The following is a 55,175-nucleotide window of genomic DNA, read 5'->3' as shown; positions in this document are numbered from 1 at the left end:
CGCCCACGAACAGCACCAGTGCCATCCAATACCACGCCATCCCCTGCTGCAAACTCAGGCAGGCCAGGATGCTGGCAACGCCGATCACCCCATTGCAAAGCAGCACTCGACGAAAACCATAACGCCGCATCAAGCCGGTAGTGAACGGCTTCATGGCCAAATTGCCCGCAAAGATCGCCAGCACCAGCAAGCCTGCATCCACTGGGGAAAGGCTAAAGCCAACCTGGAGCAACAGAGGTATCAGGAACGGCAAGGCACTGATCGACAGGCGGAAAAGCGTCCCGCCAATGATACTGGCCCTGAACGTGCCGATCGCCAAAACCGCCATTGGTAACAGTGGCGCTGGATGCCCCAGGCAGTGGCGCCACGCCAGCCACGTTAGTAGCCCGCCCAACGTGACCAGCGCCGCACCGCTAAGCAGGGTGCCGGCCCCCATCGAACCGAGGGTTTCCAGGCCGATCAGCCATGCAGCACAGGCCGATGCAAGCAGCACGAAGCCACGTAGATCAAACGGCCGTACATCACTGCAACGGCTAGCGGGGATCAGCCACCATGCCGCTGCCATGGCCAGCACGCCGAGCGGAATATTCAGGTAGAAGATCCACGGCCATGACCAATGGGTGACGATCAGCCCGCCGATGGGAGGGCCCAGTACCGGCGCAACTAGCCCGGGCCAGGTGATCAGCGCGAGCATTTTCACCAGGTCTTGTTTTTCGGTGGTACGCAGCACGACCATACGGCCGACAGGCACCATCAACGCACCCGCGATACCCTGCAGCACGCGCGCAGCGACGAATGTTTCAAGGTTCGGCGCCAAACCGCACAGCCAGGAGGCCAGGGTGAACAGGCCAACGGCGACAGCAAACACCAGACGCGCACCAAAGCGTTCGGCGACCCAACCACTGAGCGGGATGAACACCGCCACTGCCAGTAGGTAGGCGCTGATGCCAATGTTCAGGTCGACCGGGTTCTGGGCAAAGTCGCGGGCCATCTGCGGCAACGCCGTGGCGATGATGGTGGCATCGAGGTTCTCCATGAAAAAGGTGACTGCCACCAGCAATGCAACACCGATGCCTTGGCGCGAATCATTCGACGTGGCTGAGTGGCTCATGGCACCGCTCCCTAGGGGCTTTCAGTGGATATTGAGCGCTGCACGCAGGGCCAGTAGGTAGGTCTGCACGCCGAACCCGCATATCTGCCCGCTCACCACCTCGGCAAACACCGAGTGGTGGCGGAAGGGTTCCCGGGCATGGATGTTCGACATATGAACCTCCACCACTGGCACTTCGAGGATCGCCAATGCGTCGCGGATACCGTAGCTGTAATGAGTCCAGGCTCCGGCATTGATCAACACTGCATCCACTCGATCTTCATAGGCCTGATGGATGCGCTCGCACATGGCTCCTTCATGGTTGGTCTGGAAGCTCTCGACCTGGGCGCCTAGCTCCTGGGCCAATGCCTGCAGGGCCTGATCGATATCGGCCAGGGTCGCCGTGCCATATTGGCGCGGGTCTCGCTTGCCGAACATGTTGTGGTTGATGCCATGCAGCATCAGAACGTTGGCGGCCATGGTCACTCCAAAGCAATGGTCAGGCGCTCGATAACAGCGCGGGTGTCGGGCCGCACGCCGCGCCACCAGGCAAACGCTTCAGCGGCCTGCTCCACGAGCATGCCCACGCCATCGGCCAAGTGCGCCACCCCTTGTTCCCGCGCCAGGCGCAAGAACGGCGTCAGGCCTTTGCCGTAGGCCAATTCGTAGGCCAGCCGGGCCCCGCTCAGCACCTGCGCGGGCAGCGGCGGCAATTGCCCCGTCAGGCTCGCAGAGGTGGCATTGACCACCACGTCGAACGCCTGCCCTTGCAACTCTTCATAACGGCTGATGCGCAGCAGAGGGTGATCCAGCTCATTGCGCAAGGCTAGCGCCTTGGCCATATCCCGGTTGGCGAGCACCACTTCACTGGGCTCAGCCTGCAGGAACGGCAGCAAAGCGCCACGTACCGCCCCGCCGGCACCGAGCAGCAATACCCGACGGTTGCGTAGCGGCTGGCCGAGGTTGACTTCGATATCCCGCAGCAGGCCGATACCATCGAAGTTTTCTGCAAAGATGTGATTACCCTCGAACCTCAATGCATTGGCCGCCCGTGCCAACTGCGCGCGCTCGCTGCGCCGGTCGGCCAGCTCGAAAGCGCGCAGTTTGAACGGTGCGGTGATGTTCATGCCCTGCCCGCCTTGATGGCGAAACTGCATGACCTGCGCCTCGAAATCCTCAAGCCCGCCCTCGATGGCGCCGTATTCCAAGGTTTGGCCAGTGGCTTCGGCGAATAGGCCATGAATCAACGGGGACTTGGTGTGGTTGATCGGCCGGCCGATCACTGCATAGCGGTCGCTCATCGTGCATCTCCGTGGGTGAACAATACGCCGTCGGCCTGCATGGCGGCGATCTCTTCTGGGGCAAAGCCTAGTGCTGCGGCCACTTCGGCATTGTGCTGGCCCAGGTCAGGGGCCACTTGGGAGATGGTGGTGTCGCACGCTGAGAAACGGAACGGCAGGTTCGGCATTCGCAAGGTGCCGTAGCGAGGGTGATGTTGCTCGATGACCATATTGCGCGCCTGGATCTGCGGATCAGCCAGCACCTCGTCGATGCGTTGAACCTTGGCGCTGGGAATGTCGATGGTGTCCAGCAAAGCGAGAATATCGGCCACCCGCCGAGCGCCGACCCAGTCGCGGACCACTGCAAGAATTGTCTGGCGGTGGGCATTGCGTCCGTTGAGGTTGTGGTAACGACTGTCGCTGCCGAACCCGGGTGGGCCGCCATTGGCTTCGAGCATGGCGGCGAAGCGTTGCCAGGCATCGTCGACCTGGGCCGCGATCACCAGGTCGCCATCGGCAGCGCGGAACACGCCGTACAGGGTCGAGGTGGGCATGTCATGGCCGGTCTGCTCGGGCAGCACGGTGCCCCCGGACAACGTGTAGCACTGCACGGCGTATTCGTGCATCGACACCAGCGTGTCGTACAGGGCCATGTCGATATGCTGCCCGCGGCCACTGCTGACTCGGCCGAGCAGCGCCGCATTGATCGCAGCTACGGCGTGAATACCGGTGTACATATCGCCAAGGGAAATACGCAGCAGAGGTGGGGCCTCGCCAGGTACGCCGACCATCTGCATGATCCCACTCTTGGCCTCGGCGATCAGCCCAAAGCCTGCGCGGTGCGCATCCGGCCCGGTGTGGCCATAGGCGGAAATCGAGCAGTACACCAAGCGCGGATTGCGCGCACTGAGTTCGGCATAACCCAGGCCCAGTTTGTCCAAAGCACCAGGGCGATAGTTTTCGATGAACACATCGGCCGAATCGGTCAGGCGCTGCATGAAGGCTTTGCCACGTGGGTCCTTCATGTTCACGCTGACGCCTTGCTTGCCCATGTTCAATTGCAGGAAGTAACCGCTTTGCTGCTCATCGAGGGTAAATGCGTGCTGACGACCCGCATCCCCGGTGCCAGGGCGTTCGACTTTGATCACTTCGGCGCCCAGCGCCGCCAGGCATCGGCCAACATACGGTCCTGCCAGAAAATGGCTGTAATCGATGACGCGGATACCTGCCAATGGCAATGCCTGGCTCATGCTTCTACCCTCCTTGGCACCATCAGACGGTGCTCGCCGCGCTGCACGACTTGGCCATGTTGGTTGATCAATTCAGAGGGTAGGACCACGATGCCCCAACCTGGCCGGCTATTGCTCGGGCGCATCGCCCCAACGCGCATGCGCACATGCAGCACATCGCCGACCTTGATCGGTAACACGAAGTCCCAGGTCCAGCCCAGCGACATCCCTGGCAGGAAGCGGTAGTCGCATTGGGTCTTGAGGCCATCTGCAATGGATAACCCGAACAGGCCATGGGCGACCAGGCAGCCAAAATGACTGGCGTTGGCATATGCCTCATCAACATGCACCGGGGTGTGATCGCCCGTGAGGTCGGCGTAAGCCAGGATGCGTTCACGGGTAACGGTATAGGTGGGGCTGATGCATTCGTCGCCCTCGCGGGCATCATCCCAGTATTTTTCCACGATGCTCATGCTTGCACCTCTGCGCGTGGGTCAATGGCCAGCGCCTGAGCCACACAACCGGCGGGCAGGGCCTGGATGAACTCCACGGCCAGGCCGTCGGGCAAGCGCAACCAGTTGCGGCCCTGGGGCATGGCACTGACGCCAAAGCGCTGCGCCGCAGCCAGGGTGGCTTCGAGGTCTTCGCACATGATGCCTAAATGCGCCATACGTCCTTCGGGGCCTGTGAAATCAGGCTGATGAATGAACTGCAAACCACCCAGCGTCCAGTACTGTGCCGGCCGCTCAGGGTCACCCTGCAACTCACGCATGGCCATGCCGCACACCTCATTGAAGAAGCGGATATGCCACTGGATATCCCGCACCCAGAACGCGACGTGTTCCAGGTAGGCTTTAGGCTGGTTCATGGGTTCTCCTTTTTCTGGTGGTCGGCCATCGCCCGCTCGATGCCTTTGATACAGGCCACCAGGGTTGCGTTGACCGGTGTGGCGATGCCGTGGCGCTGGCCCCAGCGCACGACCGAGCCGTTGATGAAGTCGATTTCGGTGATCGAGCCTTTTTCCAGGCTCTGCAACATCGATGTGCGAAAACTGGCCGGCAACCCTTCGGCGGCCAGGCGCCAGGCGGCCTCGGGGCTGGTCAGGCTCAGGCGGATACCCGCCCTTTCGGCCACGGCGATGGCCTCGGCGACCGCGGCTTTGGCGGTATTTTCCAGTAGCGGCTCGCTGTAGAGCTGGCCGTAGCTAAGCATGGTGATGCCGCTCAGCGCCCCGGTGGCGACGTTGACCAGCAACTTGTCCCACATGGTGCCAAGGATGTTGTCGCTGACGGTGGTGGCCAGGCCTGCGCCATTGAAAGCCTCGGCGATCGCTTGCACGCGGGGGGTCAACTGGCCGTCCAGTTCGCCGATGTAAGTCTGCTTGCTCGCCACACCAGCGCGAATCGAGCCTGGCGCCAGCAGCACCCCGCCGACGTAGGTCTTGCCCGCCAGTACGCGCTCGCGGCCAACTGCTTGGGCGAGGATGTCCTCGTGGCCCAAGCCATTCTGCAGCGACAGCACCAGGGTGTGCGGCCCAATCAGTGCGCTGGCGCCGGCAATGGCCTGAGCGGTGTGAAACGATTTGACCAACACGATTACCAGATCAGCGACCCCAACCTGTGCCGCGTCGGTCGCAGCATTGACCTTGACATGCCGTTCGCCGCATTCATCCAGCACGTGCAGCCCGCGGGTATTGATCGCCTCCACGTGAGCCGCGCCACGATTCAATAGCCAGGTTTCATGCCCGGCCTCGCTCAGGGCTGCGCCGATGGCACAACCTAAGGCGCCGGCCCCCAGAATGCAGATTTTCACGTCGCAAACCTCCTGTGGTTTGCCTCAACCTTATGCAAGCGGCGTTATTTGATCTATACAATGCCCTCAATAGCGCTATTGAGAGTTGCAATAATGAGCCTGCTCGAGCCCTTGCCCGAACCTAAACTGCTGCAATTGTTCGAGGTGTTGTACCAATGCCGGAGCGTGACCCGCGCTGCCGATCAGTTAGGCCAGAGCCAGCCGACCATCAGCATCTGGCTAGCGCGGTTGCGCGAGCAGCTGAACGACCCGCTGTTCGTACGCACGCCAGGTGGAATGGCCCCAACACCTCGTGCCGATCAATTGATCGGGCCTTGCCGGGAGGTGCTGGAATCGTTGCGCAGGCTTACGACCTGGGCACCGCAGTTCATCCCTGCCACGGCGCAGCGCCGCTTTCGCTTATGCGTCAGTGACGCCAGCCATATCACGCTGTTGCCGACCATTCTCAACCACTTGCGCGCGCACGCACCGGGCATCCGACTTGAAGCTGCGCGTATCGACGGCAATACCGAGAGCTCGTTGGAATCGGGCGAGGCGGACCTGGCCATCGGTTTCGTGCCTTGGTTGGGCGGCGGTATGTACCAGCAGGTGCTGTTCGAACAGGACTGGGTATGCCTGAGCAACCGTCAGCACCCGCGCCTGCAAAGCGTCATGAGCGTGGCAGAGTATCGCGCTGAAGGCCATGTTCAGATCAGTGCCGGGACCGGGCAGAAACTGTTGGAGGCAGGCTTGGCGCGGGCGGGCATCGAGCGCCGGATCATGCTCGAACTGCCGGCGTTTCTTGGGCTGGGCATGATCGTCGGTTCTACCGACTTGGTGGCAACACTGCCTCGCCACATTGGCCAGACCCTCGCTGATATGCATGGGTTACAGGTACACGACTGCCCGATTGCAGTGGAAGGCTTCACCGTGAAGCAGCACTGGCACGCGCGTTACCACCAGGACGATGGCAATCGCTGGCTAAGGGAGGTCATCCGGGGGCTGTTCCAGGCGGAACATGCGTGAAGGCTGGTAACAGAATGCAGGTAAGTTGTGCACAAAATACACACTTTATAGGTCTTTTGCCAAAAGGGTTTACACAATAGAAGCCCGCAGAATCGAGGATATCCTGGGGTTGGTACGAATATTGTTTGTATACAAATATTAATAACAAGAGTACACAACCATCAGGAGTTCCGATGGCGTCGATTTCCCGCTTCGATGCTGGCCAGCTTGCTGACCAGCCCGCCGCAAAGGCTGATTCAAGCCCTCTGCAATTAAGCTCACGCCTATACAGCAAAGACCTGGCACCGACTCGCGCAGCCCACCGCACCTGGGGGCGCTACAGCTTATTCGCGCTGTGGACCAACGATGTGCACAACATCGCAAACTACTCCTTCGCCATCGGCCTGTTCGCCCTGGGCATGAGCGGCGCGCAGATTCTCGCCGCTTTCGCGCTGGGGGCTCTGGTGATCTACGGCCTGATGAACCTGTCCGGGTACATGGGGCAGAAAACAGGCTTGCCTTATCCGGTCATGTGCCGCATCAGCTTCGGTATTCACGGCGCACAGATCCCCGCCCTGATTCGCGCGGTAATCGCCATCGCCTGGTTTGGTATTCAGACTTACCTCGCCTCTGTGGTTCTGCGCGTTTTGCTTACGGCGATTGCGCCAGAGCTCAAAGCCTACGATCAGAATTCGATCCTTGGCCTGTCGACCCTGGGTTGGCTCACCTTTCTGGGCATCTGGTGCGTGCAGGTGGCGATCTTCGCCTACGGCATGGAGATGGTGCGCCGCTTCGAATCCCTCGCCGGGCCGATCATCCTGGTGGCCTTCACTGGCTTGGCGGCCTGGATGTATTGGCGCAGTGGGCTGTCCATCGCTTGGTCCAGCGGCAGCGCGCCCACTGGCTCGACGATGTGGTTGAAGGTGCTGGGCGCCGCTGCGCTTTGGGTTTCGTTGTACGGCACCATGATCCTCAACTTCTGCGATTTCACCCGTAACTGCCCAGACCGCAAAACCATCAGCGTGGGCAACTTCTGGGGGTTGCCGGTCAATATGCTCGGTTTCGCGCTGATCGCTGTGGTGATCGCGGGCGCCCAGTTCAGCATCGACGGCAAGCTGGTGCAGAGCCCAAGCGAAATCGTCGCCGCCATCCCGAGCACCACCGGTTTGGTATTAGCTTGCCTGGCATTTCTGATCGTCACCGTCGCGGTGAACATCATGGCCAACTTCGTGGCCCCGGCTTTCGTGCTCACCAACCTGGCACCCAAGGCCCTGAACTTCCGCCGCGCAGGGTTGCTCAGTGCTGCCATCGCGGTGCTGATCCTGCCCTGGCACCTGTACAACAGCCCGGCTGTGATCGTGTACTTCCTCGGCGGCCTGGGTGCCCTGCTCGGCCCGCTGTACGGCATCATCGTCACTGACTACTACCTGGTACGGCGTAGCCGAGTAAACCTGCCGCAGCTTTACAGCGAAAGCCCAGACGGCGCCTACCACTACCACGGCGGGGTCAACCTGCGCGCCGTAGCGGCGTTCGTTCCTGCCGCGCTCATCGCCATCGTGCTGGCATTGGTACCGGCATTCGACACCCTGTCGCAGTTTTCCTGGTTCTTCGGTGCTGCCTTGGGTGGGCTGATTCACTATGCCATCGCCAGGCGTGGCACACCGTACCTGGACGTATCGGGAGAAGACATCGCCGTGGACAGCGCCCATCACTGATCGGCTGCGCTAACGACAAAAGGCGCCTTGTGCCAGGTCAGGCACAAGGCGCCTTGCCGTTTTGCGGGGTCAGGAGGCCAGCACTTCGCTATCCTGAGGCACGGGTACCCGGTAACGCTGGGGTTGCTGCCAGGCCAACTGGGCATGCACACGGGCCGCAGCGTCCATGACCTTCTCTGCCCAGCTTTCATCTTGGGGGTCGACCACTACCACACGAAACCCATGGTCGGAGCCTTCGATGCCTACTCCTTCGGAGTCATCGACGTGCAAGTCGATATCGAACGCCGGTGGATACTTCGAGGGTGCATTGGCAAGGCCGTGCAGCGACAGGATGTGCTGGTGGCGATCGCTGTTGACCACACCGTCGACATGGATGCCATAAAGCATCAGCCAGCGCCGGATATAGGCCGGTGTGCGGCCCGAGGAGGTATAGATCCAGATGCTGCAGCCTTGGCGGCGCAGATCGCGAATCAGCGAACGCGTGCCGCTGCGCAAGGGCTCGCCCAGCCAGCGGTGTATGAACGTCGGCAGCCTGCTGTGCTCCTCGGTGGCGTGATGAGGCAAGCAGGCGAGCGTATCGTCGATATCGAAGGAAATGCGCATTTGCGGGCGCGCGAATTTCCGCCCAATGGCCTGCCACGCTCGTCGCCCGCTGGCCTTACCTTGCTCTAGCATCGAAACCCTCTTCATCACCGGCTACCCTGGCGGGCCGGCACACAGGTGCCGGGTAGGAAAAACTCATCGTGCTCAGGTGCCTTCGCTTCCAGGAAGGCGGCGTATTTTTTCTTGATCTTGGGCAGTTCGTACAATGCTTTCACGCCATGCTTGGCCGAATTGCGAATGACCGAGGAAGGGTTGTAATAACCCTCGGCGTTGTCCAACGTCAGCACGAATGGCGGCAACCCGGCGCGCATCAGCAGGTAGCTGACGATCAGCGAACCGGTGCGGTGGTTACCCTCGATGAACAGTTGCGGCTTGCTGAGGATGCGCACATAGACACCCGCCGCGCGCTTGAAGATCGAATCACTGCGATAAGAGCAGTACCAGTTGTACAGATCCTTGATGCCGCCTTCGACGTTGTTGAAAAAACGCGCCTCAGTAGCTTGCAAGTGGGCAGAGAATTCACGGCGCCGTGCCGGGTCGCTACCGCACAAAACCGTGGCGTTGATCTCAAGCATCAGGTTCAGCTGCTGCAGGTCGAACAGGTCCACACCGCGGGCAACATAGTCGTCTATCAAGGCATAGCCTTCAAGCACATTGGACAGCACCTCGTCGGTGAACGGGTCACGCGGCTCGGTGAACTGCCGGCTGAGTTCGGCAAACCTGCCCTGCACCTTGCGCAGGGCGCGCTCTACCGCGGGCAGGTCAAGACGACATATCGCATCCATGGGTGATCCTTCGAAACAGAAAAGACATGAAAACGACCTACCCCGCGGCGCCTTCCTGGGCAACGGGGCGGGTCGCCTGACGGATGTTGCAGGCTTAGCTGAACTTGCCGCTGATGTAGTCACTGGTCAGCTGCTCACGCGGGTTCTGGAAGATCTGCGTGGTCGGCCCCATCTCAACCAGATAGCCGGTGCGGGTGCCCTGGGAGATGTCGACGGAAAAGAACGCAGTGGTGTCTGCCACGCGAATCGCCTGTTGCATGTTGTGGGTCACCAAAGCAATCGTGTAGTCCTTTTTCAGCTCGACCATCAGTTCCTCCACCCGGCGGGTGGCGATCGGGTCCAGTGCCGAGCATGGCTCATCGAGCAGCAGTACTTCTGGCTCGGTGGCGATGGCACGGGCAATGCACAGGCGCTGCTGCTGGCCACCTGACAGTGACAGGCCGCTGACCTTGAGCTTGTCCTTGACTTCATCCCACAGTGCCGCGCCTTGCAGCGCATGTTTGACGCGGTCACCGATGTCGCCCTTGTAGCGGTTCAGGCGCAAGCCGAAAGCGACGTTGTCGAAGATGCTCATGGAGAATGGGTTGGGTTGCTGGAACACCATGCCGATGTAGCGGCGCACAACCACTGGGTCAACGCCTTTACCGTAGACATCTTGGCCAAGGAAATGCACATGGCCTTCGAAGCGGAAACCTTTGACCAAGTCGTTCATGCGGTTGAGGCTGCGCAGCACGGTACTTTTGCCGCAGCCGGAGGGGCCGATGAAGCCGGTGATTTCGTTCTTGCGGATCGGCACATGGCTGTCGCGCACCGCCATGAAGTTGCCGTAGAAAATCTTGTCCAGCTTGCAGTCCATGACGATAGGCGCGTCGCTGACCAAGGGAGCGGCTCTTTGCGCAGTAGATACGTTCACGGTCGAATGCTCCCTTTTCAATACTTGGGCTTGCCGAAAATGCGGCTGAGAATGTTGACTACCAGCACGATCATCACCAACACCAGCGAGGCCGCCCAGGCGAGCTCAAGCTGGTTATCGAACGGCATGCCGGAGAAGTTGTAAATCAGTACGGCAAGCGAAGCCGTGGGGTTCATGACCGCCAGGCTGCCGTCGTGGTAGATCCAGTAATTGCTGAACAGCGCAGTGAACAGCAGCGGCGCCGTTTCACCGGCGGCGCGGGCCACCGCCAGCATGACGCCGGTGAGGATGGCGGGCATACCGGTCGGCAGAATGATTTTCCAGATCACCTGCGCGCGGGTGCAACCCATGCCGTACGCGGCATCTTTCATGATCTTGGGTACCATCTTCATGGCTTCCTCGGCGGTCAGCACCACGATCGGCAGCATCAGCACTGCCAGCGCCACGCCGCCAGCCGGGGCCGAATAGGTGCCGGTGGTCATCACCACCAAGGCATAGGCAAACACGCCGGCAAGGATCGAAGGCAGGCCGGTAAGCATTTTTGCGGCGAACCGTGAAGCGTTGGCCAGTTTGCTGTCTGGGCCGAGTTCGGCAAGGAACACCGCTGCCAGAATGCCCACCGGTACGGCGATGGCTGCTGCGATGCCGACCATGACGAAGGTACCGGCCAAGGCGTTGCCGAAGCCGCCGCCCATTTCGAAGCCAGTGGGTGGTAGCTCGGTGAACACCTCAAGGCTCAGGCGAGCACCGCCGCGGGTGATCAGCATGTACAACACCGAAACCAAAGGCACGCTGGCCAGCAGTGCTACGCACCACACCAGCGTGGTCAGTAACAGGCTACGCAGGGCACGGCCTTCGAAGCGGCGCTGCAGGCTAGGTAGAGCGGTGCTGGTGACGGAGAGGTCAGTCATTGTTTGTTACCCCGCTGGGCGTAGAGCATGATCAGCGATCCGAAAACGTTCACCAGCAAGGTGATGAACATCAGCACCAAGGCGGCATACATCAGCACCTCGATCTCGTTCGGCCCGGCCTCCGGGAAGTTCAGCGCCAGCAAGGCTGCCAAGGTATTGGCTGGGGCGAACAGCGAAAGCGTGATGGTATTGGCGTTGCCGACCAGCATGGCCAGGGCCATGGTCTCGCCCAGTGCGCGGCCAAGCCCTAGCACCAGGGAGCCGAAGATACCCGTTGCAGCCGAGGGCACCATGACTTTGAGGATGGCCTCCCAATGGGTGGTGCCCATGCCGTAAGCGGCCTGCTTGGTTTTCATCGGCACGCTGGTCAGTGCGTCCTGGGAGACAGCGGCAATGGTCGGGAGGATCATGATCGCCAGCACCAACGCCGCTGGCAGCAAGCCAGGGCCACTGAGGGAGCTGCCGAAGAAAGGGATCCAGCCCAATTCACTGTTCAGCCAGGTGGTCAGCGGCCGGATGGCCGGGATCACCACGTAGATACCCCACAGGCCGTAGACGACGCTGGGGATGGCGGCAAGCAGCTCGACGATGGTACGAAACACCGCAGCAAGCCTTGCCGGCAAGAAATCCTGAGTCAGAAAAATGGCCATGCTGACGCCGAAGAACCCGGCGATCATCAAGGCGATCAGCGCGCTGTAAAGCGTGCCCCAGATGGCGGGCAGAATGCCGTATTTACCCTGATTGACGTCCCACACACTACCAAACAGCACGTCGAAGCCGTGCTTTTCCATGCCTGGAAGTGCTTTGCGTCCTACTTCATATACCAACGCGAATACCAGCGCGAGAATCAGCACTACACCGATACGCGCAAGGGCACGGAAGGTGCGGTCGACCAAAAAGTCCTTGGTGGACGGCGGCTGACAGGCGGAATCTGGATTGTCCGGTATGGCAAAAGGTGTGTTCATTTAGCTGATTCCGGGACTAGGGGCAAACACGCCCGGCACGACGCAAGCACCGCACCGGGAGCGCCTGAAGCATTACTGGATGTTTTGCGAAGCTTTGCGAACTTGTTCGACTACCGAAGCTGGCAGCGGGATGTAGCCCATCGAATCGGCGATTTTCTGCCCCTGGGTCAGGCCGTACTCGACCATCTCACGCATGGCCTTGGCCTTTTGCGGATTGCCGTTGTCCTTGCGGAAGATCATCCAGGTGTAGGAAGTGATCGGATAGGACTTGGCGCCATCCGGGTCTGGCAGGTGGGCGATCAGGTTTTCCGGCAACTTCACCGCTGCCAGGGCCTGGGCACCGCTTTCGGCGTTCGGCACCACGTACTGGCCTGCCTTGTTTTCCAGCTCGGCGAAGTCGACCTTGGCCAGCTTGGCAAAGCCATATTCGATGTAACCGATGGCGCCCGGCGTCTGGCGAACGGTCGCGGTCACGCCGTCGTTCTTGGGCGACTTGATGAACTTGTCGGTGGCCGGCCAGTTGACGGTGTTGCCTTCACCCAAGTCCTTCTTGAAGTCGGCGTTGATGGCCGACAGGTGCTGGGTGAACACGGCGTTGGTACCGCTGGAATCGGCACGTACCACGACGGTGATAGGCAGGTCAGGCAGCTTCAGGTCTGGGTTGGCGGCAGCGATCTTGGCATCGTTCCATCGGGTGATCTTGCCCAGGAAGATGTTGGAGTACACATCCCGTGGCAGCTTCAGGCCCTTAGGGTTGCCCGGCAGGTTGTAGGCCAGCACGATTTCACCGGCGGTCATTGGCAGCAACTGCACACCCTCGCCGACTTTGGCGATGTCTGCTTCGCTCATGGCCGAGTCGCTGGCGGCGAAGTCGACAGTCTTGTTCAGAAAGTCTTGAACCCCTGCCCCGCTACCTTTGGACTGGTAGTCAACGGTAACGCCAGCGGTATTCTTGCTGAAATCCTTGAACCAGGTCAGGTAGATAGGCGCAGGGAAACTTGCACCAGAACCGGTCAAGCGAATGTTGTCTGCGGCAAAGGCCGAGGTGGCAGACAGAGAAACCGCAACGGCGAGTGCAGCAGACTTCATCAGGCGTATCATGGGAAAAGCGCTCCGTGTGATGGCCGACACACTTTGCAGCAGCTGTGTTACAGCTTTGTGACTATTGAATGGCAGCCACCCCATCTGCCCCTCTAAATCGCAGCCCTCAGTACGTTTTCAGCGCTTCGCTCGTAACTAGATATGACTGGCCCCTCCCCTACGTCCAGCTCAAAGCACCATAAGCATCTCATGCCAAGCCATGCCGCCGTGCTCCGAAGGCGACGGCTGTACGTACTGGTAGCCCATCTTGCGGTACAGCGCCACATGCTGCTCTTTGCACATCAGGTGAATGGTCTGTTTACCCTGGGCCTGCATGCGCATGATGAATTCGCTCATCAGCTGTTTGGCGTAGCCTTTGCCCTGATGGGCAGGGTCCACCACGACTGACATGATCACCACATTAGGTGCCAGCGGGTCGTGGCCGACCAGTTCCTTGAACGCCTCATCGGACATCACAACCTGGTGGGCGCAGCCGCTGTTGATGAAGCCAATGATGCTCTGCTCGTCTTCAAGCAGCAGGAACCCCTGGGGGTACTGGCTGATGCGCGTGCGGATCTTCTCCAGTGTGGCTGCCTCGTCGCCCTCGTAGGCACCGATTTCGATCGCGTGGCAACGCTCGGCATCACTCAAGACGGGTTGGCGGAATGAGGTGGTGCTCATGGGTAAAGGTTCCTGAATCAGATTTCGTTGCGCTAGGGTACTTCAACAGCGGCGAAAAACCCCGTGCTTTAACGCCCTGGGATGGCTTTACAACGACCGGCAGGGAACCCTAGCTGCGCTGCGGCCTCCCACCTTCATGCAGAGCCAACGACGCACTGCCCACCCCATAGATCTGGAGAACTGCCTCGCATGAAAAAGATCCTGATGGTGCTCACATCCCATGACCAGCTGGGTGATACCGGCAAGAAAACCGGCTTCTGGCTGGAAGAATTCGCCGCCCCCTACTACGTGTTCGTGGACGCTGGCGCCGACGTAACCCTGGCCTCTCCCAAAGGCGGCCAACCTCCGCTCGATCCAAAGAGCGATGAGCCGGACGCTCAAACCGACGCTACCCGGCGCTTCGCCACCGACACCGATGGGCAGATGGCGCTGGCTGACACGGTGCCGTTGAGCGAGGTGGACCCTTACCACTTCGATGCGGTGTTTTACCCAGGCGGCCACGGGCCGCTTTGGGACTTGGCGCAAGACACCGACTCCAAGACGCTGCTCGAAGCCTTCTATGCGGCCAACAAGCCCATTGCCGCTGTATGCCATGCACCGGGCGTGCTCAAGCATATCAAGGCACCCGATGGCCAACCGGTCGTCAAAGACAAGCAGGTCACCGGCTTTGCCAACAGCGAAGAGGCTGCCGTGGGGCTGACCGATGTAGTCCCGTTCCTAGTCGAAGACATGCTCAAAGCCAATGGTGGGCACTACTCCAAAGGCGCGGACTGGGCCAGTCACGTGGTCGAGGACGGGCATTTGATCACTGGTCAAAATCCGGCCTCATCGCAAGCGGCGGCAGAGGCGTTGCTCAAAAGGCTGGATGAGTCGGTGTGAGCTAAACAGATGCGCCGCCTTGCGCGGCGCATCGCGATGCAACACTGCAGGATCATTTGCCGGTCTTGCTTTCCACCTCCGCAAGGCGTTCCTTGATCTTGTGCGTCAGCTCTTCCTGTTCTTTGATCGAGGTGGGGGTGATGACCTTGTCCACTACCTCGGTATCGGCGTCAGGGGTTTCCAGCACTGGGTCCGGGGCAGCTTCGCCACGCTGGGCCTGCTCTGAAGAAATGGGCCGTGGGACTTTGTCACCCGTGTTGCCGTCGCTGTGTTTCATAGAGTTGCCTCATTTCTGTGATGTCTTTCCAGAAGAGTGCAGCAGCGGCGGAAAGTTTGATCCACTTGCGTAGGGACTCACCCTCAAACACCGCTGCCACGGCTGAAGGCCAAGATTCAAAGGCCCGTCCGTCGGACCCTTCGCACGGTGATCTCTGGCGCCGGCCAAACATGAGATGAACCTTCGAGGATCCGATCATGAATCTTTTCAACTCGCCTTCCCTGCTGCTAACGCTGTGCATGGCTGTCAACGCGCCACTGGCGCTTGCCGCGACCGATGCTGGCGACCAGCGTGTACCCACTCAGGAAACCGCCCCCACCAGTGATCACAGCAATCACCAAGGCGCAACCGGCGCAGGAACGCCGGCTGACAGCATGGGCACGGGTGATGGCGGTACCGATGACAACGGCACCGATAACACCGGAGGTGACGGCACCGACGACGGCGCAGGCTCTGCTGCTGGCGGCACTGGCAGCTCCGGCGCTGGCACGGGCTCACGCAGTGGCTCAGGCAGCTAGCCCGACGCAACATCGCGTACTCACCGCTTACAGGAGTCGATGTCATGCCACGTGGCGACAAATCCAAATATACCGAAAAGCAAAAGCGCAAAGCCGAACAGATCGAACAGAGCTATGAGCAACGCGGCGTACCCGAGCACGAGGCGCAGGCGCGTGCCTGGGCCACCGTGAACAAGCAATCTGGCGGCGGCGAGAAAGCAGGCGGTTCGGGCCGCACGACCTCGCCTGGCGAGAAGAAGTCTGCCCGTTCCGACTCGGCCAAGCGCGCGGCAAAAACGCGTGAGGGGCACCCCCGAACGTCAACCACCTCGCTGCAGACTCAGACCAAGGAAAGCCTGCTCAAGGAGGCCCGCAGCAAAGATATCAAAGGCCGCTCCAGCATGAACAAGGCGCAATTGGTCGAGGCGCTGCGCAAGTTCGGCTGACGAGCAATACACTCAAGCCAATTCAGTGACCGTGTGATTTTCCGTGCTGCCACTGGGTCATGGCTTTGCCGGTCACCGGGTCCAGCGCTGGGTCCGGGACCGCAGCGATGCGCGCCAGGGCCTGATGATGCAAGGATGGGTCAGGACGTTGCGTGTCGTAAGCCTCCTGCCCCTGCGGGTACGCGCCCACCACCACAAAGTCATCGCATGAGGCGATGCAGCAGTGCCCCGTACCCGCAGGTAGCACCACCACATCCCCTGCTTCAAGGTTCAACGTCTGCCCTGTCGGGCCACCCAATATGACACGTGCATGGCCGCTGACTACACCCAATGCTTCATGGGCGTTGGGATGGAAATGGTGGTAATCGAAAATCCCGTCGCGCCAGAGTGGCGTCCACTGGTGAGCTGCGAATAGTGCTTCGAATGCGCAGGCCAGCTCAGGTGCAGCCACTGCACCCAGCCGATAAAGCAACACCGGATAACGGCTGTTGGGCGTGGAACCGTCATCTTCAAAGAACAAGGTCTGCGCAGCGATGGTGTGATGGTCGAACCTGAACATTGGACTGTACCCGTAGGCATGGGCTTTGCCCTGTGAGCATCGTTCAACCACTCCGGTTCCAGTTAGCCGACCAATGCGATACCCAGTGAAACTTTCCTCTAGCCGGCCAAGTCCAGACCCCTATTGACCAAAGACCAGGAGAGGACAATGACGGGCACTGTAGGCGACTTTCTGGTGGACCGCCTGTATGAGTGGGGCGTGCGGCGTATCTTTGGTTACCCGGGTGATGGCATCAATGGCGTATTCGGTGCGCTGAACCGCGCCCATGGCAAGATCGAATTCATTCAGGCCCGGCACGAGGAAATGGCCGCTTTCATGGCCAGCGCACACGCCAAGTTCACCGGTGAACTTGGCGTGTGCATCGCCACCTCCGGCCCGGGCGCCTCGCATTTGCTCACAGGCTTGTACGATGCACGTATGGACCACCAGCCAGTGCTGGCCATCGTGGGCCAGCAAGCGCGGGCTGCATTGGGTGGGCACTATCAGCAAGAGCTGGACCTGGTTTCGATGTTCAAGGATGTGGCCGGGGCTTACGTGCAGCAGGCATCCACACCTGAGCAAGTGCGTCACCTGCTCGACCGCGCCGTGCGAACCGCAGTTGGCGAACGCCGCGTCACCACGATCATCCTGCCCAACGACCTTCAGGACCTGCCCTACCACGAGCCTCCCAGGGCCCATGGCACCGTCCATTCGGGCGTTGGCTACAGCCGGCCGAAGGTGGTGCCATTCGACCACGACCTGCAACGTGCAGCCGAGGTACTCAACGCCGGGCGCAAGGTGGCGATTTTGGTAGGCGCAGGCGCCCTGAACGCTAGCGAACAGGTGGCGGCGGTGGCCGAAGTACTGGGGGCAGGCGTTGCCAAGGCATTGCTCGGCAAGGCGGTACTGCCTGACGAACTGCCATGGGTTACCGGATCCATTGGCCTGCTCGGCACCGAGGCCAGCTATAAGCTGATGAACGAATGCGACACCCTGCTGATGATTGGCTCGGGTTTCCCCTACGCCGAGTTTCTGCCCAAGGAAGGCCAGGCACGTGGCGTGCAGATCGACCTGCAACCAGACATGCTCAGCTTGCGCTACCCCATGGAGGTGAACCTGGTGGGCGACGCTTCGCAAACGCTGCAAGCGTTGTTGCCATTGCTGGAACACAAAACCGACCGACGCTGGCGCGACAAAGTCGAACACTGGCGCGCGCAGTGGGACAAGACCTTGGCCAAGCGCGCGCTGGTCAAAGCTGAGCCGATCAACCCGCAAAGGGTGGTGTATGAGCTTTCGCCGCGCTTGCCCGACCACGCAATCATCAGCAGTGACTCTGGCTCTTGCGCCAACTGGTTCGCCCGCGACCTGCAGATCCGTCAGGGCATGCAATGCTCGCTGTCCGGTGGCCTGGCGAGCATGGGTGCAGCGGTACCCTATGCCATCGCAGCCAAGTTCGCCCACCCGCAGCGCGCCGTGGTGGCATTGGTCGGCGATGGCGCCATGCAGATGAACAACCTGGCCGAGTTGATCACCGTCGCCAAGTACTGGCAACAGTGGGAGAACCCCCAGTGGATCTGCGCGGTCTTCAACAACGAGGACCTCAACCAAGTGACTTGGGAGCAGCGCGTGATGGAGGGCGATCCGAAGTTCGAGGCTTCGCAATCGATCCCGGACGTGCCTTATCACCTCTTCGCGATCTCCATCGGCCTGGAAGGGATTTACGTCGAGCGTGAAGAAGATGTTGCCCAGGCTTGGGAGCGGGCTCTGGCAGCTGACCGCCCGGTGCTGATCGAATTCAAGACCGACCCCAACGTGCCGCCGCTACCGCCGCACATCACGCTGGAACAAGCCAAGAAGCTCACCGGCACGTTGCTCAAAGGTGACCCGAACCAGGCCGGAATGATCGTGCAGACCGCCAAACAAGTGCTCAGCGCTGTGCTACCCACCAAGCAATGACCAACCGTGAGGAATTCCCATGCCTGCAATAACGACAGAGGGTGCCACGAAGCACCCCATCAAGCTCACGCTCAACGGCGAGCCCCTTTCGCTGCAGGTATCGCCCTGGACCACATTGCTTGACCTGCTGCGCGACCAGCTTGACCTGGTCGGCACCAAGAAAGGTTGTGACCACGGCCAATGCGGTGCCTGTACGGTGCTGCGCGATGGCCGTCGGATCAACGCCTGCCTAACCCTGGCGGTGATGTGTGAAGGTGCCGAGCTGGTAACCATCGAAGGGCTTGCCACTGGCGATCAGTTGCACCCTATGCAAAGCGCGTTCATCCGTCAGGATGCTTTCCAGTGCGGCTATTGCACCCCTGGGCAGATCTGCTCGGCGGTAGGCCTGGCCAACGAAGGGCGCATCGATGGCCGCGATGCCATTCGCGAACGCATGAGCGGAAACCTGTGCCGCTGCGGCGCCTACAGCAACATTGTCGCTGCCGTGGAAGAAGCCCTGCCGCTGATGCAGGAGGATCGCCAATGACTCCGTTCAGCTATCACAAGCCCGCCTCCATAGGCGAGGCCATTCAACTGGCCGACTTGTCGTCGCGCTTCATCGCAGGCGGTACCAACCTGCTCGACCTGATGAAAGAGAACGTGACGCGCCCCGAGCGGCTGATCGACATCACCGGGCTACCGCTTGGGGGCGTGGAAGCGACCGCCAGCGGCGGCGTGCGCATCGGGGCACTGGTGAGCAATGCCGACCTCGCCTGGCATCCGCTGGTCGAACAAGCTTACCCCCTGTTGTCCCAAGCCATCCTTGCCGGCGCCTCACCGCAGTTGCGCAATATGGCGAGCACCGGCGGCAACCTGCTGCAACGCACCCGCTGCTACTACTTCTACGACACTGGCACGCCATGCAACAAACGCGAGCCTGGCACGGGTTGCCCGGCACGCTCGGGCCTCAACCGCAGCCACGCCATCCTAGGTGCCAGCGACGCCTGCGTGGCTACCCATCCCTCGGACATGTGCGTCGCACTGGCAGCCTTGGAAGCCGTGGTGCATGTGCAGGGCCCTGGCGGTGAGCGGCAGATCCCGATGGGCGAGTTTCACCGCCTACCCGGGAACATGCCGGAGCGCGACAACCAGCTTGGCGATGATGAACTGATTACCGCCATCGAGTTGCCGGCCCCCTCGTTCACCGCACATAGCCGCTATCTGAAAATACGCGACCGCGCATCGTACGCCTTCGCTCTGGTTTCAGTAGCCGCTGCCTTGCAGATCGAAGATGGAATCATCAAACAAGCCCGCGTGGCGCTGGGGGGTGTGGCACACAAACCATGGCGCGTGACCGCCGCAGAGCAGGTATTGCACGGCCAGGCCCCGGGCGAAACAGTGTTCGGCCAGGCTGCCGACTTGCTCCTCAAAGATGCCAAGCCCCTGCCGCACAACGGCTTCAAGGTGCAACTGGCGCACCGCGCTGTGGTTCGCGCCCTCAGTGAGGCTGCGTATGGCCAGACCAACACAGGAGCTTCGGCATGAACACTAAGACAACCGTTGTAGGCCAGCCCCTGGACCGCGTCGATGGTGTGGCAAAAGTGACCGGCAAGGCGCGCTACGCCGCCGAGTACCCTGAAGCCGACCTGCTGCATGCCAGTGTGGTTTCCAGCACCATCGCCCGTGGCCGGGTAGTGCGTATCGATAGCAGCGCGGCGCTGAAGGTACCCGGCGTGATCGCCGTGCTGGACCATAGCAACCGCCCTGCGGTTTCCAGCTATGACGACGACTACAGCGACGACGACTCCGCCGAGGGCGCGCCGTTTCGCCCGTTGTTCAACGATCAAGTGCTCTACAGTGGCCAACCCCTGGCGTTGGTGGTTGCCCAAACCCTTGAAGCGGCACGCTATGCCGGTTCACTGGTACAGATTCATTACAGCCAAGCCAAGCATCAGACGGACCTGCTGGCAGCCCTTGAGAAAAGCCACGAAGCGCCGGCCGAGACACCCTCGCCACGGGGCGACTTCAGCGCAGCTTACGGCAACGCTGCGGTTACGGTAGATGCCACTTATCTTACGGCCAACGAGCACCATAACCCTATGGAGCCCCATGCCTCGACAGTGCTCTACCAAGCGGACGGTTCCCTGGAAATCCACGACAAGACCCAAGGCACACAGAACTGCCAAACGTACCTGCACAACGTGTTCGGTCTGCCCAAGGACAAGCTGCGTGTGCGGGCCGCCTACGTTGGCGGAGCCTTTGGTTCAGGCCTGCGCCCGCAATACCAGCTGCCACTGGCGGTGATGGCTGCGCTGCACCTCAAACGCTCGGTACGCTTGACCCTTACCCGCCAGCAGATGTTTACCTTTGGCTACCGCCCCCGTACTCAACAGCGCTTGCGCCTGGGCGCCAGTGCTGATGGTAAGTTGCTAGCGGTGGCCCATGACGCCACCGGCCAAACCTCACGCTTTGAGGATTTCACCGAGCACTTGGTGGAATGGAGCGGCATGCTCTACCGCTGTGACAACGTGGCGCTGAACTATCGTCTGACGCCGCTGGATGTGTTCACCCCGCTCGACATGCGCGCCCCCGGTGCAGGGTCAGGCGTGCTAGCCCTGGAATGCGCCATGGATGAGCTGGCATGCGCGGCTGAGGTGGACCCAGTGGACCTGCGCCGCGTCAACTTTGCCGACCATAACGGCAACGAAGGTAAGCCCTATTCCAGCAAAGCCTTGCTGGCCTGCTATGACCAAGGCGCTGAGCGGTTCGGCTGGGCCAAGCGTGACCCCAAACCGCGCAGCATGCGCAAAGGCGAGCAGTTGATCGGCTGGGGAATGGCCAGCGGGGTTTGGGAGGCCATGCAGATGAAGGCCAGCGCCAAAGCCAGGCTCGACGGCCAAGGCCACCTAACGGTCAGCAGCGCAACCACCGACATCGGCACCGGCACTTATACGGTCATGAGCCAGATTGCCGCCGACGCTGCGGGTGTCAGCATTGAAGACGTGACCTTCGTGCTGGGGGACTCGTCGCTGCCCACCGCGCCGCTGCAGGGGGGCTCGTTCACCGTCTCCTCTGTGGGCTCTGCGGTGCAGCAAGCTTGCCAGATACTGCGCGGTAAGCTCCTGGAAAGTGCCCGTGCGCATTATCCGGCCTTGGCTGGTTTGCCCGTAGAAGCGATCACCATCGCTGACGGCTACCTCCAGCATGGCGAGCAGCGCATTGCCTTGGCAGAGATCGCGGCGCAATCGGACGGCGGCTTTGTTGAGGTGCAGATCGAAGCCGAGCCCAGTGCCAAGCGCCAACCCTACTCCACCGCCACCCATTCTGCGGTATTCGTCGAGGTGCAGGTGGACCCGCAATTGGGCTCGATCACCGTCAGCCGAGTGGTCAGTGCCGTAGCCGCAGGGCGTGTGGTCAACCCGAAGACTGCACGTAGCCAGATACTGGGCGGCGTGGTCTGGGGCTTGGGCATGGCGCTGCATGAGCACGCGCAAACGGACCATGCGCTGGGCCGTATCCTCAACCACAACCTGGCGGAGTACCACATCCCGGTCAACGCCGATGTCCAGGACATCGAGGTGATCTTCGTTGAAGAACAGGACGACATTGTCAACGAGCTGGGGTCTAAAGGCGTCGGCGAAATTGGCGTGGTCGGGGTTGCCGCAGCAGTTGCCAACGCGATCTACCATGCCACGGGCAAGCGGGTGAGGGAATTCCCCATCACCCTCGACACCTTGCTCTAACTAGCGCGTGCCCTGGCGGAGTTCGATCCATACCGGGGCATGATCGCTGGCCTTGGGCTCATTACGAACCCATGCATCGACCCCCGCGCTTTTCAGGCGGGGGGCGAGCGCTTCGTTGAGCAACAGGTGATCGATCCGAAGGCCCGCATTGCGCTCCCAGTGCTTGCGAAAGTAATCCCAGAAGGTATACACGCATGCGTCAGGGTGCAGGTGGCGGACGGCATCGATCCAGCCCTGGTCAAGCAGCCGTTGATACGCTGAACGCGACTCGGGTTGCAGCAGTGCATCTTTGCGCCACGAACGCGGGTTGTAGATGTCCAGGTCCGTGGGCACCACATTGAAATCCCCGGCCAGTACAGTGGGGTGTTCACTGGCGTACAGGCCCTTGGCATGTTCGATCAGGCACTGGAACCAACGCAGTTTGTATTCGAACTTCGGCCCAGGTTGCGGATTGCCATTGGGCAGATAAAGGCAAGCCACTAACACACCATGCACCGCTGCTTCCAGGTAGCGGCTCTGGCGGTCGTCTTCCATGCCAGGCAGGCCGCGACGAACCTCTAATGGCTCATTGTCGCGAGCGAGTATCGCTACGCCGTTCCATGATGGCTGCCCGTGAAATAGACACCCGTATCCTGCGGCCTCCAGCGCCTGGCGCGGGAACTGTGAGTCGGGCGCTTTGAGCTCTTGCAGGCAGACGATGTCAGGCTGCTCACGTGCAAGCCAATCGAGCAACGCGGGTAGGCGGCTGCGAATGCCATTGAGGTTGAACGTGGCTATTTTCAGGGTTTTCATGTGTCTGGGTCATTCACATGGGCTTGCACGGCATCTTGCAGCGCGTGCAACTGCGCCTGGTCGGCCAGCCCCTTGAGTGCCAGCCAGTCGTCCCAGTCGATGGCACCGTCATCGCGCAGCGCCTCAGCGGTGCGGATCAGCGCTTGATGGTAGGCATCTGGCGATGCGTCACGATAGCTGTGATCGTCGTATTGGGCGTACCAGGCTTCGAGCTCGGGGATGCTGCGTTCGATGCTCATGGCTGAGGCTCCTGACTATGACCTTTGTCTCTATGAGCTTCGCCCGCGTGCAATTGTTCAACATCAACGAATTACCCTAAGTCACTGCAATTGAGTCACTAACTGTTGGGCCAAGGGTGATTAAAGCACCTCGTCCGATTAGCAGAAAGTTTTTGCAGAGCCCCGCAACCCTGGTGAGTCACACGTATACACAGAACATCCTGTGTCTGACTTGAGGTAAGCGATCATGGCTAACAATCAAGACAACGATAAAGCCCAAGACGGCAGCCACCAGGCCAATCCTGGTGACGCTGGCGGCAGAGGCGGCCAAGGCGGCATGGCGGATACCCAGCACGGCGGACAGCAGTCCGGTCACAAACCTGACGAAAAAATGGATAAGGACTGGGAAAAATCCAGGGATACCGGCCATCAAGGCGGCCAGATGGGTGGCAAGGATGACGCTGCAGAGACGGGCCGCATGGGCGGGCAAACCACCCAAGATACCTCCCATCAGAAAGACCAAGACCGTTAACGCTTGACTAGGGTCACCGGGGCGACAACGCTCGCCCTGGTGCGTCAGGTGTTAGCGCTACGCCATTCCCCCTGACCCCCGCCTAAAGTCTCATCACTCCCCACGATCAATCCATTGCGGCATGCACAGGCATAATCGGCCTCTGCACGGGTGGCGCAGTTCAACGTCACCCTCAGTTTGTCGCGCGTGTCATAAAGGTCGTAGCCTGCGCCGAGTACTTGGGCAAAACCCGCGCGCTTGGGCAGATAGTCTTTTTCCGGCGGTAAAGCGGGAACTACAACAAAGCGCGTCTGCATGAGCCTTCCCCCTCGCGGCAGCTATTTAGTATTAGTTCCAATATGCGAAAGCATCAAGCCCACTCATGCTTGAATTTCGCCCCAATTTGGCGCCCTCTGCGCCCCAAAACCATTCATCCAGCCCGGCTTCATGCGTTTCTGACTAACAGGGTCTATTCGCTGCGAGCCGCTCATTACATGGGGCGGAATGTAAATCTGACCAATTGGCCATGTTTTTGCTTTGCAAGCTGCTCATGAATAAAAACTTCGAGCAGCCCCAATGTCCGCACTACTAACGCCTCTTCGTCTCGAATTGCGTGCCATCAGCAAGCGCTATCCGGGCACGCTGGCCAACGACCGTGTCGACCTGCGCATCGCAGCCGGTGAGATTCATGCACTGCTCGGTGAGAATGGCGCTGGTAAGAGCACGCTGATGAAGATCATCTACGGCGTGACCCGCCCCGATGCCGGCCAGATGCTGTGGGAAGGCAACCCCGTGCAGGTTCAAGACCCCGCTGCTGCACGCGACCTGGGGATCGGCATGGTGTTCCAGCACTTCTCGCTTTTCGAAACCCTTACGGTGGCTGAGAACATCGCCCTGGCGCTGGGCCGCGACGCGGGCTCGCCCAAACAACTGGCGCCGCGCATCCGCGAAGTCTCGCAGCGCTATGGCATGGCCCTTGAGCCAGAGCGCCTGGTGCATAGCCTTTCGATCGGTGAGCGCCAGCGGGTAGAGATCGTGCGCTGCCTGATGCAGGACATCAAACTGCTGATCCTCGACGAGCCGACTTCAGTGCTCACGCCACAGGAAGTCGAACAACTGTTCGTCACCCTGCGTACCTTGGCCAGTGAAGGCTGCAGCATTTTGTTCATCAGCCACAAGCTTCAGGAAGTACGCCAACTGTGCCACCACGCCACTGTGTTGCGCGCCGGCAGGGTTGCCGGGGGCTGCATCCCGGCCGAGCGCAGCGATTTGCAACTGGCAGAGCTGATGGTCGGGGATACAGAAGGCCTGGACGCCTGCTACCCCAAGCGCGCCGGCGGGCTGCCACGGCTGCGCTTGGACGACCTCTGCTGGCGCAACCAGGACCCATTCGGCACGTCGTTCGAGCACCTGCGCCTGGAAGTTCGCAGCGGCGAAATCGTCGGTATCGCCGGGGTCGCCGGCAATGGCCAGGACGAGCTGCTGGCGCTGCTCAGTGGCGAAACGCGCCTGCCTGCCAGCGAGCGCGAGCGCATCAGCCTCGACAACCAGCCCATCGCCAACCTGTATCCCGATGCACGGCGCGAACTGGGAATGGCTTTCGTGCCGGCCGAGCGCCTGGGCCACGGAGCCGTACCGGACATGACCCTGGCCGACAACGCTTTGCTGACTGCCTTCCAGCAGGGCCTGGTTGAACATGGCCTGGTTCGCTCGAGCAAAGTCCTGGCACTGGCCGAGCAGATCATCCAGCGTTTTGCGGTCAAGACGCCAGGCACCCAAGCCACGGCGCGCAGCCTCTCCGGTGGCAACCTGCAGAAATTCATCCTCGGCCGCGAAATGCTGCAGAACCCAACGCTGCTGGTGGCCGCTCACCCGACCTGGGGGGTGGATGTCGGCGCTGCGGCGACTATTCACCGCGCATTGATCGCTCTGCGCGATGCGGGTGCGGCGATTTTGGTGGTGTCCGAAGACCTCGACGAGCTATTGCAGATCAGCGACCGCATCGGTGCCCTGTGCAGCGGGCGCCTGTCACCGCTGAAAAATACCGCCGACACCCACAGTGCAGAGGTCGGCAGCTGGATGGCCGGCCAGTTCGACACCGCCTACGCCGCCTTCTGACGAGAACCTACCATGTTGCTATCGCTCGAACCCCGGACCCAGCAATCTCGCGCCATGCTGGTGCTGTCACCGATACTCGCCGGCCTGCTGACCTTGGCCAGCGGAGCAGTGCTGTTCAGCGCCTTGGGGCACGACCCGCTGCTGACGCTGCACACCCTGCTGATCGAACCGATCAGCGACTTCTACGGCTTTTCCGAACTGCTGCTCAAAGCCCTGCCCATTCTGCTTTGTGCCCTGGGGCTGGCAGTAGCCTACCAGGCGCGGATCTGGAACATCGGCGCCGAGGGCCAACTGCTGATCGGCGCGTTGGCCGGCAGCGCCCTGGCACTTCATGTCATTGACTGGGAAAGCCGCTGGGCACTGCTGTGGGTGCTGCTGGCCGGCACACTGGCCGGCGCCCTTTGGGGTGCGCTCGCCGCGTGGCTGCGCACGCACTTCAACGCCAATGAAATTCTGACCACCATCATGCTCAACTACATTGCCCTGAACCTGCTGCTGTACTGCGTGCACGGCCCGCTCAAGGACCCTGAGGGTTTCAGCTTTCCGCAGTCGGCGATGTTCGGCGATGCCAGCCGCCTGCCAGCACTGTTCGGGGATGTCCGGGTGCATGTGGGTTTGTATTTCGTGCTGCTGGCATTGGTGGCGGTGTGGGTGCTGCTGCACAAAAGCTTTCTGGGGTTTCAGATCAAGGTGCTGGGGCTGGACCAACGCGCTGCGGGCTTCGTCGGCTTTCGCGAAAAACGCCTGGTCTGGCTGGCACTGCTGATCAGTGGGGGTCTGGCCGGCTTGGCGGGCGTCAGCGAGGTGAGTGGACCCATCGGCCAGCTGGTGCCACAGGTGTCGCCGGGCTATGGCTATGCGGCGATCACCGTGGCCTTCCTCGGCCGGCTGAACCCGCTCGGCATTCTGGTTGCCGGCCTGCTGATGGCGCTGCTCTACCTGGGCGGCGAAAACGCCCAGATGAGCCTGAACCTGCCACAGGCAGTGACCGGGCTGTTCCAGGGCATGATGCTGTTCTACCTGCTGGCGTGCGATGTGCTGATCCTCTACCGCCCACGGCTCACCCTCGGTTGGCGGCGGCGCTTGCCGGTGGCCGAAGCGGCCCGCGCCTGACCTCCCCCTTGATGCTTACGTATGCCTGCCACCTGGGGTGCGCGGGCTGAGGCTTGAACGATGGATCTCGATCTACTTGGCAACATCCTCTACGCCATGGTGCGTTGCGGTACTCCCCTGTTACTGGTGGCGTTGGGCGAACTGGTGTGCGAGAAGAGCGGCGTGCTCAACCTCGGCCAGGAAGGCATGATGCTGTTCGGCGCAGTGGTGGGTTTCATCACTGCCTTCGCCACTGGCAGCCTGTGGCTTGGCGTGCTCATGGCGTGCCTGGCCGGCATGCTACTGGCCTCGCTATTCGCCTTGGTCGCCTTGGGCTGCCAAGCCAACCAAGTGGCTACCGGCCTTGCCCTGACCATCTTCGGCGTCGGCCTGTCGGCGTTCGTTGGCAGTGCCTGGGTCGGCAAGCCGCTCAGTGGCTTCGAAGCGCAGGCCATACCGCTACTGGCCGACCTGCCAATCATCGGCCATATGCTGTTCAACCAGGACCTGCTGGTCTATCTGTCTTTCGCCCTGTTTCTACTGGTCGCCTGGGTGCTGCTCAAAAGCCGCACCGGGCTGATTCTCCAGGCCGTTGGCGAAAATCCCGATGCCGCCAGTGCCATGGGCCTGCCGGTGCTGCGTGTTCGCACCCTGGCGGTGCTGTTCGGCGGCGCCATGGCCGGCCTGGCTGGTGCCTATCTGTCGTTGGCCTACACACCGATGTGGGCAGAAAACATGACGGCCGGCCGGGGGTGGATCGCCTTGGCGCTGGTGGTATTCGCCAGTTGGCGGGTGCGCCGGGTGCTACTGGGCGCTTACCTGTTCGGCCTGGCCAGCATCCTGCACCTGGTCGCCCAGGGCGTTGGCGTGAACTTCCCGGCCAACTTGCTGGCGATGCTGCCGTATGTGGCGACCATCGTGGTGCTGGTGGTGCTGTCGCGCGATGCGCTCAAAACCCGGCTGTACGCTCCAGTTTCGTTAGGCCAGCCCTGGAAGGCAGGCCGCTGACCACCCCCCGCCAAGCCCCGATAACTCATAACACCCACAGGAGTGAACCCTGGATGCATCAGAAAAAACGCACCTCGCTGCTACGCGCCCTGACCGCCGCAATCGGTCTGAGCACAGCGCTGTCTGCCGCTGCTGCCGACCCACTGAAGGTAGGTTTCGTCTACATCGGCCCGATCGGCGACCATGGCTGGACCTACCAGCATGAACAAGGTCGCCAAGCGCTGATCAAGCAGTTCGGTGACAAGGTGAGCACCAGCTTCGTCGAGAACGTGCCAGAGGGTGCCGATGCCGAACGCGTGATCCGCAACATGGCCAAAAGCGGCTACAACCTGGTCTTTGCAACCTCTTTCGGTTACATGAACCCTACCGCTAAAGTCGCCAAGCAGTTCCCCAAGGTCACCTTCGAGCACGCCACAGGCTACAAGCAGGACAAGAACCTGGGCACCTACCTGGCCACCTCGTATGAAGGGCGCTATGTCGGCGGTTACCTCGCAGCGAAAATGACCAAGACCAAGAAGATCGGCTATGTGGCGTCCTTCCCCATCCCGGAAGTACTGCGTGACATCAACGCCATCCAGCTAGCACTGGATAAGTACAACCCTGGCAGCGAAATCAAGGTGGTTTGGGTGAACTCCTGGTTCGATCCCGGCAAGGAGGCCGATGCCGCCAATGCGCTGATTGACCAAGGCGTGGACGTACTGTTCCAGCACACCGACAGCCCGGCGCCGATCCAGACAGCCGAGCGTCGTGGTATCTACGCAGTGGGCTATGCCTCGGACATGGCGCACTTCGGGCCCAAAGCGGTGTTGACGTCCATCGTCAACAACTGGGGGCCGCATTACATCAAGAGTACCCAGGCGGTCATGGATGGGAACTGGAAGCCCCAGGATTATTGGGGCGGCCTGGCTGACGGCACCGTCCAGTTGCCGATCAGCGACTTGGTACCGGCGGATGTGAAAAGCGGGGCCGAGCAGATCATCGCCAGCATCAAGGACGGCTCGTTCCACCCGTTCACAGGGCCAATCTTCAACCAGAGCGGCGAGTTGAAGATTGCCGAGGGCGCGGTGGCCAGCAATACCGAACTGGCCGGCATGAATTACTACGTCAAAGGCATCACTGCCCAGTTGCCCAAATAAATGCGCTTTGGCTCGAGCCGCTGCCATGCACGCTGCGCTGATGTTTCAGATGCGCGCCGTGCCCTGGGAGCGGCTTTAGCCGCGAAGATTGCCTCGCGACCTTAGCCACCGGCTTTGCCGGTATTCGCGGGTAACCCACACGAAGGGCCGCCCAAGAGATCTTGTCAATTGCAGCATTTCGGAGACCTGATGAATACACTGCCGATCATCGACATCGCCCCGCTTTATCAGCACGACCCCGCCGCTCGCCAGGCCGTGGCTCGGCAAATCGACGCCGCTTGCCGCCACTGGGGTTTCTATTACATAAAAGGCCACCCTATCACCGCCCAGCGTATCGCCGAACTCACAGCGGCGGCCAAGGATTTCTTCGCCCGACCCAACGAGGAAAAACTGCGCATCGACATCACCCGCAGCGCCCACCACCGGGGGTATGGGGCCATCGCTACCGAACAGCTCGACCCGAGCCGCCCTAGCGACCTCAAAGAAACCTTCGACATGGGGCTGCACATGGCGGCCGATCACCCTGATGTGCTGGCCGGTAAACCGCTGCGCGGGCCCAATCGGCATCCGGCCATTGCCGGCTGGGAAACCTTGCTGCAACAACACTACCAAGACATGCACGCCCTCTCTCTGACTTTGTTGAGGGCCATGGCCGAGGCATTGGGTATCGAGCAGGACTTTTTCGACCAGCGCTTTGCCGAGCCCATCAGCGTGCTGCGCATGATCCACTACCCACCCCGCCAAAGGGCCAGCAGCAGCGAGCAGCAAGGAGCCGGTGCCCATACCGACTACGGCTGCATCACCCTGCTGTATCAGGACAACGCCGGCGGCCTGCAAGTGCGCAGCCGCGATGGTCAATGGATCGATGCCCCTCCCATCGAGGGGACCTATGTGGTGAACATCGGCGACATGATGGCGCGCTGGAGCAATGACCGCTATACCTCGACGCCGCATCGGGTGATCAGCCCGCTGGGGGTGGACCGCTACTCGATGCCGTTCTTCGCCGAACCGCATCCGGACACCGAGATCAGTTGCCTGCCGAACTGCTCGAGCAGCGCTAACCCGGCCAAATATCCGCCGGTTTCATGCAGCGCCTACATGCTTTCACGATTTGCCGAAACCTACGCCTACCGCCGTGAAGCGCTCTGAGTGCAGCCGTCACATCTCGACCTGGGTACCCAGTTCGATCACCCGGTTCAACGGCAACTGGAAATACCTGAGGTTGCTGTTGGCGTTTTTCAGCAAGAAGGCGAACAGCTGCTCGCGCCAACGTGCCATTGCATTGTGGTTGCCGGCGACCACGGTTTCGCGACTGAGAAAATAGGTGGTACGCATGGCACCGAATGCCAGGTCAGCATTGGGGTAACGGCTCAATGCCAAAGGTACGTTGGGCTCTTCCATGAAGCCGAAGTGGAGGCTTACCCGGTAGAACCCGTCACCGCAAGCTTCGACCTCAAACCGCTTGCTGGCAGGGATACGCGGCTCGTCCGCGAACACCACGGTGAGCAGCACCACTTGCTCGTGCAATACCTGGTTATGCAGTAGGTTGTGCAGCAATGCGTGGGGTACTGCCTCGGGCCGCGCACAGAGGAACACGGCCGTGCCACTGACCCGGTGCGGTGGCTGTGCCTGCAGGCTGGCGATGAACAGCCCAAGGGGCAGCGCGTGTTCATCCAACCGCTCGACGATGATCGTGCGTCCGCGCTTCCAGGTGGTCATCAACACGAATAGCGCCACGCCGGCAATCACCGGGAAGGCGCCTCCCTGCAACACTTTTGGAGCGTTGGCGGCAAAGTACAAGCTGTCGACCACCAGCAAAGCCAGCAACAGCGGCACCGCCAGCCAGCGTGGCGCCTTCCATAGCAGCAGTACCACGGCCGACGCCAGCAGCGTGGTGATCAGCATGGTGCCGGTCACCGCCACACCATAGGCCGCGGCCAGTGCCCCGGATGACTCGAAGCCCACCACCAGCAGCACCACGCCGACCATCAGCGCCCAGTTGACCACGCCGATGTAAATCTGCCCTTGCTCCTGGCTTGAGGTGTGCTGGATGAACATACGTGGCACATAACCGAGCTGAATGGCCTGACGCGTCATGGAAAACGCACCGGAAATCACAGCCTGGGAAGCGATAATGGTGGCCATCGTGGCCAACCCGACCATTGGCAGCAGCGCCCAGTCAGGGGCCAGCAGGTAGAACGGGTTACGCACCGCTTGCGGGTCGCTAAGGATCAATGCACCTTGGCCGAAGTAATTCAGCACCAAGCCTGGTAGCACCAGCACAAACCAGGCGCGAGCAATCGGTTTGCGGCCGAAGTGGCCCATGTCGGCATACAGCGCTTCAGCGCCGGTCAGCGCCAGCACCACGGCGCCAAGAATGGCTACGCCCATGCCTGGGTGCAGGATGAAGAACTTGACGGCCCAGACCGGGCTCAGCGCCTGCAAAACTTGCGGATGCTGGGCGATACCGTGCACCCCCAGCGCGGCGAGCACCACGAACCACAACACCATGATCGGCCCGAACAGAATGCCGATGCGTGCGGTGCCATGCCTCTGAATCAGGAACAAGGCCACGAGCACCAGCACCGCTAGCGGCACGACCCAGTGATCGATGCCGTCATACGCCAGTTGCAAGCCCTCCACTGCCGACAACACCGAAATGGCCGGGGTGATCATGCTATCGCCGTAGAACAGCGCTGCACCGAACAGGCCGAGCAGCACCAACCCCCGCCCCAGCCGCTTGTAGGGCGCCGCGGCGCGGTGCGCCAGCGCGGTCAGGGCCATGATGCCACCCTCGCCCTGGTTGTCAGCGCGCAGGATGAACAACACGTATTTGAGCGATACCACCCACACCAGCGACCAAAGCACCAGCGACAGCACACCGAGCACCCCTGCGTTGTTGGCCTGCACCCCGTAGTGCCCGGCAAATACCTCTTTGAGGGTGTACAAAGGGCTGGTGCCGATGTCGCCGTAAACCACCCCTACCGCCGCGATCAGCAGGCCGAGCGAGTTGGATTTATTGGGTTGGGCAGGATTTGCTAAAGCGGCGGGGTGGCTCACGACGGGACTCTCTGACGGGCGATTGTGATAGGCATGCCATCCCTGGGCAGCGCGCCGCCAGTATCGTTTCAAGGCGCCGAGCCTGCCGTAAAAAGCGCGTAAAAAATGCAGGACACTGGCCTGCCGTAGGCCCACTCCCAACTGCGCCAAGGTGCTGTATCGTTACCGGTCGGGCCGAGCTGGGTGAACATTACGGCCGTCGCCCTTGTCGCAAGTAAGCGAAATTGCGCATTTTGGAGATTCAACATGTTTCGCGTCTTTGAACGCTGGCTCGACCCATTTCCACCGGACGAGGTGCCCCCACCCCCGGCTGGCCTGCTGCGCTTTCTGTGGGCCTGCACCCGCGGTGCCCGTGGCTATATCCTGGCGCTGGCGCTGTTCAGCGCAGGGGTGTCGATATACGAAGCCTGGCTGTTTTCCTTCCTTGGCCAAGTGGTCGACCTGCTGTCGAACTGGCAGGTGGGCGGCGGCGTGAGCGCCGAGGAGCGCCGCGTACTTTGGGGGGTGGGGCTGCTGCTGGTGGCCAGTATTGCCTTGGTCGGCTTGCGTACGCTCATGCAGCACCAGGTGCTGGCGATCAACTTACCCCTGCGTCTGCGTTGGGACTTCCATCGGCTGATGCTGCGCCAGAGCCTGTCGTTCTTCTCCGACGAATTTTCCGGTCGAGTCACCACCAAGGTGATGCAAACCGCGTTGGCCGTGCGCGAGGTGTTGTTCACGGTCATCGAAATCCTGCCGGGCATCGGCGTGTACTTCATTGCAATCATCGCCCTGGCAGGCGGCTTCGCCGCCAAGCTGATGCTACCGTTCATTGCCTGGCTCGGCCTGTTCGGCCTGGCGATGCTGTATTTCGTCCCTCGCCTTGGCAAGGTCGGCCAGGAACAGGCCCACGCCCGTTCCTCGATGACCGGCCGGGTTTCCGACGCCTATACCAACATCACCACTGTGAAGCTGTTCTCCCACTCAAAGCGCGAAGCACACTTTGCCCGCGCGGCAATGGAAGACTTCAAGCAAACCGGTTTTCGCCAGATGCGCCTGGTCAGCCAGTTCGAAATCGTCAACCAGGCGTTGGTGGTCGGGCTGATTTTCGGCGCCGGCGGCTACGCGCTTTGGCTATGGCATCAGGGCCAAGTAGGCACCGGCGCGGTCGCCGCGATCACCGCCATGGCCCTGCGCATCAATGGCATGTCGCATTGGATCATGTGGCAAATGACCTCACTGTTCGAAAACATCGGCACAGTGCAGGACGGCATGGCCACCCTCACCCGCGGCCCCAAGGTGCAGGACGCACCGAACGCTGGTGTGCTGCAAACCCGCGGCGGTGCGGTGACGTTCGACAACGTCAGCTTCAACTACAACGGCGAGCGCCAGGTACTCGATGGCTTGAGCCTGACCATCGCCCCTGGCGAAAAAGTCGGCCTGGTGGGCCGCTCCGGTGCAGGCAAGTCGACGCTCATAAACCTGCTGCTGCGCTTCTATGATGTGGACCACGGCCAAATCCTGATCGATGGGCAGAACATTGCCCAGGTCACCCAGGACAGCCTGCGCAGCGCTATCGGCATGGTGACCCAGGATACTTCGCTGCTTCACCGCTCGATTCGCGACAACATCGCCTATGGCCGCCCGGATGCCAGTGAGGAGCAGGTCCGGCGCGCCGCCATCAACGCCCAGGCCGATGGCTTCATTCGCCAACTCAGCGACCGGGACGGCCACAGCGGTTATGACACGCTGGTGGGCGAGCGCGGCATCAAGCTCTCCGGTGGCCAGCGGCAACGCATCGCCATCGCCAGGGTGATGCTCAAGAACGCCCCGATCCTGCTGCTGGACGAAGCTACCAGCGCGCTGGACTCTGAAGTGGAGGTCGCCATTCAGGAGAGCCTGGACGAGATGATGCAGGGCAAGACGGTGATCGCCATCGCCCACCGGCTGTCCACCATCGCCGCCATGGACCGGTTGATCGTCATGGACGAGGGGCGAATCATCGAGCAAGGCACCCACAGCGAGCTGCTGGCCAGGAACGGCACCTATGCAAGGCTCTGGCAGCACCAGAGCGGCGGGTTCTTGGGTGAGGAACAGGGAATGGCCGAGGTGTTGGAGTGAGCTAAGCCGGCAACGGCCGCTCTAACCCGGCTGTTCCATCGATCAGGCTGATGATTACTATCGAGCGCCGCGCCTGTCTGCCTGACTAGGCCGGCCTCTATAATCGCGATCCGTTTTCCTCCCCCTCGTCGGCAACCGGCGACCTCACCTTGGGATTTGCAGCATGCCAAGCGTCAAACCGGCCTCTGAAGGCCTTCCCGAACACAATCAACAGAGCGTCAAACAGCAATGGCTGGCGATCCTCTCGGTCGCGGTGGGCGCTTTCGCCCTGGTCACTAGCGAATTTCTGCCTGTCGGCGTACTCAACGACGTGGCCAGCGACCTGGGCATCAGCGCCGGCCATGCCGGCTTGATGGTGACCCTGCCCGGCATCATGGCTGCACTGGCGGCACCGCTTCTGTCGGTGGGTATCGGTGCCTTGGACCGGCGCTATCTGCTGATTGGCCTGACACTGATCATGATCATCGCCAACTCGGTGGTGGCCTATGCCAGTGACTTCAGCCTGCTGCTGTTCGGGCGTGTGTTGCTGGGGGTCAGTATCGGTGGCTTCTGGGCCACGGCCATCGCCCTGAGCGGTCGCTTGGCGCCTGATGGCGTGAGCGTGGCCCGGGCCACGTCCATCATCATGGCCGGGGTGACCTTGGCAACGGTGCTGGGCGTGCCGGTGGGCACCTGGTTGAGCGGTTTGATGGGCTGGCGCATGACGTTCCTGGTCACCGCACTGCTCGGCGTGCCGGTTGTATTGGCGCAGGTGTTCCTGCTACCGCGGCTGAACCCGGACAAAGCCATCCACATCCGCGACCTGCCGGCGCTGTTCATCAACCCGCAAGCACGGGTGGGCTTGATTGCCGTGCTGCTGATCGGCCTGGCGCATTTTGCCGCTTACACCTACGTGGCCCCGTTCTTCAAGCAGAGCTCGGGCTTCGATGGCTCGACCATTGGTTCGCTGCTGCTGCTTTACGGAGTGGCCGGCGTGATCGGTAACCTGTTCGCAGGCTACGCCGCCAATCAGAGCGTGCGCCATACCCTGATGCTGGTGGCGGTCATGATCGGCGTCAGCACTGCGTTGTTCCCTTATTTTGCAACAGGCCTGACAGGTGCGGCGATGCTGATCGCATTGTGGGGCTTCGCCTTCGGCGCGTTCCCGGCTTGCTCCAGCATCTGGATGTTCGTGGTGGCGCCCAAGGATGTCGAACGTGGCATGCCGCTGTTCGTGGCCATGTTCCAGGTGATCATCGCGCTGGGTTCGTTCTTTGGCGGGCGTATCGTCGATCAGCTGGGCAGTTCGGTGCTGCTGAGCCTGGCCACCGCGCTGGTGGGCTGCGGCTTCGTCACGGTGCTGGTACTGGGGCGTAATGTCAGCAACAGCCTGGCGGTGCAAGGCAGCTGAGGCCTGGCAAACGCTTGCGGTGAACCTCGTCGGGGGCGCGTGTCGCGACGCGCCATTGATTCGTCCCGATGAGTCATATTGATGCCTCCCAGGCTTGAGTCTAATAGTAAGGTATCTGCCTGGGGAGGCACACATCATGCAATCCAGATTCGTGATCGTTCCGGCTGTGGCCATGGAAAAAGCACTTGTTCAACCTGGATCTCGGTCTTTTGCCGCTGCCGCATCGTGCGGTTACGACATCTACGACAATCAGGAAAAATTACGCCTCACGCCGAGTTACGCGACCAAGTCGCTGGCAGAGGCTGCGCGCTCGGAACTTGCGGGCCAATGCTCCAAGCCAGACGAACTGATCCCATTGCCCCGGCTTGATGCCAACCCCTCAGGCAGCGCCCTTTGCAGCCCATCAGGCAAAATGCCTTAGTGCACTGTCATCCCATTGCTGCCCAGTTTGCGACCAGCCGTTGTGCATGGGCAGCGGGAAGCCGGTACGGCACTGGCCTTGCCTGGCTTCGAAGTCGAAGACCGCATGGGGATAGTCATTGATCAGCAGCAGAGCCTTGCGGTGGTCCTCGGACCAGGCAATCTTGACCTGCGAGGGTTTGTCCTTATCTGCGACGCTGTCCACGTCATAGATGTGCAGTGCGGTCTGGATCGGGTTGCCAGTGCTGGCAGTATCGAGCGCGTAGAAATAGCCCGTTTCCTCATCGTCCTCGAACACCACGACGTACGTACCTTCCCCGGCCGGCGCCTCGAGCACCAACCCATCACCTACGAATAACTCGTTCTGTGCAGCAAGATAGGCAGGCATGCAGGCGTTCCTTTTCCATTGACTGGGCCTTGATCATGCACAGCATCCGACACTGGCCGCAAGGGAAACCGACTGGCTGGCCCGTGACCTGGCACAGCGGGCGCCATAGGCTTGTTGGCTCAATCCAGTACCGGCCTGAGCAAAGCCTGCGCCTCGTATAAAGTCGCCAGGTAGCGCATGCGCATTTCTTCGATGCTCAGCCTTGAGGCATGGGTGGTGATGGTCAAGGTAGCCTTGAGCGTGCCGCTGCGGTCCAGTAGCGGTACGCCCAGTACGCGCATGCCGATTTCATATTCCTGGTCAACGATGCTGTAGCCCTGCTCGCGCACCTGCTGCAACTGCGCGCGCAATTGCCCCTTGTCGGTCAGGGTATAGGGCGTCAGCGCAGGCAACGGGTTGCGCGCAAAGTAGTCGTCCAGCTGCGTCTGTGGCTGCCATGCCAGCCAAACCCTGCCACTGGCGGTGCAGTACATGGGCACCCGCGAGCCCGGGCGGATCGACAGCGATGCGATGTGGCTATAACGGCTGCGTACCAGATGAATGATCTCGTCGCCGTCACGGCTGCCCACCGATACGTGCTCCTGGGTTTGCCGAGCCACCTGCTCGACGATCGGCCGCAGCATGCGCGGCAATTGCGCCGAATCGACATAGGCCTGGCCAATACGCAAGGCCTTGGGCGTCAGCCAGTACTGCCGATTGTCGGTTTCGGCAAACCCTTCATGTACCAGGGTCAACAGAAAACGCCGGGCGGCGCTTGGGGTCAAGCCTGACTGCCTGGCCGCCTGGGGCACGCTCAAGCGTGGCTGCTCGGTGGTGAACAGTTGCATCAGCGCCAGGCCTTTCTGCAAGCCGGCGATGAGATCGCGAGGGTGAATGTCTGGCTGGGGCATGGTTGAGCTCGTGCTGATTGACGACTAATGCGATTACCGAATCGTGAGTGCGATTATCGCATCAAACCCTCGATTAGCGCATTGTCCGATGCTGGTCGCCTCGCCAAGCTTGGCTCCCATAACAACAACATCATGGAGCACAGCATGATCCGAGGTTCTACAGAACTGGTCGCCATCGTCGGTTCGCCGATCGCCCAGGTTAAGTCGCCGGAGAATTTCAACACCTGGTTCGCCAACCAAGCCCTGGACATGGCGATGCTGCCTATCGACCTGCAGGAAACCGCGCTGGACGCGTTCGTCGATAGCTTGCGTGGCTGGCGCAACCTGCGCGGCTGCGTGGTCACTGTGCCCTATAAGCAGGCGCTGGCCCCGCGGCTAGATGCGCTGAGTGGTCGGGCCGAGGCGCTGGGATCGGTCAACGTGATCCGACGCGAAGCCGATGGCCGGCTGCTTGGCGACAACGTCGATGGCGCAGGTTTTCTGGGGGCGGCACGCCTGCATGGCTTCTTAGCCAGCGGCAAGCGGGCGCTGATACTGGGCTGCGGGGGGGTCGGCAGTGCGATCGCCTACGCATTGGCTGAAGCAGGGATCCACGGCATCACCCTCAGCGACCCCTGCGCCGAGCGCGTCGGGGCGTTGAGTGAAATGCTCGGCAATGCCTTCGGGCAGCTGGCTGTCGCGACTGATTACCACTCGCTGCAAGGGTTCGACCTGGTGGTCAACGCCTCTGCGGTCGGTATGGGGTGCAGCGGCGAGCTACCGTTGCCCTCGGCACTGCTGGCAACCCTGGCAGCCTCGACCCTGGTGGCTGACGTCGTCACTTCACCGGAAATCACCCCGCTGCTGCAACAGGCCCGTGAACGCGGCTGCCCGATCCAGACCGGGGCCCAAATGGCCTTCGCCCAGCTGGGCCACCTCGGCGCCTTCATGGGCGTCACACCGCTGGAGATCTGAGGCCATGAGCATTAGCGAACGGACACAGTTCGATCTGGTTGTCCTGGGCAGCGGAGCCGGCGGGTTGGCCACTGCGGCCACCGCGTCCCGTCTTGGGCTCAAGGTGCTGGTGGTGGAAAAGGCCGAACGCTTTGGCGGTACCTCGGCGATTTCCGGCGGTGCGGTCTGGATCCACGGCAGCGATCAGGCCCGTGCGGGCGGGGCCCAGGACTCCCCCGAGGCCATGCGTACCTACTTGAAGGCGGTCATCGGCAGCGGTTACAACCCGCCATTGGTGGAGGCGTTCATCGAGCAAGGTCACCAGGCCCTGAGATGGCTTGAGCGCAACACCGAACTGCGCTACAGCTTGCGCCCGCACTCGCCGGACTACTATCCCGACCAACCCGGTGCGACCGAGTTCGGCCGCGCGCTGGAGATGGTCGAATACGACGGCCGCCATTTGGGTGCGCACTTCAAGGACCTCCAAATGCCACCACCAGGCATGCTGCTGTTCGGCGGCATGATGGTCAACCGTGTGGACATCCAGCACTTTCTCAACCTGCGTCGTTCGCCGGCTTCACTGTGGCACTGCCTGAAGCTCATGGCACGCTATGGGTGGGATCGGCTGCACCACCCGCGTGGCACCCGCCTGACCACTGGCAACGCAATGATCGCCCGGCTGGCCAGCAGCGCTTTCGCTCACGGCTGCCAGTTGTGGTTGCGCAGTGAAGCGCAAGAACTGGTGATCGAACAGGGTGAGGTCACAGGCGTTATCGTCCAACGCGAGGGCCGCACCCTTGAAGTACAAGCCCGAGGTGGTGTGGTCTGCGCAATGGGGGGCTTTGCCGCTGGGCAGTTGGCGGCCACCTACCGCCCCGATGCCGCCGGCGAGCACCTGAGCATGTCGCCGCCGAGCAATGATGGCGCAGCGCTGCGCCTGGGCGAGCCGGTAGCCGCCGCGCACGGCCAAGACCTGGCGGCGAATTTTTTCTGGGCGCCGGTATCGCAGTTGCGCCATGCCAATGGTGAGCGCGAACGCTTCCCGCACTTGGTCACCGACCGCGCCAAGCCAGGTGTGATCGCAGTCGACCCTGGCGGGCGGCGTTTCGTCAACGAGTCCAACTCTTATCATCACTTCGTGCAGTCCATGCTCAGCAACGGCATTGGCCATTGCTGGTTGATCTGCGACGCCTGGGCCATGAACCGCTATGGCCTGGGGCTGGCACGGCCAAAGCCGGTGGACAACAGCGCGTTGATCGATGCCGGCTACTTGCACCGCGCCGCCAGCGTAGCCGATCTGGCGCAAGCGATCTGTGTCGATCCACACGTCTTGCAGCAGACGCTTGACCGCTTCAACACCGATGCCCGCAACGGCATCGACCCCCAGTTCGGCAAGGGCGGCAACAGCTACAACCGTTACATGGGCGACCCACAGCACCAGCCCAACCCCTGCCTGGCCCCGCTGAGCAAGGCGCCGTTCTATGCCATCCGCCTGCACACTGGCGACCTGGGTTCGGCATGTGGCCTGCTCACCGACGCCAACGCCAATGTGCTCAACCGCAGCGGCGCTGCGATTGCCGGGCTCTATGCCGTAGGCAACGACATGAACTCGATGATGAACGGTACCTATCCTGGCCCCGGTATCACCCTGGGCCCTGCCCTTACCTTCGGCTGGCTCGCCGCCCGCCATATCGCCTCGCGCCTGCAGGCGCCAGCCACTGAACGGGAGCAACCCACGTGTACTACGAACTGAGAACCTACACCCTCGACCCGCTGAAAATGGCGGACTGGCTGGCCCTGTATCAGCGTCACGCCCTTGAAGTGCAAAGCGAGCATTTGGGCAACCTTGTGGGCTTTTTCACCAGTGAATTCGGCGAGGTCAACCAAGTGGTTCATCTCTGGGCATACGCAAGCCTGGACGAGCGCATGGCGCGGCGTGCCGCGATGGCAGCCGACCCACGCTGGGCGGAGTTTTCCCGGCGCAACCGGGAATTGGGCGCCGTGTTGCAGCTGCAATCGCGGCTGCTGCGGCCCACTGGTTTTTCGCCGCTCAAATAGCACGCCTATAAGGATCAACCCATGCAACCCCTCGACTGTGACGTACTTGTCATCGGCTCCGGCGCCTCGGGCCTGGCCGCCGCCGTAACGGCCGCGCACCACGGGCTGAGCGTGATCGTTGCGGAAAAGGCCAGCCAGCTCGGCGGCACCAGCGCCTGGTCGGGGGGCTGGCTATGGATTGCGCGTAATCCGCTGGCCGTCGCCGAGGGCATCATCGAAGCGCACGATGCGCCGGAGCGTTACCTGCGGGCACAGACCCACAGCGCTGAACTGGATGCTCGCCAGCGTGCGTTTCTGCAACATGGTCCGCAGATGGTAGCGTTCTTCCAGCAACACACCGCGGTGCAGTTTCAGTCCGGCAGCACGATGCCCGATATGCGTGAAGGCGATGGCAGTTCGGCTGGCGGGCGCTTATTGTGCGCCCAGCCCTACGACGGCCGTTTGCTGGGCCAATGGCTACACAAGCTGCGCCCACCTTTGGATATCGTCAGCCTGGCGGGTATGGGCATCGCAGGTGGCGCTGACCTGGCTGCCTTCTTCAATGCCCGTCACTCCCCCAAAGCCGCCTGGCACGTCGGCAAACGCCTGCTGCGTCACGGGCGCGATCTGTTGCTGCACCGCCGGGGCCTGCATCTGGTCAACGGCAACGCGCTGGTTGCGCGGTTGTTGCGCAGCGCGCTGGACCGTGAGGTCACGCTACTCACTGACAAAGCAGCTACACGCTTGCTCGGCGCTGAACGTATCGAGGGCGCACAGTTCGCCGATGGCCAGGTCATCCGGGCACGTCGTGGCGTGGTCCTGGCCTGTGGCGGCTTTGCCCATGACCGCCAGCGCATCGCCCAGCTGATGCCTCATGCACCTGATGGCCTAGCACATTACTCTGCCGCCCCGCCCCACAATTGTGGGGATGGCCTGCGCCTGGGTGAACAGGTTGGCGGCCAGCTTGGCCCGCAGTTGCCACAAGCCGGCGCCTGGGCGCCCATATCACGCGTCCCACGCCGCGACGGCAGTGTTGCCAACTTTCCGCACCTGATCGATCGAGCCAAGCCAGGCTTCATCGCCGTGCGCCGGGATGGCCGGCGTTTCGTCAACGAAGCCGATTGCTATCACGATTTCATGAACGCCCTGTTCGCCGCCTCCCCCCCTGGCCAAGCCCCTGAGGCATGGCTGATCTGCGACCATCGCGCACAACGGCGTTACGGCATCGGCTGGGCCAAGCCGTTCCCGTTCCCGCTCGGCGCTTACCAGCGCTGTGGTTATCTGCTCAGCGCCGAGACCTTGGCTGAGCTGGCGCAACGTTGTGGCATTGATGCTGCGCAACTGCAGCTCACCGTCGCCGCGTTCAACCGCCATGCCGCACATGGCCAGGACCCGGTCTTCCAACGCGGCAGCTCGGCTTACAACAGGGCCCAGGGCGAGCCGTTGCATGGGCCCAACCCTGCCTTGCGGCCACTGGGCCGCGGGCCGTTTCATGCGGTGAAACTGCTGCCAGGCAGCCTTGGCACATTCGCCGGTCTGCAAACCGATGCCGTGGCACGCGTACTGGATGAAGTGCAGCAGCCGATTCCTGGCCTGTTCGCGGTCGGCAACGACATGCACAGCATCATGGCTGGGCATTATCCTAGTGGCGGTATCACCCTGGGCCCGGGCATGACCTTCGGCTACCTGGCTGGCAAAGCGCTCTGCGAGCTATGAGCTAGGCGCACAATCGTTCGGTTATCGAACAAAAGCCGGCCACTGCGAATTGACGCTCGCCCTTGCACTGCCCACCATGCACCGGCCTTGCGTGTAGCCCCCTGCCTGGGGCCAGGTCAGGTTCTGCAAACCGCCGTTCTATACAATTTCAAGAAACGACCGAGAATATGAACCACTCCAAGCTCTCCAGCGCGAGCCTGCAGCTGCCTGCTGCTGGCATCGGCGACAAGATCCGCGGCGCCTTTGCCGTAGGCAAGACGCGATGGGGCATGCTCGCCTTGGTGTTTTTCGCCACTACCCTGAACTACATCGACCGCGCCGCCCTGGGCATCATGCAGCCGGAACTGGCCAAGGCCATGAACTGGACGGCGATGGACTACGCCAACATCAACTTCTGGTTCCAGGTCGGCTATGCCGTTGGCTTCGTGCTCCAGGGCCGGCTGATCGACAAGGTTGGGGTCAAACGCGCCTTCTTCGCTGCCGTGCTGCTCTGGAGCCTGGCCACCGGCGCCCATGGCCTGGCGACGTCTGCGGCTGGTTTCATGGTCTGCCGTTTCATCCTGGGCCTGACCGAAGCGGCCAACTATCCAGCCTGCGTCAAGACCGTACGCCTGTGGTTCCCTGCCGGTGAACGCGCCATCGCCACTGGCCTGTTCAACGCTGGCACCAACGTCGGTGCCATGGTCACCCCGGCCCTGCTGCCGCTGATTCTCACCGTCTGGGGCTGGCAGGCTGCGTTCATCGCCATGGGTTGCCTGGGCCTGGTCTGGCTGGTGTTCTGGAGCCTCAAGTACTTCAACCCGCAAGAACACCCAAAGGTCAGCCAACGTGAACTGGACTACATCGAACAGGACGCAGAACCGGAGGTGGCGCGCCTGCCTTTTAGCCGTATCCTCGGCATGCGCGGCACCTGGGCCTTTGCCGTAGCCTACGCGATCACTGCGCCGGTGTTCTGGTTCTACCTATACTGGCTGCCGCCTTTCCTCAACCAGCAGTACAACTTGGGCATCAGTGTGACCCAGATGGGGGTGCCACTGATGCTGATCTGGCTGACCGCAGACTTCGGCAGCATCGGTGGCGGCATCCTCTCATCGTGGCTGATCGGGCGAGGCGTACGCGCAACCACCGCGCGGCTGGTGTCGATGCTGATCTTCGCCTGCACCATGGTCAGCGTGACCTTCGCTGCCCATGCCAGCGGGCTGTGGATGGCAGTGCTGGCCATCGCCTTGGCGGTGGGGGCGCATCAGGCATGGACTGCGAACATCTGGAGCCTGGTGATGGACTACACGCCCAAGCACCTGATCAGCACGGTATTCGGTTTTGCCAGCATGTGTGCAGCGGTTGGCGGCATGTTCATGACGCAGATCGTCGGCAGCGTGTTGATGGCCACCCACAACAACTATGCCGTGCTGTTCACTTTGATTCCGGCCATGTACTTCCTGGCGCTGATATGGATGTACTTCATGGCGCCGCGCAAACTCCAGGCCTGACTTACGTAAAGTCCTGGCAGTTGCTGGGCCTGTCCGAGTGATATCAGTCCGTAACGCCAATTGGGGCCGCGTTGCGGCCCCAATGCATGAGCATGAAACGTTGGAATACTGGCGATGAACGCTAGCGCCTTGCGAGCACCGCTCGGGCCTTGTCCAGTGCCATGCGCGCCCGCTGCTCAGCACTGATGCCCTGCTCCATCAATTGGCGGGTTGGGATTTCCAGGCTCAAGGGCACCGTCGCCGGCAAGGCGCGCAGCAGCCCCACCAGGTCAGCATCGCCATCACCTGGGAAACGCCGCTCATTGCGCGCCTGGCGCAGGATCTCCTCCATCTCGGCAGGCACAGGGCCTGCCACGTCGCACAACTGGGCGTAGCGCATGCGCGATGGCGGCAGCTGTGCAAGATCCTCCAGCGAACACCGCGAACGGTTGAAGTGAAACGCATCGACCAGCACACAGCCATTGGCCCGATCGGCGTTGGCCACCACTTCCATGGCCTGGCGCAGGTCGCGCACGTCGGTCCAAGGCATGAATTCCAGATGCGGATAGATGCCATAACCGGCAGCCAGGTCGCACAGTTGCGCAAAGTGCTCAGTCAGGCGAGCGCTATCGGAGTCGTTGCCAGCCACCAGCAGCTCTGAGCCGCCAAGCTCCGCGCCAACCGCTAATATCGGTTCGAAATCAGCTACGCAGGTATCGGGCTTGAGCCTGAGGATTTCCAGGTCGAGCACCTTGATGCCAGTGTCGCGAAGGCGTGCCTTCGTTTGGCGGCGCAGCTGTGGGTCTGCCACCAGCGGGAAGTGCTGCTCCTGCTCGGTGGCCGGGACCAGGCGCAAGCCCACATGGGTGTAACCGGCACGGGCTGCTACCTCCACCATGTCTGGTGGGGACAGCTCGAGCACGGTCAACGCCGCGAGAGAGAAAATTCGATCGGTCATGTCAGTACCTTGGGAAAATAATCAGGCGATCAACGCAGGGGCACAGGCCCGGCCGGTTTCGGCAGCCTCGCGGATGGCATCGACCAGCGCCAGCGTGCGACCGCCATCGGCGGCATCGATCAACGGTGCCTCACGGCCTTGGGCTACGCGGATGAAGTGCTGCAATTGCAAGGTCAGGGCTTGGCCTGCAGGTATGCTTTCGCGGCTTTGCAGCAAAGGCGTATGCCAGCCCGAGCCTGCCTCGGCGTAATGCCAGCGTTTGAGCTGCGGAATGCTCATTGCCCCTTGGGTGCCAGCGAGCAAGTAGCAAGGTTGGCCCTCCTGACGCGGATAAACCGGGCTTTCACCTGAGTCCAGCTCCCAGCTCCACGGCGCGGCCACCGCGTCGGACCCCGTCAGGCTGCCCAGCGCGCCGTTGGCGAACTGCAGCAGCACCGCGGCGCTGTCTTCATTGGCGAAGCCGCGCACGTCGTTACGGGTGAACGCCTGCACCTGGACGACTTCCCCACACAGAAAGCGCAGCAGGTCCAGGTCGTGGATCAAGTTGGTCAGTAGAAAGCCCGCGCCGGGTTCGCGGCGCCAGGGCGTTTCGAAGTAGCTGTCGGGTTTTTGCAACTGCCAGAGGGCAGTGACGTTGACCAATCGGCCCAGCTTGCCTTGCTCGATCACCTCGCGGGCTTTGGTGATCAGCGGGTTGTGCCGCCGATGATGACCGACCAGCACTGGCACGTTCCGCTTACGCGAGGCCTCTACCAAACTACGCACTTCATCCAGGTGCACGCCCACGGGCTTTTCCACCAGCACCGGTATGCCGGCCTCCACACAATCCAGGGCGCAAGCCACATGCAGGTTGTTAGGGTTGGCGACGATCACAGCGTCTGGCCTGGCGTGCTCGAGCATCTTCCGGTGGTCGGCATAATAGGCAGCCCCACATTGGGCAGCGAAAGCCTCGGCTTGCGGGCCAGGATCTGCCACGGCGCATAGCCGGGCCTGGGGCAACTGGCTCAGGTGCTGGTAGTGCTGGCGGCCCATGATTCCCGCGCCGATCAAGGCAACTCGTAAGGGTGAATTCAACGCACTGTCCTCTTGTCATTGTTGTGATGCGATTATGAAACTGGGTTCCGGAATCGCATATGCACAATGTAGAACCAAGTTCAGTTATTCAGAACGGTGAGAACGTAGGACTGTGCGGTTATCGACCACAAATTGACCTTAGGCGAAGATCTCACTGGCTGGGCTGGCGGCGGACAGCTCTTGTGCCGCGCTCAACAGCAACGGCGCAAGGTCCGCCAGCCGAGCTTGCGCCAGGCGGGCGCTGGGGCCGGCAACACTGAGCACGCCAATCACTTCACCACCCTGTGGGCGGCGCACCACCGCGGCCAGCGCCGAGGTGCCTATCGCAGAGGTTTGCTCGACCCAGGCATAGCCCCGTTGGCGGGCTTGGTGCAGGTAAGCCAATAGCTCGTCCATGGACCTCGGCGCATTGGGGCCGAACTGGGCAGGGTCGGCGATGCCCTGGCGCAACACCATCTGCACGGCTTGCTCGTCGCTGAGGCTGGCAAGCCAAGCGTGCCCGGAAGCGGTATAGAACAATGGCGCATCGCGGCCCATGTCGGGGTCGTAACGCAGGCCGGAACGGGCACCTTGCGACTTGGCGATCCAGGTCTGGCGGTTGCCCTCGACCACCCCCAGGCGCACCAGTTCACCACTTTCCTGGGCCAAGCGATCAAGAATGGGCTGAATGATGTCGGCGCCGCTACTGGATAGGTAACGGAAGCCCAACGCCACCAGTTTGGCCGATAACTGATAGCGGCTGTTGTCGCGGTTCTGACGCACGTAGCCAAGGCGCACCAGTTCACTGAGCATGCGGTGGGCTGCGCTCTTTGGAATGTCCAGACGTTCTGCCAAGGCTTGCAGCCCCAAGCCATGGGGCTCGCCGGTCAAGCTCTCGACAATACTGAAAGCGCGTTCGATCTGACTACCTGCCATACCTGTATCCCTGCAATTTTTTGCGGATTCTAGAAGATCATTCCATCTGGAAGATATGAATTCAGCGGCAGAAACCTGAGAGTGTCCGCTAATCGACCACAACTTGTGGTTCCAGGTTGCCGAATCGCCTATACCTTCGAATATTATGGAACTCGATTCCAATAATAACCCGGAGAACCCTCGATGCCTGCCCAATCCTTCCCAAGCGACTGCGACGTACTGGTGGTCGGCTCTGGCGCAGCCGGCCTGGCTGCGGCCGTTACGGCTGCCTGGCATGGGCAAAAGGTCGTGCTGGTGGAAAAAGACCCCGTCTTCGGTGGTGCCACCGCCTGGTCCGGGGGCTGGGCATGGGTGCCCCGCAACCCGCTGGCCCAGCGCGCAGGCATCTGCGAAGACATCGAGCAGCCGCGTACCTACCTGCGCAACGAACTGGGCACACGCTATGACGCTGAGCGCGTGGATGCGTTTCTGGAAGCTTGCCCACACATGGTCGCGTTCTTCGAACGGCACACCACGTTGCAATTTGCAGACGGCAACGGCATCCCCGACATGCACGGTGACACCCCTGGCGCTGCACTCGGGGGCCATCAGGTGATAGCCGCCCCTTACGATGCCCGCCAGCTTGGCGCGCTGCTCCCGCGCCTGCGCAAGACCCTGCGGGAAACCTCGTTCATGGGCATGCCAATCATGGCCGGCGCTGACCTGGCAGCGTTCCTCAACATGACGCGCTCACCGCGTGCCTTGTTGCATGTGGGCAAACGCTTCGCTCGTCACCTGTATCATCTGGCCCGCTATGGTCGCGCCATGCATTTGGTCAACGGCGTTGCGCTGGTGGCACGGCTGGCCAAATCCGCCGAAGACCTGGGTGTGCGAATGATCGAGTCGACCGCGGCCAAAAGCCTGCTGCTCAAGGACGGTAAGGTGCAAGGCGCAGTACTGGACACCGCACAGGGCGAGCGAACAATACGCGCCAGAGCCGTGATATTGGCTGCCGGAGGCTTCCCCAACGACGCTGAACGCCGTCGGCAACTGTTCCCGCGTGACGACAGCGGCTACGACAACCTAGCCCTGCCGCCACCGTCCTGCTCAGGCGACGGTTTACGCCTGGGTGAAGCGGCCGGCGGTGTGGTAGCCACCGACCTGAAGTCACCGGTTGCCTGGGCACCGGTTTCGGAAGTCCCCCACCGCGACGGCAGCACAGGCCATTTTCCGCACATCATCGAACGGGGCAAGCCCGGAATCATCGGCGTATTGGCCAACGGCAAGCGCTTCGTCAATGAAGCGCACGGCTACTACGACTACGTATCAGCGATGATCGAAGCCGTGCCAGCGGGCGAGCCGGTGTGCTCCTGGCTGATCTGCGACCACCGCTTCGTGCGGCGCTTCGGCCTGGGCTATGTGCGCCCTGCACCATTACCCCTGGGCGCGCATCTGCGTAGTGGTTACCTCAAACGCGGCCAGACGCTGGCTGACTTGGCCAAGGCATGCGGTATCGACCCTGCTGGGCTGAGCGCCACCGTGGCAGACTTCAACCTACACGCACGCCAGGGCCAGGACCCAGCCTTCGGCCGTGGCTCGACCCCGTTCAACCGCAAGCAGGGCGACCCCATGCACCCAGGGCCCAACCCATGCGTGGCGCCCATCGAGCATGGGCCGTTCTACGCTGTGAAGGTGCAACCCGGCTGCTTCGGCACGTTCGCCGGGCTGCGCACTGATGGCCACGCGCGGGTGCTGAACGAGGCCGGCCAGCCAATCAATGGGTTGTACGCGGCCGGCACCGACATGGCCAGCATCTTCGGCGGCTGGTACCCGTCTGGCGGCATCAACCTTGGGCCGGCGCTGACCTTCGGCTACGTCGCGGCAAGGCATATCAGCGGCGTCACCGCCTATGAATAGCGCCAGCGGTTGGCAAATCATGGACAGGGGCTAGGTTTGCCAATCAAACTGGGCGGGCCGACTGCATACCGACCTTATCCAAGGAGGACGATTGCCTTTGAACAAGCCCCCAGAACCTTCCCGCGGCTGGCTGGCCAGCAAGCTCCTGGCGAATGGCCAGGAACCTGATCCACGTTTCACCCTGGCCAACGAGCGCACCTTCCTGGCCTGGATCAGAACCTCCCTGGCGCTGCTGGCCAGCGGTATAGCCGTGGACATGTTCACTGCCGAGATCTTCAGCTCCGGCACCCGGCGCCTGCTGGCGGTGGCCTTGATCAGCTTGGCCTTGCTCTTGAGCCTGCCGGCGTTCGGACGCTGGCTCAACGTAGAGCGGGCCATGCGCCATAAACGGCCGCTGCCCTTCCCTCTGATTGCACCAGCGCTGTCGATCGGCGTATCGCTGGTGATGGCGTTTTTTGCCTACGCGGTGTTCTTCCATGCCTGACCCGACGCGCCTGCAGGCCGATGACGGCTTGCAGCCGGAGCGCACACTGCTGGCATGGCGTCGGACCATTCTGGCCATGGTGGTGTGCAGCTGCTTCTTTTTACGCTGGGTCCCGCAGCATGGCTGGCTGGCCGTAGGCCCAGCGATAGTCTGCCTGCTGGCCGCTGGCGCCGCCTGGTTGCGGTTACGGCGCAGCTATCAACGCAACCTGATCGGCCTGCAGGCCGAAATCATCGCATCCGGGGTGACGGTGAACCTCTTGTTGGCCGTCTGCGTGACGGTGCTGTGCGCCGTGGAGTTGTTCGCGATTCTGGCCTGGTAGCCCAGAGGCCTAGCGGGCGGCCTGCCTGGCTCGATAGTCACTATCGACAGCACCAATTTCTATCCCAAACCGGCATTCAATAACCTACCTCCATCGATTCATACCGACCGAATCCCGGAGCTTGCCCAATGAATACCTCGGCCCGCCTGCTGCTCACTGCAATCGCCGCTATCGCTGTGCTCAGCGGCTGCGCCAGCCACCCTGAACTGCGCCCATACACCCCCCAAGAGTCCCGGCAACTGCAACTGGAAGCAATCCAGCGCCACGGCCTGTCGCTGGAAGAATATGAACTGCGCAAACGCGTGATTGAGCGATCTGCCAACGAGCAAGTGATTACCGAGCGCAGCGAAGATCAAGGTGGTGCCCAAGGTTGACCCAGCGAACGCCGCCCGCAGGTTGCGGTAATAACATCGGTTAGGCTATGAAACACCGTCTGCCTGGCCCAAGCGCAACATGACCCGAGGATGCCCAATGATCGACCACCTGGACCACCTGGTACTGACGACCATCGACGTCGATGCGTGCAGCGACTTCTACACACGTGTGCTGGGCATGCAGCGCGAAACATTCGGTGCTGGGCGGTTGGCGTTTCGCTTCGGCAACCAGAAGATCAACGTGCATGTGCGCGGCCATGAGTTCGAGCCCAAGGCGCATCTACCCGTGCCCGGCGCGCTGGACCTTTGCTTTATCGCCAGCATTGCTCTGGATGAGGTGATTGCCCGCCTGCATGCAGCGCCTTGGCCTATCGTTGAAGGCCCCGTGCAGCGCACCGGTGCGACCGGCCCGATCCGCTCGGTGTATGTACGCGATCCCGACCTGAACCTGATCGAGATCGCCGAACCCCTGCCTGTTGGCTAGCACAGCTTGGCAGCCTCCAGTCACGTGCGGCTGGCCGAGGTGGACCGCCTAAAGGTATCCTTACCCGCTCAAGAGCAAGCCTTCCAGGACGGTGACCATGACCAGGCCCCTTCTGTTGCTGACTGCGGCGCTCCTTACGAGCCCGGCATTGCACGCGCAACTGATCCAGCGCCAATTGGGCGATTTCGACTTCAAGCTTGGTACCACCCCGTCGCGCAGCATGGCCCAGGGGTTGATCTCGCCGACTGCGGTGGGCGCTTTTCACGGCGGGCTGGACCTTAGCCACTCCAGCGGCTGGTACATTGGCCAGTACGCACCCAGCATGGGCGTTGCGCCGGACTCAACCCTGCGCCTGGACAGCTACACCGGCTACAAGCACCACTTCGACAATACCCTGGGTTACGAGGTGGGCCTGGTTCACTACAGCCAGCCGAACATCGCCGGTGCCGAAAGCTTTGCCCTCTACGGCGGGCTGTCGATATTGGGCAGCCGCTTCGGGGGTGCTTGGCGTGATAACCCGGACAACCGCACCGGCACGCTATTCGCCGACTTCGGCCAGTTGCCCTTGTTCGACGTGGACCTGACCGTCAAGCTCGCCCACCATCGCCTGGGAACACCCTTCACACTCGGTGACGGTAGCCAGATCAACGGCTTTTCCGACTGGTCGCTTGAGCTGTCGCGACCCTGGCTTGGTATCGATCTCAACCTGATCTACAGCAACTCCAACCTCAGCGGCAGCGGCTGCGATGCCTATGCCGGTATCAACAGCGCCTGCGAAAGCATGGTGACCCTCAAAGCCCAACGCAGCTTTTTCTGAGTTACAAGCCCCAGCGCCGGCATCAGCCCGCGCTGGCTGGCATCAGTGTCGCGATCAACGCCCGTACCGTGCCCGGCAAAGCCTGCAGCTCACGCACCAGGATGCTGCGCTCGCGCACGGCCCACGGCTCGTCCAGGTCGATGGTGACCAGCTCCATGGTCTGGCTATGCCGGATGGCGGCAGATTCGGGGATGATACCGATGCCCACCCCGGCTTCCACCAGCCGGCAGATGGCCTCGAAGCTCGACAGCTGAATCCGTAGCGAGAGGTTCAGGCCCATACGTTCCACATGGTCACGTAGAAAACTCAGCAAGGTGCTGCCGTCGTGCAGGCCGATGTGCTGGAAAGCCAGGGTCTGCTTGAACGTCACGGTCTTGCGCCCGGCCAGCTCGTGGGCCGTCGGTACGATCAGCACCAGCCTGTCGGTACTGAAATGCAGCACCTGCAAGCCGCTGGCTTCCACGGGCCCGGCGATGATGCCCATATCGCTGCTGCCATCGAGTACGCCCCGCACGATGTCCCGCGACAGGCGCTCCTGCAGGTCGACGGTGACCCCGGGGCGTTTGGCCATGAAGCCGGCAAGCACTTCTGGCAAAAATTCGGTGACGGCGGTGGTGTTGGCGAAGATCCGAATATGCCCCACCTGGTCGGTGCCGAACTGAGCGAACTCAGCTTTGAGGTAGTCGACCTGACGCATGATCAAACGGGCATGCATCAACAACTTCTGCCCTGCAGGGGTCAATTCTACGCCCCGGCTGTCACGGTACAGCAGGCGGCTATCGAGCTGTGCTTCCAAGGCCTTGATCCGGCCACTGGCGGCCGCTGGCGAGAGAAACGCCCGACGCGCGCCCTGGGTGAGGCTCGGTGACTCGCCGATATGGATGAAAAGCCGCAGGTCTGCCAGATCAAAGTGCATAGACGCTCCAGTGGATGGCGTGGCGTTCAGCATACATGAACGCGGCCTTATACAAATGCAAATTCACAGAATGCCAAGCACCTTCCATCATCGGCCCATAACAACAAATGCAGAGGCCCACGGTTATGACTGCTTGCCACTCGCCCATCGACTACAGCGCCTGGAAGGGGCGTACCGAGGATGCCGTCGATGAATTGAGCCTGAACCTGATCAAGCGCATTGCCGCCACCTTTGGGCAAACCCCACCCGCCGCAGGGCAACCCCTTCCAGCTTTATGGATGTGGTGCTTCTTCCAGGAACCAGTGGCCGAGTCACAGCTAGGCGGTGACGGCCACCCGGCTCGCGGCGGTTTCCTACCCCCGGCCGACAACCGTAACCGCATGTGGGCTGGCGGGCGGGTCGACTTCATCGCACCCTTGATCGTTGGCGCGCAGGCCCAGCGCCGCTCGACCCTGCTGCACATCGAGCAAAAGCATGGCCGCACGGGCGCCCTGCTGTTTGTCACAGTGCGTCATGAGTACCTGCAGAACGGGCAGCTGTGCGTGCGTGAAGAACAGGACATCGTGTACCGCGAACCCAACCCACCGAAGCTGCACAGCGCCCCGGCAGAAGCCCCGGCCGATTGGAGCGAAACGGTGACGCCCACACCCACCCTGTTGTTCCGGTATTCCGCCGTCACCTTCAACGGCCACCGCATCCACTACGACTACCCCTACGTCACCGGCACCGAAGGCTACGCAGGCTTAGTGGTGCACGGCCCGATGATTGCCACGTTGAACCTACAAGCGTTCATGCGCGCCAACCCAGGCAAGCAGGTGCGCCACTTCGCCTACCGCGGCGTGCGCCCGCTGACCGTGCCGGGGGCGTTCGAGGTGGCCGGCCGCATCAGTGCACCCGGCCAGGCCCGGCTGTGGGCTGGCAATGCCGACGGCGTGGCGCAAAGCGCAGACGTGGTTTTTGACTGATACCTGACTGGGAATCCCCGCATGCATACGTACGACAGCGATGACCTGAACGCCATCCGCGAGGGCGTGCGCGCCTTGTGCGCCGAGTTCGACGCCAGCTACTGGCGCAAGATCGATGAACAAAAAGCCTTCCCGCAAGCGTTCGTCAAAGCCATGACCGACGCTGGCTGGCTGTCGGCGATGATCCCCGAGGCGTATGGCGGCTCGGGGCTGGGGTTGGCAGAGGCCTCGGTTATTCTTGAGGAGGTCAACGCCTGCGGCGGCAACTCCGGTACGGTGCACGGGCAGATGTACAACATGTTCACCCTGCTGCGCCATGGCAGCGAGGAACAAAAGCGCCACTACCTGCCCAAGCTCGCCAGCGGTGAGCTGCGGCTGCAGTCGATGGGCGTGACGGAACCGACCACCGGGACCGACACCACCAAGATCAAGACCACGGCCGTGCGCCAAGGTGACAAGTACCTGATCAATGGCCAGAAGGTCTGGATCTCGCGGATTCAACACTCAGATCTGATGATTCTACTGGCGCGCACCACGCCCCTGCCTGAGGTGAAGAAAAAATCCGAAGGCATGTCGATTTTCCTGGTCGACTTGCGCCAGGCCATCGGAAACGGCCTGACAGTGCAGCCGATCGCCAACATGGTCAACCATGAAACCAACGAGCTGTTCTTCGACAATCTGGAGCTGCCTGTCAGCAGCCTGATCGGCGAAGAAGGCAAAGGCTTTCGCTACATCCTCGATGGCCTCAACGCCGAGCGCACACTGATCGCTGCCGAGTGCATCGGCGATGGCCGCTGGTTCATCGAAAAAGCCAGCGCCTATGCCCGCGACCGGGTAGTGTTCGGCCGCCCGATCGGGCAGAACCAAGGCGTGCAGTTCCCCATCGCCGAAGCCCACATCGAGCTTGAGGCAGCGGACCTGATGCGCTGGCGCGCCTGCGCCGAATACGACAGCGGGCAGAACGCCGGGGCCAGTGCGAACATGGCCAAGTACCTGGCCGCCAAAGCTTCCTGGGAGGCGGCCAATGCCTGCCTGCAGACCCACGGCGGCTTCGGCTTTGCCTGCGAATACGATGTGGAGCGCAAGTTCCGCGAAACCCGCCTGTACCAAGTGGCGCCGATCTCTACCAACCTGATCCTGTCGTACGTGGCCGAGCATCTGCTCGAGCTGCCGCGTAGTTTCTGAGGGCCTGTTCATGCAGCATACACATGCTTTGGCGGGCTTCCTTGCCGACCTGCACTACGCCCAGATCCCCAGCCCGGTATTGGACCGTACCGAAGACCTGTTCCTCGATTGGCTCGGCTCGGCCCTGGCCAGCCAGGGCGCGCACCCGATCCCGCTGTTCGAGCGCTATGCCCAGCGCATGGGCCCCGCCGAAGGCCGGGCTCGGGTGCTGACCAGTGGGCGCAGCTCTTCAGCCTACTTTGCCGCGCTGGTCAACGGCGCCGCCTCGCACTTGGTGGAACAGGACGACCTGCATAACAGCTCGGTGCTGCACCCAGCAACCGTGGTGTTCTCGGCCGTTCTGGCGGCAGCCCAAGACCTGGGCAAGTCAGGCAAGGCCTTGTTGCTGGCGGCCGTGGCCGGTTACGAAGCGGGCATTCGTATCGGTGAATTCCTCGGCCGCTCGCATTACCGGGTTTTCCACACCACCGCCACCGTCGGCACGCTGGCAGCAGCGGTGGGCGTCGGCAAACTGTTGGGCTTTGACAAAGAGCAGTTCATCAACCTGCTGGGCACTGCCGGCACCCAGGCTGCGGGGCTTTGGGAGTTTCTGCGCGATGCGGCCGACTCCAAGCAGTTGCACACCGCCAAGGCCGCCGCCGATGGCCTGCTAGCCGCTTACCTGACTGCCGATGGGCTGAGCGGCGCACGCAATATTCTCGAAGGTGACCAGGGCCTTGCTGCCGGCATGTCCAGCGACGCTGACCCGGCTCGCCTCAGCGACCGGCTGGGCACACGCTGGGCACTGGCGGAAACCTCCTTCAAGTTCCATGCCTCCTGCCGCCACACCCATCCCGCCGCTGACGCGCTGCTGCACTTGATGCAGCGCGAAGGCCTGAGCCACGAGCACATCGCCAAGGTGGTCACCCGCGTGCACCAGGGCGCCCTTGATGTGCTGGGCCGAGTCAGCGTGCCGAGCACCGTGCACCAGGCCAAGTTTTCCATGGGCACGGTGCTTGGCCTGATCGCCGTGCATGGCAGTGCCCAGCTTCTGGAGTTCCGCGACCTGGCACTGACCGACCCGCACGTCGCCAGCCTGCGCGACAAGGTCGAAATGCAACTGGACGCTGAAGTGGATGCCGCCTACCCGGCGCGCTGGCTGGGG

At 61.8% G+C, this 55,175-nt stretch carries 57 protein-coding genes (1 of these 57 running past the window's edge); 31 read left to right on the top strand and 26 right to left on the bottom strand.

From position 1 onward, the window contains the following. The 7 genes in view from J5M56_RS03320 to J5M56_RS03290 are tightly spaced (at most 21 nt apart) and all read right to left on the bottom strand, a layout consistent with a single transcriptional unit that may run on beyond the window. Positions 1 to 1,111: the 5' portion of an MFS transporter gene (locus J5M56_RS03320; protein ID WP_207869706.1), read on the bottom strand. The gene continues 302 nt to the left of window position 1, outside the view; the window shows 1,111 of its 1,413 coding nt (coding positions 1-1,111); it begins with the start codon at positions 1,109 to 1,111; its stop codon lies beyond the left edge, outside the window. A 21-nt stretch (positions 1,112 to 1,132) separates the two neighbouring features. Further along, entirely contained in the window at positions 1,133 to 1,570 is a 438-nt protein-coding gene (aroQ, locus tag J5M56_RS03315) for a type II 3-dehydroquinate dehydratase (protein WP_060477063.1), read from the bottom strand. A gap of 2 nt (positions 1,571 to 1,572) precedes the next feature. Continuing rightward, positions 1,573 to 2,391 carry a shikimate dehydrogenase gene (aroE, locus tag J5M56_RS03310; RefSeq protein ID WP_186477864.1) on the bottom strand — a complete coding sequence of 273 codons (819 nt, stop codon included), beginning with the start codon at positions 2,389 to 2,391 and terminating at the stop codon, positions 1,573 to 1,575. Next, positions 2,388 to 3,620, bottom strand: a complete 1,233-nt coding sequence (locus J5M56_RS03305; protein WP_186477865.1) for a CoA transferase — start codon at positions 3,618 to 3,620, stop codon at positions 2,388 to 2,390. The genes aroE and J5M56_RS03305 overlap by 4 nt, the downstream gene beginning before the upstream one ends. Beyond that, positions 3,617 to 4,072 (bottom strand): MaoC family dehydratase, encoded by a 456-nt coding sequence (locus J5M56_RS03300; protein ID WP_060477060.1) that lies wholly within the window; start codon positions 4,070 to 4,072, stop codon positions 3,617 to 3,619. Before J5M56_RS03300 ends, J5M56_RS03305 begins: the two co-directional genes overlap by 4 nt. Then, positions 4,069 to 4,467 (bottom strand): VOC family protein, encoded by a 399-nt coding sequence (locus J5M56_RS03295; protein ID WP_207869704.1) that lies wholly within the window; start codon positions 4,465 to 4,467, stop codon positions 4,069 to 4,071. The genes J5M56_RS03300 and J5M56_RS03295 overlap by 4 nt, the downstream gene beginning before the upstream one ends. Continuing rightward, positions 4,464 to 5,411 carry a 2-dehydropantoate 2-reductase gene (locus J5M56_RS03290; protein WP_207869702.1) on the bottom strand — a complete coding sequence of 316 codons (948 nt, stop codon included), beginning with the start codon at positions 5,409 to 5,411 and terminating at the stop codon, positions 4,464 to 4,466. Before J5M56_RS03290 ends, J5M56_RS03295 begins: the two co-directional genes overlap by 4 nt. A 93-nt stretch (positions 5,412 to 5,504) precedes the next feature. Between J5M56_RS03290 and J5M56_RS03285 the strand changes: the two genes are divergently transcribed. Both J5M56_RS03285 and J5M56_RS03280 read left to right on the top strand, forming a co-directional pair. Continuing rightward, positions 5,505 to 6,416 (top strand): LysR family transcriptional regulator, encoded by a 912-nt coding sequence (locus J5M56_RS03285; RefSeq protein WP_207869700.1) that lies wholly within the window; start codon positions 5,505 to 5,507, stop codon positions 6,414 to 6,416. 173 nt (positions 6,417 to 6,589) lie between these two features. Next, a complete protein-coding gene (locus tag J5M56_RS03280) occupies positions 6,590 to 8,110 on the top strand; it encodes an NCS1 family nucleobase:cation symporter-1 (protein ID WP_207869698.1) in 1,521 nt (506 codons plus the stop codon). 69 nt (positions 8,111 to 8,179) lie between these two features. Here J5M56_RS03280 and J5M56_RS03275 read toward each other — a convergent pair whose 3' ends face one another. From J5M56_RS03275 to J5M56_RS03245, 7 genes are all read right to left on the bottom strand, one after another. After that, the gene (locus tag J5M56_RS03275) at positions 8,180 to 8,800 is read right to left on the bottom strand and encodes a hypothetical protein (protein ID WP_186477870.1); all 621 of its coding nucleotides are present in this window, start codon (positions 8,798 to 8,800) and stop codon (positions 8,180 to 8,182) included. Next, on the bottom strand, positions 8,800 to 9,498 hold the full coding sequence (locus J5M56_RS03270) for a hypothetical protein (protein ID WP_186477871.1): 699 nt from the start codon (positions 9,496 to 9,498) through the stop codon (positions 8,800 to 8,802). Before J5M56_RS03270 ends, J5M56_RS03275 begins: the two co-directional genes overlap by 1 nt. Before the next feature lie 94 nt (positions 9,499 to 9,592). Then, positions 9,593 to 10,354, bottom strand: a complete 762-nt coding sequence (pstB, locus tag J5M56_RS03265; protein WP_050437214.1) for a phosphate ABC transporter ATP-binding protein PstB — start codon at positions 10,352 to 10,354, stop codon at positions 9,593 to 9,595. A gap of 74 nt (positions 10,355 to 10,428) precedes the next feature. Beyond that, positions 10,429 to 11,322 (bottom strand): phosphate ABC transporter permease PstA, encoded by an 894-nt coding sequence (gene pstA / locus J5M56_RS03260; RefSeq protein WP_060477053.1) that lies wholly within the window; start codon positions 11,320 to 11,322, stop codon positions 10,429 to 10,431. Further along, positions 11,319 to 12,287 carry a phosphate ABC transporter permease subunit PstC gene (gene pstC / locus J5M56_RS03255; protein ID WP_060477052.1) on the bottom strand — a complete coding sequence of 323 codons (969 nt, stop codon included), beginning with the start codon at positions 12,285 to 12,287 and terminating at the stop codon, positions 11,319 to 11,321. The genes pstA and pstC overlap by 4 nt, the downstream gene beginning before the upstream one ends. Positions 12,288 to 12,359: 72 nt before the next feature. Further along, positions 12,360 to 13,388 (bottom strand): phosphate ABC transporter substrate-binding protein PstS, encoded by a 1,029-nt coding sequence (pstS, locus tag J5M56_RS03250; protein ID WP_060477051.1) that lies wholly within the window; start codon positions 13,386 to 13,388, stop codon positions 12,360 to 12,362. 168 nt (positions 13,389 to 13,556) lie between these two features. After that, entirely contained in the window at positions 13,557 to 14,048 is a 492-nt protein-coding gene (locus tag J5M56_RS03245) for a GNAT family N-acetyltransferase (protein ID WP_207869696.1), read from the bottom strand. Positions 14,049 to 14,237: 189 nt separating this feature from the next. Between J5M56_RS03245 and J5M56_RS03240 the strand changes: the two genes are divergently transcribed. Continuing rightward, a complete protein-coding gene (locus J5M56_RS03240; RefSeq protein WP_060477049.1) occupies positions 14,238 to 14,927 on the top strand; it encodes a type 1 glutamine amidotransferase domain-containing protein in 690 nt (229 codons plus the stop codon). Positions 14,928 to 14,979: 52 nt separating this feature from the next. Here J5M56_RS03240 and J5M56_RS03235 read toward each other — a convergent pair whose 3' ends face one another. After that, on the bottom strand, positions 14,980 to 15,204 hold the full coding sequence (locus tag J5M56_RS03235; RefSeq protein ID WP_186477874.1) for a hypothetical protein: 225 nt from the start codon (positions 15,202 to 15,204) through the stop codon (positions 14,980 to 14,982). A gap of 197 nt (positions 15,205 to 15,401) precedes the next feature. On the opposite strand from J5M56_RS03235, the gene J5M56_RS03230 reads away from it, so the two are divergent. Further along, positions 15,402 to 15,722 carry a hypothetical protein gene (locus tag J5M56_RS03230; protein ID WP_186477875.1) on the top strand — a complete coding sequence of 107 codons (321 nt, stop codon included), beginning with the start codon at positions 15,402 to 15,404 and terminating at the stop codon, positions 15,720 to 15,722. Positions 15,723 to 15,766: 44 nt separating this feature from the next. Beyond that, the gene (locus J5M56_RS03225; RefSeq protein ID WP_186477876.1) at positions 15,767 to 16,147 is read left to right on the top strand and encodes a termination factor Rho; all 381 of its coding nucleotides are present in this window, start codon (positions 15,767 to 15,769) and stop codon (positions 16,145 to 16,147) included. A gap of 22 nt (positions 16,148 to 16,169) precedes the next feature. Here J5M56_RS03225 and J5M56_RS03220 read toward each other — a convergent pair whose 3' ends face one another. After that, positions 16,170 to 16,706, bottom strand: coding sequence for a cupin domain-containing protein (locus J5M56_RS03220; protein ID WP_186477877.1), 537 nt, complete (start codon positions 16,704 to 16,706; stop codon positions 16,170 to 16,172). 147 nt (positions 16,707 to 16,853) lie between these two features. On the opposite strand from J5M56_RS03220, the gene J5M56_RS03215 reads away from it, so the two are divergent. The 4 genes from J5M56_RS03215 to J5M56_RS03200 are packed head-to-tail and all read left to right on the top strand — an operon-like array spanning position 16,854 to position 22,363. Further along, the gene (locus tag J5M56_RS03215) at positions 16,854 to 18,641 is read left to right on the top strand and encodes a thiamine pyrophosphate-requiring protein (protein WP_186477878.1); all 1,788 of its coding nucleotides are present in this window, start codon (positions 16,854 to 16,856) and stop codon (positions 18,639 to 18,641) included. A 19-nt stretch (positions 18,642 to 18,660) separates the two neighbouring features. Then, on the top strand, positions 18,661 to 19,167 hold the full coding sequence (locus J5M56_RS03210) for a (2Fe-2S)-binding protein (RefSeq protein WP_060477043.1): 507 nt from the start codon (positions 18,661 to 18,663) through the stop codon (positions 19,165 to 19,167). Next, complete coding sequence (locus J5M56_RS03205) at positions 19,164 to 20,165, top strand: xanthine dehydrogenase family protein subunit M (protein ID WP_207869694.1); 1,002 nt, start codon at positions 19,164 to 19,166, stop codon at positions 20,163 to 20,165. Before J5M56_RS03210 ends, J5M56_RS03205 begins: the two co-directional genes overlap by 4 nt. Next, positions 20,162 to 22,363, top strand: coding sequence for a xanthine dehydrogenase family protein molybdopterin-binding subunit (locus tag J5M56_RS03200; protein ID WP_207869692.1), 2,202 nt, complete (start codon positions 20,162 to 20,164; stop codon positions 22,361 to 22,363). Before J5M56_RS03205 ends, J5M56_RS03200 begins: the two co-directional genes overlap by 4 nt. Here the strand turns inward: J5M56_RS03200 and xth are convergent, their stop codons facing one another. Both xth and J5M56_RS03190 read right to left on the bottom strand, forming a co-directional pair. Then, positions 22,364 to 23,155, bottom strand: coding sequence for an exodeoxyribonuclease III (gene xth / locus J5M56_RS03195; RefSeq protein WP_207869690.1), 792 nt, complete (start codon positions 23,153 to 23,155; stop codon positions 22,364 to 22,366). It lies immediately after the preceding gene. Beyond that, entirely contained in the window at positions 23,152 to 23,394 is a 243-nt protein-coding gene (locus J5M56_RS03190; RefSeq protein WP_186477882.1) for a hypothetical protein, read from the bottom strand. Before J5M56_RS03190 ends, xth begins: the two co-directional genes overlap by 4 nt. A gap of 226 nt (positions 23,395 to 23,620) precedes the next feature. Here J5M56_RS03190 and J5M56_RS03185 point away from each other — a divergent pair, with 226 nt between their 5' ends. After that, on the top strand, positions 23,621 to 23,905 hold the full coding sequence (locus J5M56_RS03185; RefSeq protein WP_186477883.1) for a hypothetical protein: 285 nt from the start codon (positions 23,621 to 23,623) through the stop codon (positions 23,903 to 23,905). A gap of 44 nt (positions 23,906 to 23,949) precedes the next feature. Here J5M56_RS03185 and J5M56_RS03180 read toward each other — a convergent pair whose 3' ends face one another. Continuing rightward, complete coding sequence (locus tag J5M56_RS03180) at positions 23,950 to 24,201, bottom strand: hypothetical protein (RefSeq protein ID WP_081016595.1); 252 nt, start codon at positions 24,199 to 24,201, stop codon at positions 23,950 to 23,952. 259 nt (positions 24,202 to 24,460) lie between these two features. Between J5M56_RS03180 and J5M56_RS03175 the strand changes: the two genes are divergently transcribed. The 5 genes from J5M56_RS03175 to J5M56_RS03155 all read left to right on the top strand — a co-directional run bounded on the left by J5M56_RS03175 (position 24,461) and on the right by J5M56_RS03155 (position 30,387). Then, the gene (locus J5M56_RS03175) at positions 24,461 to 26,002 is read left to right on the top strand and encodes an ABC transporter ATP-binding protein (protein WP_186477884.1); all 1,542 of its coding nucleotides are present in this window, start codon (positions 24,461 to 24,463) and stop codon (positions 26,000 to 26,002) included. A gap of 12 nt (positions 26,003 to 26,014) precedes the next feature. After that, entirely contained in the window at positions 26,015 to 27,115 is a 1,101-nt protein-coding gene (locus tag J5M56_RS03170) for an ABC transporter permease (RefSeq protein WP_207869688.1), read from the top strand. Positions 27,116 to 27,175: 60 nt separating this feature from the next. Continuing rightward, positions 27,176 to 28,102 carry an ABC transporter permease gene (locus J5M56_RS03165; protein WP_186477886.1) on the top strand — a complete coding sequence of 309 codons (927 nt, stop codon included), beginning with the start codon at positions 27,176 to 27,178 and terminating at the stop codon, positions 28,100 to 28,102. A gap of 53 nt (positions 28,103 to 28,155) precedes the next feature. Then, on the top strand, positions 28,156 to 29,238 hold the full coding sequence (locus tag J5M56_RS03160) for a BMP family ABC transporter substrate-binding protein (protein WP_186477887.1): 1,083 nt from the start codon (positions 28,156 to 28,158) through the stop codon (positions 29,236 to 29,238). A gap of 189 nt (positions 29,239 to 29,427) precedes the next feature. After that, positions 29,428 to 30,387 carry a 2-oxoglutarate and iron-dependent oxygenase domain-containing protein gene (locus J5M56_RS03155; protein WP_207869686.1) on the top strand — a complete coding sequence of 320 codons (960 nt, stop codon included), beginning with the start codon at positions 29,428 to 29,430 and terminating at the stop codon, positions 30,385 to 30,387. A 9-nt stretch (positions 30,388 to 30,396) separates the two neighbouring features. On the opposite strand, the gene J5M56_RS03150 is transcribed toward J5M56_RS03155, so the two are convergent. Further along, the gene (locus tag J5M56_RS03150) at positions 30,397 to 32,298 is read right to left on the bottom strand and encodes a potassium transporter Kup (RefSeq protein ID WP_186477889.1); all 1,902 of its coding nucleotides are present in this window, start codon (positions 32,296 to 32,298) and stop codon (positions 30,397 to 30,399) included. 246 nt (positions 32,299 to 32,544) lie between these two features. Here J5M56_RS03150 and J5M56_RS03145 point away from each other — a divergent pair, with 246 nt between their 5' ends. Together J5M56_RS03145 and J5M56_RS03140 are read left to right on the top strand one after the other, a co-directional pair. Further along, positions 32,545 to 34,398: an ABC transporter ATP-binding protein gene (locus J5M56_RS03145; protein WP_186477890.1), complete on the top strand. Its 1,854-nt coding sequence runs from the start codon at positions 32,545 to 32,547 to the stop codon at positions 34,396 to 34,398. A gap of 163 nt (positions 34,399 to 34,561) precedes the next feature. Next, positions 34,562 to 35,788: an MFS transporter gene (locus tag J5M56_RS03140; RefSeq protein ID WP_207869684.1), complete on the top strand. Its 1,227-nt coding sequence runs from the start codon at positions 34,562 to 34,564 to the stop codon at positions 35,786 to 35,788. Between the two features lie 403 nt (positions 35,789 to 36,191). On the opposite strand, the gene J5M56_RS03135 is transcribed toward J5M56_RS03140, so the two are convergent. Then, complete coding sequence (locus J5M56_RS03135) at positions 36,192 to 36,596, bottom strand: DUF2251 domain-containing protein (protein ID WP_186477902.1); 405 nt, start codon at positions 36,594 to 36,596, stop codon at positions 36,192 to 36,194. Between the two features lie 119 nt (positions 36,597 to 36,715). Further along, complete coding sequence (locus J5M56_RS03130) at positions 36,716 to 37,486, bottom strand: IclR family transcriptional regulator C-terminal domain-containing protein (protein ID WP_207869682.1); 771 nt, start codon at positions 37,484 to 37,486, stop codon at positions 36,716 to 36,718. A 144-nt stretch (positions 37,487 to 37,630) separates the two neighbouring features. Between J5M56_RS03130 and J5M56_RS03125 the strand changes: the two genes are divergently transcribed. From J5M56_RS03125 to J5M56_RS03105, 5 genes are all read left to right on the top strand, one after another. Next, the gene (locus J5M56_RS03125; RefSeq protein WP_207869680.1) at positions 37,631 to 38,440 is read left to right on the top strand and encodes a shikimate dehydrogenase; all 810 of its coding nucleotides are present in this window, start codon (positions 37,631 to 37,633) and stop codon (positions 38,438 to 38,440) included. A 4-nt stretch (positions 38,441 to 38,444) separates the two neighbouring features. Next, the gene (locus J5M56_RS03120; RefSeq protein WP_207869678.1) at positions 38,445 to 40,172 is read left to right on the top strand and encodes an FAD-dependent oxidoreductase; all 1,728 of its coding nucleotides are present in this window, start codon (positions 38,445 to 38,447) and stop codon (positions 40,170 to 40,172) included. Next, on the top strand, positions 40,157 to 40,477 hold the full coding sequence (locus J5M56_RS03115) for an NIPSNAP family protein (RefSeq protein ID WP_060477015.1): 321 nt from the start codon (positions 40,157 to 40,159) through the stop codon (positions 40,475 to 40,477). Before J5M56_RS03120 ends, J5M56_RS03115 begins: the two co-directional genes overlap by 16 nt. 21 nt (positions 40,478 to 40,498) lie before the next feature. Beyond that, complete coding sequence (locus J5M56_RS03110; protein ID WP_207869677.1) at positions 40,499 to 42,172, top strand: FAD-dependent oxidoreductase; 1,674 nt, start codon at positions 40,499 to 40,501, stop codon at positions 42,170 to 42,172. 167 nt (positions 42,173 to 42,339) lie between these two features. Next, positions 42,340 to 43,662 (top strand): MFS transporter, encoded by a 1,323-nt coding sequence (locus tag J5M56_RS03105; protein WP_207869675.1) that lies wholly within the window; start codon positions 42,340 to 42,342, stop codon positions 43,660 to 43,662. A gap of 121 nt (positions 43,663 to 43,783) precedes the next feature. Here the strand turns inward: J5M56_RS03105 and J5M56_RS03100 are convergent, their stop codons facing one another. The 3 genes from J5M56_RS03100 to J5M56_RS03090 form a co-directional block, all read right to left on the bottom strand. Next, positions 43,784 to 44,599 carry a sugar phosphate isomerase/epimerase gene (locus J5M56_RS03100; protein WP_186477908.1) on the bottom strand — a complete coding sequence of 272 codons (816 nt, stop codon included), beginning with the start codon at positions 44,597 to 44,599 and terminating at the stop codon, positions 43,784 to 43,786. A gap of 21 nt (positions 44,600 to 44,620) precedes the next feature. Further along, complete coding sequence (locus tag J5M56_RS03095) at positions 44,621 to 45,673, bottom strand: Gfo/Idh/MocA family oxidoreductase (protein WP_207869673.1); 1,053 nt, start codon at positions 45,671 to 45,673, stop codon at positions 44,621 to 44,623. 138 nt (positions 45,674 to 45,811) lie between these two features. Then, entirely contained in the window at positions 45,812 to 46,588 is a 777-nt protein-coding gene (locus J5M56_RS03090; RefSeq protein ID WP_207869671.1) for an IclR family transcriptional regulator, read from the bottom strand. Between the two features lie 183 nt (positions 46,589 to 46,771). Between J5M56_RS03090 and J5M56_RS03085 the strand changes: the two genes are divergently transcribed. The 6 genes from J5M56_RS03085 (at position 46,772) to J5M56_RS03060 (ending at position 50,965) form a co-directional block, all read left to right on the top strand. Then, complete coding sequence (locus J5M56_RS03085) at positions 46,772 to 48,484, top strand: FAD-dependent oxidoreductase (RefSeq protein WP_186477911.1); 1,713 nt, start codon at positions 46,772 to 46,774, stop codon at positions 48,482 to 48,484. Between the two features lie 97 nt (positions 48,485 to 48,581). Next, entirely contained in the window at positions 48,582 to 48,968 is a 387-nt protein-coding gene (locus J5M56_RS03080; RefSeq protein ID WP_202884451.1) for a DUF202 domain-containing protein, read from the top strand. Beyond that, positions 48,961 to 49,290 (top strand): DUF202 domain-containing protein, encoded by a 330-nt coding sequence (locus tag J5M56_RS03075; RefSeq protein WP_207869669.1) that lies wholly within the window; start codon positions 48,961 to 48,963, stop codon positions 49,288 to 49,290. The genes J5M56_RS03080 and J5M56_RS03075 overlap by 8 nt, the downstream gene beginning before the upstream one ends. Positions 49,291 to 49,418: 128 nt before the next feature. Continuing rightward, positions 49,419 to 49,664, top strand: a complete 246-nt coding sequence (locus tag J5M56_RS03070) for a hypothetical protein (protein ID WP_186477913.1) — start codon at positions 49,419 to 49,421, stop codon at positions 49,662 to 49,664. Positions 49,665 to 49,761: 97 nt separating this feature from the next. Next, positions 49,762 to 50,148, top strand: coding sequence for a VOC family protein (locus tag J5M56_RS03065; protein ID WP_207869667.1), 387 nt, complete (start codon positions 49,762 to 49,764; stop codon positions 50,146 to 50,148). Positions 50,149 to 50,245: 97 nt separating this feature from the next. Continuing rightward, a complete protein-coding gene (locus tag J5M56_RS03060) occupies positions 50,246 to 50,965 on the top strand; it encodes a TorF family putative porin (RefSeq protein WP_207869665.1) in 720 nt (239 codons plus the stop codon). 22 nt (positions 50,966 to 50,987) lie between these two features. Here J5M56_RS03060 and J5M56_RS03055 read toward each other — a convergent pair whose 3' ends face one another. Further along, a complete protein-coding gene (locus tag J5M56_RS03055) occupies positions 50,988 to 51,881 on the bottom strand; it encodes a LysR family transcriptional regulator (RefSeq protein ID WP_207869663.1) in 894 nt (297 codons plus the stop codon). A gap of 125 nt (positions 51,882 to 52,006) precedes the next feature. Here J5M56_RS03055 and J5M56_RS03050 point away from each other — a divergent pair, with 125 nt between their 5' ends. From J5M56_RS03050 to J5M56_RS03040, 3 genes are all read left to right on the top strand, one after another. Continuing rightward, entirely contained in the window at positions 52,007 to 52,846 is an 840-nt protein-coding gene (locus J5M56_RS03050) for a MaoC family dehydratase N-terminal domain-containing protein (RefSeq protein ID WP_207869661.1), read from the top strand. 21 nt (positions 52,847 to 52,867) lie between these two features. Then, the gene (locus J5M56_RS03045; protein WP_207869659.1) at positions 52,868 to 54,031 is read left to right on the top strand and encodes an acyl-CoA dehydrogenase family protein; all 1,164 of its coding nucleotides are present in this window, start codon (positions 52,868 to 52,870) and stop codon (positions 54,029 to 54,031) included. A gap of 10 nt (positions 54,032 to 54,041) precedes the next feature. Next, positions 54,042 to 55,175, top strand: a 1,134-nt coding sequence (locus J5M56_RS03040) for an MmgE/PrpD family protein (protein WP_207869657.1), incomplete at its 3' end; no start/stop codon positions are given.

The organism is Pseudomonas sp. 51_B (assembly GCF_017491595.1).
GTDB classification, from domain to species: Bacteria; Pseudomonadota; Gammaproteobacteria; order Pseudomonadales; family Pseudomonadaceae; genus Aquipseudomonas; species Aquipseudomonas promysalinigenes.
The sequence above is the reverse complement of the archived record's forward strand: the minus strand, read 5'-3'. Positions and strand labels throughout refer to the sequence as shown.

What these genes read in the sequence shown, in the direction of transcription:
- aroQ (WP_060477063.1), bottom strand. Translation starts at nt 1,570, where the DNA reads ATGGCCGCCAACGTTCTGATGCTGCATGGCATCAACCACAACATGTTC.
- aroE (WP_186477864.1), bottom strand. Translation starts at nt 2,391, where the DNA reads ATGAGCGACCGCTATGCAGTGATCGGCCGGCCGATCAACCACACCAAG.
- J5M56_RS03305 (WP_186477865.1), bottom strand. Translation starts at nt 3,620, where the DNA reads ATGAGCCAGGCATTGCCATTGGCAGGTATCCGCGTCATCGATTACAGC.
- J5M56_RS03300 (WP_060477060.1), bottom strand. Translation starts at nt 4,072, where the DNA reads ATGAGCATCGTGGAAAAATACTGGGATGATGCCCGCGAGGGCGACGAA.
- J5M56_RS03295 (WP_207869704.1), bottom strand. Translation starts at nt 4,467, where the DNA reads ATGAACCAGCCTAAAGCCTACCTGGAACACGTCGCGTTCTGGGTGCGG.
- J5M56_RS03285 (WP_207869700.1), top strand. Translation starts at nt 5,505, where the DNA reads ATGAGCCTGCTCGAGCCCTTGCCCGAACCTAAACTGCTGCAATTGTTC.
- J5M56_RS03280 (WP_207869698.1), top strand. Translation starts at nt 6,590, where the DNA reads ATGGCGTCGATTTCCCGCTTCGATGCTGGCCAGCTTGCTGACCAGCCC.
- J5M56_RS03275 (WP_186477870.1), bottom strand. Translation starts at nt 8,800, where the DNA reads ATGAAGAGGGTTTCGATGCTAGAGCAAGGTAAGGCCAGCGGGCGACGA.
- J5M56_RS03270 (WP_186477871.1), bottom strand. Translation starts at nt 9,498, where the DNA reads ATGGATGCGATATGTCGTCTTGACCTGCCCGCGGTAGAGCGCGCCCTG.
- pstB (WP_050437214.1), bottom strand. Translation starts at nt 10,354, where the DNA reads ATGGACTGCAAGCTGGACAAGATTTTCTACGGCAACTTCATGGCGGTG.
- pstA (WP_060477053.1), bottom strand. Translation starts at nt 11,322, where the DNA reads ATGACTGACCTCTCCGTCACCAGCACCGCTCTACCTAGCCTGCAGCGC.
- pstC (WP_060477052.1), bottom strand. Translation starts at nt 12,287, where the DNA reads ATGAACACACCTTTTGCCATACCGGACAATCCAGATTCCGCCTGTCAG.
- pstS (WP_060477051.1), bottom strand. Translation starts at nt 13,388, where the DNA reads ATGATACGCCTGATGAAGTCTGCTGCACTCGCCGTTGCGGTTTCTCTG.
- J5M56_RS03245 (WP_207869696.1), bottom strand. Translation starts at nt 14,048, where the DNA reads ATGAGCACCACCTCATTCCGCCAACCCGTCTTGAGTGATGCCGAGCGT.
- J5M56_RS03240 (WP_060477049.1), top strand. Translation starts at nt 14,238, where the DNA reads ATGAAAAAGATCCTGATGGTGCTCACATCCCATGACCAGCTGGGTGAT.
- J5M56_RS03235 (WP_186477874.1), bottom strand. Translation starts at nt 15,204, where the DNA reads ATGAAACACAGCGACGGCAACACGGGTGACAAAGTCCCACGGCCCATT.
- J5M56_RS03230 (WP_186477875.1), top strand. Translation starts at nt 15,402, where the DNA reads ATGAATCTTTTCAACTCGCCTTCCCTGCTGCTAACGCTGTGCATGGCT.
- J5M56_RS03225 (WP_186477876.1), top strand. Translation starts at nt 15,767, where the DNA reads ATGCCACGTGGCGACAAATCCAAATATACCGAAAAGCAAAAGCGCAAA.
- J5M56_RS03220 (WP_186477877.1), bottom strand. Translation starts at nt 16,706, where the DNA reads ATGTTCAGGTTCGACCATCACACCATCGCTGCGCAGACCTTGTTCTTT.
- J5M56_RS03215 (WP_186477878.1), top strand. Translation starts at nt 16,854, where the DNA reads ATGACGGGCACTGTAGGCGACTTTCTGGTGGACCGCCTGTATGAGTGG.
- J5M56_RS03210 (WP_060477043.1), top strand. Translation starts at nt 18,661, where the DNA reads ATGCCTGCAATAACGACAGAGGGTGCCACGAAGCACCCCATCAAGCTC.
- J5M56_RS03205 (WP_207869694.1), top strand. Translation starts at nt 19,164, where the DNA reads ATGACTCCGTTCAGCTATCACAAGCCCGCCTCCATAGGCGAGGCCATT.
- J5M56_RS03200 (WP_207869692.1), top strand. Translation starts at nt 20,162, where the DNA reads ATGAACACTAAGACAACCGTTGTAGGCCAGCCCCTGGACCGCGTCGAT.
- xth (WP_207869690.1), bottom strand. Translation starts at nt 23,155, where the DNA reads ATGAAAACCCTGAAAATAGCCACGTTCAACCTCAATGGCATTCGCAGC.
- J5M56_RS03190 (WP_186477882.1), bottom strand. Translation starts at nt 23,394, where the DNA reads ATGAGCATCGAACGCAGCATCCCCGAGCTCGAAGCCTGGTACGCCCAA.
- J5M56_RS03185 (WP_186477883.1), top strand. Translation starts at nt 23,621, where the DNA reads ATGGCTAACAATCAAGACAACGATAAAGCCCAAGACGGCAGCCACCAG.
- J5M56_RS03180 (WP_081016595.1), bottom strand. Translation starts at nt 24,201, where the DNA reads ATGCAGACGCGCTTTGTTGTAGTTCCCGCTTTACCGCCGGAAAAAGAC.
- J5M56_RS03175 (WP_186477884.1), top strand. Translation starts at nt 24,461, where the DNA reads ATGTCCGCACTACTAACGCCTCTTCGTCTCGAATTGCGTGCCATCAGC.
- J5M56_RS03170 (WP_207869688.1), top strand. Translation starts at nt 26,015, where the DNA reads ATGTTGCTATCGCTCGAACCCCGGACCCAGCAATCTCGCGCCATGCTG.
- J5M56_RS03165 (WP_186477886.1), top strand. Translation starts at nt 27,176, where the DNA reads ATGGATCTCGATCTACTTGGCAACATCCTCTACGCCATGGTGCGTTGC.
- J5M56_RS03160 (WP_186477887.1), top strand. Translation starts at nt 28,156, where the DNA reads ATGCATCAGAAAAAACGCACCTCGCTGCTACGCGCCCTGACCGCCGCA.
- J5M56_RS03155 (WP_207869686.1), top strand. Translation starts at nt 29,428, where the DNA reads ATGAATACACTGCCGATCATCGACATCGCCCCGCTTTATCAGCACGAC.
- J5M56_RS03145 (WP_186477890.1), top strand. Translation starts at nt 32,545, where the DNA reads ATGTTTCGCGTCTTTGAACGCTGGCTCGACCCATTTCCACCGGACGAG.
- J5M56_RS03140 (WP_207869684.1), top strand. Translation starts at nt 34,562, where the DNA reads ATGCCAAGCGTCAAACCGGCCTCTGAAGGCCTTCCCGAACACAATCAA.
- J5M56_RS03135 (WP_186477902.1), bottom strand. Translation starts at nt 36,596, where the DNA reads ATGCCTGCCTATCTTGCTGCACAGAACGAGTTATTCGTAGGTGATGGG.
- J5M56_RS03130 (WP_207869682.1), bottom strand. Translation starts at nt 37,486, where the DNA reads ATGCCCCAGCCAGACATTCACCCTCGCGATCTCATCGCCGGCTTGCAG.
- J5M56_RS03125 (WP_207869680.1), top strand. Translation starts at nt 37,631, where the DNA reads ATGATCCGAGGTTCTACAGAACTGGTCGCCATCGTCGGTTCGCCGATC.
- J5M56_RS03120 (WP_207869678.1), top strand. Translation starts at nt 38,445, where the DNA reads ATGAGCATTAGCGAACGGACACAGTTCGATCTGGTTGTCCTGGGCAGC.
- J5M56_RS03110 (WP_207869677.1), top strand. Translation starts at nt 40,499, where the DNA reads ATGCAACCCCTCGACTGTGACGTACTTGTCATCGGCTCCGGCGCCTCG.
- J5M56_RS03105 (WP_207869675.1), top strand. Translation starts at nt 42,340, where the DNA reads ATGAACCACTCCAAGCTCTCCAGCGCGAGCCTGCAGCTGCCTGCTGCT.
- J5M56_RS03100 (WP_186477908.1), bottom strand. Translation starts at nt 44,599, where the DNA reads ATGACCGATCGAATTTTCTCTCTCGCGGCGTTGACCGTGCTCGAGCTG.
- J5M56_RS03090 (WP_207869671.1), bottom strand. Translation starts at nt 46,588, where the DNA reads ATGGCAGGTAGTCAGATCGAACGCGCTTTCAGTATTGTCGAGAGCTTG.
- J5M56_RS03085 (WP_186477911.1), top strand. Translation starts at nt 46,772, where the DNA reads ATGCCTGCCCAATCCTTCCCAAGCGACTGCGACGTACTGGTGGTCGGC.
- J5M56_RS03075 (WP_207869669.1), top strand. Translation starts at nt 48,961, where the DNA reads ATGCCTGACCCGACGCGCCTGCAGGCCGATGACGGCTTGCAGCCGGAG.
- J5M56_RS03070 (WP_186477913.1), top strand. Translation starts at nt 49,419, where the DNA reads ATGAATACCTCGGCCCGCCTGCTGCTCACTGCAATCGCCGCTATCGCT.
- J5M56_RS03065 (WP_207869667.1), top strand. Translation starts at nt 49,762, where the DNA reads ATGATCGACCACCTGGACCACCTGGTACTGACGACCATCGACGTCGAT.
- J5M56_RS03060 (WP_207869665.1), top strand. Translation starts at nt 50,246, where the DNA reads ATGACCAGGCCCCTTCTGTTGCTGACTGCGGCGCTCCTTACGAGCCCG.
- J5M56_RS03055 (WP_207869663.1), bottom strand. Translation starts at nt 51,881, where the DNA reads ATGCACTTTGATCTGGCAGACCTGCGGCTTTTCATCCATATCGGCGAG.
- J5M56_RS03050 (WP_207869661.1), top strand. Translation starts at nt 52,007, where the DNA reads ATGACTGCTTGCCACTCGCCCATCGACTACAGCGCCTGGAAGGGGCGT.
- J5M56_RS03045 (WP_207869659.1), top strand. Translation starts at nt 52,868, where the DNA reads ATGCATACGTACGACAGCGATGACCTGAACGCCATCCGCGAGGGCGTG.